Origin of the sequence: Qipengyuania citrea (assembly GCF_009828015.1) — a bacterium.
Lineage (GTDB): Bacteria > Pseudomonadota > Alphaproteobacteria > Sphingomonadales > Sphingomonadaceae > Qipengyuania > Qipengyuania citrea.
Map to the genome: position 1 here is coordinate 792956 of NZ_WTYG01000001.1, position 55043 is coordinate 847998.

General features: G+C 64.9%; 60 protein-coding genes (1 of these 60 cut by a window edge). 31 read left to right on the forward strand and 29 right to left on the reverse strand.

Going from position 1 to position 55043, the window contains the following annotated elements:
• A protein-coding gene (gene xth / locus GRI55_RS03685) for an exodeoxyribonuclease III (protein WP_160766229.1) crosses the window boundary here: on the forward strand, positions 1-448 show its 3' portion. The gene continues 338 nt to the left of window position 1, outside the view; only the last 448 of its 786 coding nucleotides appear in the window; the start codon falls outside the window, past its left edge; the stop codon is at positions 446-448.
• A gap of 65 nt (positions 449-513) precedes the next feature.
• Here xth and GRI55_RS03690 read toward each other — a convergent pair whose 3' ends face one another.
• The 9 genes from GRI55_RS03690 to GRI55_RS03730 all read right to left on the reverse strand — a co-directional run bounded on the left by GRI55_RS03690 (position 514) and on the right by GRI55_RS03730 (position 6479).
• Positions 514-1170, reverse strand: a complete 657-nt coding sequence (locus GRI55_RS03690; protein WP_050601493.1) for a cell wall hydrolase — start codon at positions 1168-1170, stop codon at positions 514-516.
• Positions 1171-1370: 200 nt separating this feature from the next.
• Positions 1371-1706 (reverse strand): DUF1491 family protein, encoded by a 336-nt coding sequence (locus tag GRI55_RS03695; RefSeq protein WP_063510952.1) that lies wholly within the window; start codon positions 1704-1706, stop codon positions 1371-1373.
• 5 nt (positions 1707-1711) lie between these two features.
• Positions 1712-2176, reverse strand: a complete 465-nt coding sequence (locus GRI55_RS03700) for a PaaI family thioesterase (RefSeq protein WP_050601491.1) — start codon at positions 2174-2176, stop codon at positions 1712-1714.
• Between the two features lie 17 nt (positions 2177-2193).
• The gene (gene hpf / locus GRI55_RS03705) at positions 2194-2763 is read right to left on the reverse strand and encodes a ribosome hibernation-promoting factor, HPF/YfiA family (RefSeq protein ID WP_050601490.1); all 570 of its coding nucleotides are present in this window, start codon (positions 2761-2763) and stop codon (positions 2194-2196) included.
• Positions 2764-2838: 75 nt separating this feature from the next.
• Positions 2839-3534, reverse strand: coding sequence for a DNA polymerase III subunit epsilon (gene dnaQ / locus GRI55_RS03710; protein WP_160766230.1), 696 nt, complete (start codon positions 3532-3534; stop codon positions 2839-2841).
• A gap of 41 nt (positions 3535-3575) precedes the next feature.
• The gene (gene coaE, locus GRI55_RS03715) at positions 3576-4190 is read right to left on the reverse strand and encodes a dephospho-CoA kinase (RefSeq protein WP_160766231.1); all 615 of its coding nucleotides are present in this window, start codon (positions 4188-4190) and stop codon (positions 3576-3578) included.
• The gene (locus tag GRI55_RS03720; protein WP_160766232.1) at positions 4187-5041 is read right to left on the reverse strand and encodes a shikimate dehydrogenase family protein; all 855 of its coding nucleotides are present in this window, start codon (positions 5039-5041) and stop codon (positions 4187-4189) included. Before GRI55_RS03720 ends, coaE begins: the two co-directional genes overlap by 4 nt.
• Positions 5038-5640, reverse strand: a complete 603-nt coding sequence (locus GRI55_RS03725; protein ID WP_160766233.1) for a Maf family protein — start codon at positions 5638-5640, stop codon at positions 5038-5040. The genes GRI55_RS03720 and GRI55_RS03725 overlap by 4 nt, the downstream gene beginning before the upstream one ends.
• The gene (locus GRI55_RS03730) at positions 5637-6479 is read right to left on the reverse strand and encodes a pyruvate, water dikinase regulatory protein (RefSeq protein ID WP_160766468.1); all 843 of its coding nucleotides are present in this window, start codon (positions 6477-6479) and stop codon (positions 5637-5639) included. The genes GRI55_RS03725 and GRI55_RS03730 overlap by 4 nt, the downstream gene beginning before the upstream one ends.
• A 319-nt stretch (positions 6480-6798) precedes the next feature.
• Here GRI55_RS03730 and hemE point away from each other — a divergent pair, with 319 nt between their 5' ends.
• The 4 genes from hemE to GRI55_RS03750 all read left to right on the forward strand — a co-directional run bounded on the left by hemE (position 6799) and on the right by GRI55_RS03750 (position 10135).
• On the forward strand, positions 6799-7824 hold the full coding sequence (hemE, locus tag GRI55_RS03735) for a uroporphyrinogen decarboxylase (RefSeq protein WP_160766234.1): 1026 nt from the start codon (positions 6799-6801) through the stop codon (positions 7822-7824).
• Positions 7825-7857: 33 nt separating this feature from the next.
• On the forward strand, positions 7858-8301 hold the full coding sequence (locus GRI55_RS03740; RefSeq protein ID WP_050601484.1) for a CopD family protein: 444 nt from the start codon (positions 7858-7860) through the stop codon (positions 8299-8301).
• A gap of 162 nt (positions 8302-8463) precedes the next feature.
• Positions 8464-9729, forward strand: coding sequence for a transcription termination factor Rho (gene rho / locus GRI55_RS03745; RefSeq protein WP_050601483.1), 1266 nt, complete (start codon positions 8464-8466; stop codon positions 9727-9729).
• 13 nt (positions 9730-9742) lie between these two features.
• Positions 9743-10135, forward strand: coding sequence for an AAA family ATPase (locus GRI55_RS03750; RefSeq protein ID WP_237452387.1), 393 nt, complete (start codon positions 9743-9745; stop codon positions 10133-10135).
• Positions 10136-10258: 123 nt separating this feature from the next.
• On the opposite strand, the gene GRI55_RS03755 is transcribed toward GRI55_RS03750, so the two are convergent.
• Genes GRI55_RS03755 through GRI55_RS03765 form a run of 3 tightly spaced genes read right to left on the reverse strand, consistent with a single transcriptional unit; the run spans position 10259 to position 12971 of the window.
• Positions 10259-10660 (reverse strand): nuclear transport factor 2 family protein, encoded by a 402-nt coding sequence (locus tag GRI55_RS03755; protein ID WP_160766235.1) that lies wholly within the window; start codon positions 10658-10660, stop codon positions 10259-10261.
• Positions 10657-12273: an FMN-binding glutamate synthase family protein gene (locus tag GRI55_RS03760; protein WP_160766236.1), complete on the reverse strand. Its 1617-nt coding sequence runs from the start codon at positions 12271-12273 to the stop codon at positions 10657-10659. Before GRI55_RS03760 ends, GRI55_RS03755 begins: the two co-directional genes overlap by 4 nt.
• A complete protein-coding gene (locus GRI55_RS03765; protein WP_050601480.1) occupies positions 12273-12971 on the reverse strand; it encodes a dienelactone hydrolase family protein in 699 nt (232 codons plus the stop codon). The genes GRI55_RS03760 and GRI55_RS03765 overlap by 1 nt, the downstream gene beginning before the upstream one ends.
• Before the next feature lie 98 nt (positions 12972-13069).
• Between GRI55_RS03765 and GRI55_RS03770 the strand changes: the two genes are divergently transcribed.
• The 6 genes from GRI55_RS03770 (at position 13070) to GRI55_RS03795 (ending at position 18908) form a co-directional block, all read left to right on the forward strand.
• Positions 13070-13333 (forward strand): DUF6489 family protein, encoded by a 264-nt coding sequence (locus GRI55_RS03770; RefSeq protein WP_050601479.1) that lies wholly within the window; start codon positions 13070-13072, stop codon positions 13331-13333.
• Positions 13334-13345: 12 nt separating this feature from the next.
• The gene (mnmE, locus tag GRI55_RS03775; RefSeq protein ID WP_160766237.1) at positions 13346-14620 is read left to right on the forward strand and encodes a tRNA uridine-5-carboxymethylaminomethyl(34) synthesis GTPase MnmE; all 1275 of its coding nucleotides are present in this window, start codon (positions 13346-13348) and stop codon (positions 14618-14620) included.
• Between the two features lie 61 nt (positions 14621-14681).
• Positions 14682-16529 carry a tRNA uridine-5-carboxymethylaminomethyl(34) synthesis enzyme MnmG gene (gene mnmG, locus GRI55_RS03780; protein WP_160766238.1) on the forward strand — a complete coding sequence of 616 codons (1848 nt, stop codon included), beginning with the start codon at positions 14682-14684 and terminating at the stop codon, positions 16527-16529.
• Positions 16530-16591: 62 nt separating this feature from the next.
• A complete protein-coding gene (rsmG, locus tag GRI55_RS03785; RefSeq protein ID WP_160766239.1) occupies positions 16592-17161 on the forward strand; it encodes a 16S rRNA (guanine(527)-N(7))-methyltransferase RsmG in 570 nt (189 codons plus the stop codon).
• The gene (locus GRI55_RS03790; RefSeq protein ID WP_050601476.1) at positions 17158-17931 is read left to right on the forward strand and encodes a ParA family protein; all 774 of its coding nucleotides are present in this window, start codon (positions 17158-17160) and stop codon (positions 17929-17931) included. The genes rsmG and GRI55_RS03790 overlap by 4 nt, the downstream gene beginning before the upstream one ends.
• Positions 17928-18908, forward strand: coding sequence for a ParB/RepB/Spo0J family partition protein (locus tag GRI55_RS03795; protein WP_160766240.1), 981 nt, complete (start codon positions 17928-17930; stop codon positions 18906-18908). Before GRI55_RS03790 ends, GRI55_RS03795 begins: the two co-directional genes overlap by 4 nt.
• A 56-nt stretch (positions 18909-18964) precedes the next feature.
• On the opposite strand, the gene GRI55_RS03800 is transcribed toward GRI55_RS03795, so the two are convergent.
• Complete coding sequence (locus tag GRI55_RS03800; protein WP_160766241.1) at positions 18965-19948, reverse strand: glycine zipper 2TM domain-containing protein; 984 nt, start codon at positions 19946-19948, stop codon at positions 18965-18967.
• 121 nt (positions 19949-20069) lie between these two features.
• The gene (locus GRI55_RS03805) at positions 20070-20552 is read right to left on the reverse strand and encodes a GAF domain-containing protein (protein WP_160766242.1); all 483 of its coding nucleotides are present in this window, start codon (positions 20550-20552) and stop codon (positions 20070-20072) included.
• On the opposite strand from GRI55_RS03805, the gene GRI55_RS03810 reads away from it, so the two are divergent.
• Entirely contained in the window at positions 20551-22089 is a 1539-nt protein-coding gene (locus GRI55_RS03810) for a PQQ-dependent sugar dehydrogenase (protein WP_237452388.1), read from the forward strand. The two genes, GRI55_RS03805 and GRI55_RS03810, sit on opposite strands and share 2 nt — an antisense overlap.
• Position 22090: 1 nt before the next feature.
• Here the strand turns inward: GRI55_RS03810 and GRI55_RS03815 are convergent, their stop codons facing one another.
• Positions 22091-23827 (reverse strand): acyl-CoA dehydrogenase, encoded by a 1737-nt coding sequence (locus GRI55_RS03815; protein ID WP_160766243.1) that lies wholly within the window; start codon positions 23825-23827, stop codon positions 22091-22093.
• A 47-nt stretch (positions 23828-23874) separates the two neighbouring features.
• Here GRI55_RS03815 and GRI55_RS03820 point away from each other — a divergent pair, with 47 nt between their 5' ends.
• Positions 23875-24822 carry an L-threonylcarbamoyladenylate synthase gene (locus tag GRI55_RS03820; RefSeq protein ID WP_160766244.1) on the forward strand — a complete coding sequence of 316 codons (948 nt, stop codon included), beginning with the start codon at positions 23875-23877 and terminating at the stop codon, positions 24820-24822.
• On the opposite strand, the gene GRI55_RS03825 is transcribed toward GRI55_RS03820, so the two are convergent.
• From GRI55_RS03825 to GRI55_RS03860, 8 genes are all read right to left on the reverse strand, one after another.
• On the reverse strand, positions 24801-25133 hold the full coding sequence (locus tag GRI55_RS03825) for a hypothetical protein (RefSeq protein ID WP_050601470.1): 333 nt from the start codon (positions 25131-25133) through the stop codon (positions 24801-24803). The two genes, GRI55_RS03820 and GRI55_RS03825, sit on opposite strands and share 22 nt — an antisense overlap.
• Before the next feature lie 54 nt (positions 25134-25187).
• Positions 25188-25982, reverse strand: coding sequence for a head GIN domain-containing protein (locus GRI55_RS03830; protein ID WP_160766245.1), 795 nt, complete (start codon positions 25980-25982; stop codon positions 25188-25190).
• Positions 25983-26077: 95 nt separating this feature from the next.
• Positions 26078-26812: a head GIN domain-containing protein gene (locus GRI55_RS03835; RefSeq protein ID WP_160766246.1), complete on the reverse strand. Its 735-nt coding sequence runs from the start codon at positions 26810-26812 to the stop codon at positions 26078-26080.
• A gap of 167 nt (positions 26813-26979) precedes the next feature.
• Complete coding sequence (locus GRI55_RS03840) at positions 26980-27513, reverse strand: CarD family transcriptional regulator (protein ID WP_050601467.1); 534 nt, start codon at positions 27511-27513, stop codon at positions 26980-26982.
• Positions 27514-27735: 222 nt separating this feature from the next.
• A complete protein-coding gene (locus GRI55_RS03845; RefSeq protein WP_202392327.1) occupies positions 27736-28530 on the reverse strand; it encodes a YihY/virulence factor BrkB family protein in 795 nt (264 codons plus the stop codon).
• Positions 28531-28869, reverse strand: a complete 339-nt coding sequence (fdxA, locus tag GRI55_RS03850; RefSeq protein WP_050601465.1) for a ferredoxin FdxA — start codon at positions 28867-28869, stop codon at positions 28531-28533.
• 50 nt (positions 28870-28919) lie between these two features.
• Complete coding sequence (locus GRI55_RS03855) at positions 28920-29177, reverse strand: RNA-binding S4 domain-containing protein (RefSeq protein WP_050601464.1); 258 nt, start codon at positions 29175-29177, stop codon at positions 28920-28922.
• Positions 29178-29190: 13 nt separating this feature from the next.
• Positions 29191-31695, reverse strand: a complete 2505-nt coding sequence (locus GRI55_RS03860; protein ID WP_370873283.1) for a helicase-related protein — start codon at positions 31693-31695, stop codon at positions 29191-29193.
• Between the two features lie 198 nt (positions 31696-31893).
• On the opposite strand from GRI55_RS03860, the gene GRI55_RS03865 reads away from it, so the two are divergent.
• The 6 genes from GRI55_RS03865 to GRI55_RS03890 are packed head-to-tail and all read left to right on the forward strand — an operon-like array spanning position 31894 to position 36465.
• Positions 31894-33501 (forward strand): M23 family metallopeptidase, encoded by a 1608-nt coding sequence (locus GRI55_RS03865; protein WP_307019934.1) that lies wholly within the window; start codon positions 31894-31896, stop codon positions 33499-33501.
• Positions 33502-33538: 37 nt separating this feature from the next.
• Positions 33539-34537 (forward strand): porphobilinogen synthase, encoded by a 999-nt coding sequence (hemB, locus tag GRI55_RS03870; protein ID WP_160766247.1) that lies wholly within the window; start codon positions 33539-33541, stop codon positions 34535-34537.
• Entirely contained in the window at positions 34530-35087 is a 558-nt protein-coding gene (locus GRI55_RS03875) for a GNAT family N-acetyltransferase (RefSeq protein ID WP_160766248.1), read from the forward strand. Before hemB ends, GRI55_RS03875 begins: the two co-directional genes overlap by 8 nt.
• Positions 35080-35637 carry a GNAT family N-acetyltransferase gene (locus tag GRI55_RS03880; protein ID WP_160766249.1) on the forward strand — a complete coding sequence of 186 codons (558 nt, stop codon included), beginning with the start codon at positions 35080-35082 and terminating at the stop codon, positions 35635-35637. Before GRI55_RS03875 ends, GRI55_RS03880 begins: the two co-directional genes overlap by 8 nt.
• A complete protein-coding gene (locus GRI55_RS03885; protein WP_160766250.1) occupies positions 35634-36206 on the forward strand; it encodes a gamma carbonic anhydrase family protein in 573 nt (190 codons plus the stop codon). The genes GRI55_RS03880 and GRI55_RS03885 overlap by 4 nt, the downstream gene beginning before the upstream one ends.
• Entirely contained in the window at positions 36187-36465 is a 279-nt protein-coding gene (locus GRI55_RS03890; protein ID WP_160766251.1) for a DUF167 domain-containing protein, read from the forward strand. The genes GRI55_RS03885 and GRI55_RS03890 overlap by 20 nt, the downstream gene beginning before the upstream one ends.
• On the opposite strand, the gene GRI55_RS03895 is transcribed toward GRI55_RS03890, so the two are convergent.
• From GRI55_RS03895 to GRI55_RS03910, 4 genes are all read right to left on the reverse strand, one after another.
• The gene (locus GRI55_RS03895; RefSeq protein WP_160766252.1) at positions 36455-38047 is read right to left on the reverse strand and encodes a cisplatin damage response ATP-dependent DNA ligase; all 1593 of its coding nucleotides are present in this window, start codon (positions 38045-38047) and stop codon (positions 36455-36457) included. The genes GRI55_RS03890 and GRI55_RS03895 overlap by 11 nt on opposite strands.
• Before the next feature lie 38 nt (positions 38048-38085).
• Positions 38086-39120: a ligase-associated DNA damage response exonuclease gene (locus tag GRI55_RS03900; RefSeq protein ID WP_160766253.1), complete on the reverse strand. Its 1035-nt coding sequence runs from the start codon at positions 39118-39120 to the stop codon at positions 38086-38088.
• Between the two features lie 69 nt (positions 39121-39189).
• Positions 39190-41559 carry an ATP-dependent Clp protease ATP-binding subunit ClpA gene (gene clpA, locus GRI55_RS03905; protein ID WP_160766254.1) on the reverse strand — a complete coding sequence of 790 codons (2370 nt, stop codon included), beginning with the start codon at positions 41557-41559 and terminating at the stop codon, positions 39190-39192.
• A 129-nt stretch (positions 41560-41688) separates the two neighbouring features.
• Positions 41689-41889, reverse strand: a complete 201-nt coding sequence (locus GRI55_RS03910; RefSeq protein ID WP_050601454.1) for a DUF1192 domain-containing protein — start codon at positions 41887-41889, stop codon at positions 41689-41691.
• Between the two features lie 111 nt (positions 41890-42000).
• Here GRI55_RS03910 and GRI55_RS03915 point away from each other — a divergent pair, with 111 nt between their 5' ends.
• The 5 genes from GRI55_RS03915 to GRI55_RS03935 all read left to right on the forward strand — a co-directional run bounded on the left by GRI55_RS03915 (position 42001) and on the right by GRI55_RS03935 (position 47753).
• Entirely contained in the window at positions 42001-43011 is a 1011-nt protein-coding gene (locus GRI55_RS03915; protein WP_307019939.1) for an NAD(P)H-quinone oxidoreductase, read from the forward strand.
• A 166-nt stretch (positions 43012-43177) separates the two neighbouring features.
• Positions 43178-44074, forward strand: a complete 897-nt coding sequence (locus GRI55_RS03920) for a UDP-2,3-diacylglucosamine diphosphatase (protein ID WP_160766255.1) — start codon at positions 43178-43180, stop codon at positions 44072-44074.
• A gap of 92 nt (positions 44075-44166) precedes the next feature.
• The gene (locus tag GRI55_RS03925; RefSeq protein ID WP_160766474.1) at positions 44167-45153 is read left to right on the forward strand and encodes a glycosyltransferase family 4 protein; all 987 of its coding nucleotides are present in this window, start codon (positions 44167-44169) and stop codon (positions 45151-45153) included.
• A gap of 105 nt (positions 45154-45258) precedes the next feature.
• Positions 45259-45987 carry a DUF1013 domain-containing protein gene (locus tag GRI55_RS03930; protein WP_050601452.1) on the forward strand — a complete coding sequence of 243 codons (729 nt, stop codon included), beginning with the start codon at positions 45259-45261 and terminating at the stop codon, positions 45985-45987.
• Positions 45988-46079: 92 nt separating this feature from the next.
• Entirely contained in the window at positions 46080-47753 is a 1674-nt protein-coding gene (locus GRI55_RS03935) for a long-chain-fatty-acid--CoA ligase (protein ID WP_160766256.1), read from the forward strand.
• Between the two features lie 63 nt (positions 47754-47816).
• Here the strand turns inward: GRI55_RS03935 and GRI55_RS03940 are convergent, their stop codons facing one another.
• On the reverse strand, positions 47817-48209 hold the full coding sequence (locus tag GRI55_RS03940) for a bactofilin family protein (protein ID WP_050601450.1): 393 nt from the start codon (positions 48207-48209) through the stop codon (positions 47817-47819).
• Between the two features lie 16 nt (positions 48210-48225).
• Positions 48226-49344 carry a M23 family metallopeptidase gene (locus tag GRI55_RS03945; protein ID WP_050601807.1) on the reverse strand — a complete coding sequence of 373 codons (1119 nt, stop codon included), beginning with the start codon at positions 49342-49344 and terminating at the stop codon, positions 48226-48228.
• A gap of 290 nt (positions 49345-49634) precedes the next feature.
• Here GRI55_RS03945 and GRI55_RS03950 point away from each other — a divergent pair, with 290 nt between their 5' ends.
• From GRI55_RS03950 to GRI55_RS03980, 7 genes are all read left to right on the forward strand, one after another.
• The gene (locus tag GRI55_RS03950; RefSeq protein ID WP_160766257.1) at positions 49635-50300 is read left to right on the forward strand and encodes a nicotinate-nucleotide adenylyltransferase; all 666 of its coding nucleotides are present in this window, start codon (positions 49635-49637) and stop codon (positions 50298-50300) included.
• Between the two features lie 57 nt (positions 50301-50357).
• Positions 50358-50777: a ribosome silencing factor gene (gene rsfS / locus GRI55_RS03955; protein ID WP_050601448.1), complete on the forward strand. Its 420-nt coding sequence runs from the start codon at positions 50358-50360 to the stop codon at positions 50775-50777.
• Between the two features lie 77 nt (positions 50778-50854).
• Positions 50855-51277: a 23S rRNA (pseudouridine(1915)-N(3))-methyltransferase RlmH gene (locus tag GRI55_RS03960; RefSeq protein ID WP_160766475.1), complete on the forward strand. Its 423-nt coding sequence runs from the start codon at positions 50855-50857 to the stop codon at positions 51275-51277.
• A gap of 17 nt (positions 51278-51294) precedes the next feature.
• Positions 51295-52503, forward strand: a complete 1209-nt coding sequence (locus GRI55_RS03965; RefSeq protein ID WP_160766258.1) for a murein hydrolase activator EnvC family protein — start codon at positions 51295-51297, stop codon at positions 52501-52503.
• A 102-nt stretch (positions 52504-52605) separates the two neighbouring features.
• Positions 52606-53946, forward strand: coding sequence for a S41 family peptidase (locus tag GRI55_RS03970; RefSeq protein ID WP_063506519.1), 1341 nt, complete (start codon positions 52606-52608; stop codon positions 53944-53946).
• A 15-nt stretch (positions 53947-53961) separates the two neighbouring features.
• On the forward strand, positions 53962-54438 hold the full coding sequence (locus tag GRI55_RS03975) for a disulfide bond formation protein B (RefSeq protein WP_160766259.1): 477 nt from the start codon (positions 53962-53964) through the stop codon (positions 54436-54438).
• Positions 54435-54962, forward strand: coding sequence for a demethoxyubiquinone hydroxylase family protein (locus GRI55_RS03980; protein ID WP_050601444.1), 528 nt, complete (start codon positions 54435-54437; stop codon positions 54960-54962). Before GRI55_RS03975 ends, GRI55_RS03980 begins: the two co-directional genes overlap by 4 nt.
• Positions 54963-55043 lie beyond the last annotated feature (81 nt).

Consider the following 55043-nt stretch of genomic DNA (forward strand, 5'->3'; position numbering starts at 1 on the left):
CGGCAACCCCCATCCCGGGCCCAAGTTCGATTACAAGCTGGCGTGGATGGAACGGCTGCGCGCGCGCATGGCCGAACTCTGGGTGCAGGAGATCCCCACCGTGGTGCTGGGTGACTTCAATGTCATTCCGGAAGACAAGGATGTCTGGTCGGTCCGCGCGATGGCGAACGATGCGCTGATGCAACCCGAATCGCGCGATGCCTACCTCCGGATGCTGGGCGATGGCTGGACCGATGCCATCGATACGCTCAACCCGCGCGGCGGCGTGTGGACCTATTGGGATTACCAGGCCGGCGCGTGGCAGCGCGATCACGGCTTCCGCATCGACCACCTGCTGCTGTCGCCCGAGCTGGCCGACCGCATGCAGGCCGCAGGAGTCGACAAGGAATATCGCGGCCGCGAGAAAGCCAGCGACCATACCCCGGTGTGGGTCGAACTGGCGGAGTGACCGCCACAACGAAAAGGGGCCGCCGCAGCAAGTGCGACGGCCCCCTTTTCCGGAACAGGCTGACCTCAGCGGTAGAAGACGTGCGTGTCGATCGTGGCGAGGGCGACCTTGCGGCGGCTCCAGCTCGGCCGGACGTAATTCGCATGGAAGTACAGCGCGTCGCTGGCTTCGCTGTCCCACAGACCGCGGTGCGCGATGCGAGCCACTGCCTGCGCGCGTTTCCAGGCGAGCGTGCCCGTACGGATGCGCGGCATGTGGCCGTTCTTGACGAAGGAGAACTGCGAGCGCTGGAACACGACGCCGCAATAGCTCGAGGGAAAACGCCGGTCTTCGGCGCGGTTGATGATGACCTGCGCGACGGCCAGCTGGCCGGCAAGCGGTTCGCCGCGCGATTCGAAATAGACCGCGCCGGCAAGGCATTGCATCTCTTCGGAAAGGCTGCCCGCGGCAGGCATGGTCGCCACGAGTTCACGCAGACTCGAAGCCTGGGTCTCGGTGGCAGGAATCTCGGTGTCGGCTTCCGGCGTCTCGGGAAGCTCCTGCACCACTTCCTTCTCGACGAACACGGGCACCACCTCTTCGGTGAGCTGCGCGTCGGGAGCGGTGTTCTGGGCTGCTTGCGCCGCAACCTGGGCGTTGGCGCCGGAACCTTCCGCTCCGGCAAAAACTGTAAAGGCAATCGCCGCGATAACCGCGGTGAACCCGGTAGTCTTACGAACCATTTTTTTCAGACAACTAAGCGGTTGGCGGTCTGTCGCAGGCTGGGATCCATGGGCACCGTGGCGCCCGTAAAGCCGGATCCATCACGTGGCCTGCCGACCACCCCCCGTCTGCGTGCTAGCGTGTCGACCCCATTGCCGTCCAAACGCCGCCTACGCATCGAAGCTGGCGGTCAAATAGTCGCAATTGCAATCAAGTCAAGTTAACCCGGAGCCGGTGCGACGAAGCGTTCTGCATTCTCGATATCCAGTTCGATCACCCAGCAATCGGGGTCCGAACGCCGTCTCTTCCCCATGTACTCGTCAATTTCTCTCGGATTTTCATCGTCTTGCTCGCGTGTGCAGCTGAACTTCCGCGACCCGTCCAACTGCGGCATACGTTCCCACAAGCGCGTATTCCGGCCATTCTGCGTGGTTAACACGAGGATCGTTCCGGCGTCTCGCTCGCCCTTCTGCAGGACCATGGCGAAGCCCCCTGCGCTTTCGACGGCGCGAATCAGTCCGGACACCTCGACATGGGCGGGTAGGCGTGCGTCCACCGGGCTCAGCCCTGCGCAACGTAGCCGGGCAGGCTCGACAGCGGGATATGCGAACGCATAAAAGTACCGGTGCCGCGGCCGATCTCGTCCCCCTCTTCATCGACCAGCCGCGATTCGGCGACGAAAACCCGCTTTCGCCCGCTGACCCAGCGCCCCTCGGCGACGACCTGCCCGACTCGCACCGGTTTGGTGAAATGCAGGTTGAACGACGTGGTAAGCAGGAAACGGTCGCTGACGAAAGTGTTCGCCGCGTAGAAACCGGCATCGTCGAGCATCTTGAAGTAGATCGTGCCATGCGCGGCGCCGGCAGCGTGATACACTTCCTCGGTCACGTCGAAGGTGATCCGCGACGTGCCTTCCCCCGTTATCTCCAGCCGCGAGGCGAACTGCGCATTGATCGGCGCGGACGCATAAAGGCTTTCGAGCGCGCGGAAATGGCGTTCCGCCCCGCTGGTTGCGGCACCGGTCATTGCTGTGTTCGCCCTCCCTAGCGGGGTTCGACCCAGCCGATCGAACCATCGTGGCGGCGATAGACCATATTGTGTTCGCCGCTACCGCCATTCTTGAACAACAGGCCGTTTGCGTTCTGCAAGTCGAGCAGCATGACCGCATCGGCCACGCTGCATTCGGGGATCATCGCTTTGGTTTCGGCAATCACCGGCGGGCTGTCCGCGCTGACTTCCTCGTCATTGTCGGCTTCGGGCGAGGCGAGGATCGTATAGGCCGCCTCGGCCTCGCGCACCGCATGCGCCGTCTGCGCGTGGCGGTCCTTGATCCGGCGCTTGTAGCGGCGCAGCTGTTTTTCGATCTTGGCGGCCGCGGCATCGAACGCCTGATGCACGTCATGCGCTTCCGCGTGGCCCTTGAGGATCAGCCCCTGCATCACATGCGTCACGATATCGGCAGTGAAGGCGCCGCCCGGCCCCTTGCCGAAGGTCACGTGCGAAGAAATCGCGCGGCTGAAATACTTGTCGACTATGGAGTTCAAACGATCGTCGACATGCTCCTGCAGAGCTGCGCCGGTATCGATCTGGTGGCCGGAAACACGAATATCCATCTTGCCATTTTCTCCTTTGCCGTCCCGTGCGATCCCAACGCTCCGACCATGCGGCCGGTTTCCCTTGCAGCCGATTTAACCCCAGAGCGGGTTTTCAATCCCGGCCATGAATTCGCGGTGCCGGGCCAGTTCGGCCGCGCTCGGTTGATGCGGCCGCGGTTCGCGGCGCCGACCGGTCGGCGCCATGCGCACGGCCGGGCGGTCAGGAGTGGTGGTAATCTCGACCACCGCGGCCTCCGCCGCCAGTTCGAGGCCGATCTGGCGCCCGCCCTTGAGTTCGACATAGACCTGCGCAAGCAATTCGGCATCGAGCAGGGCACCGTGTTTGACGCGGTGGCTGCGATCGATCCCGTAGCGTGAGCACAGCGCATCGAGCGACAGCTTCGCCCCCGGATGCCGTTTGCGCGCCAGCGCCACCGTATCGACCATCCGCGTGGTACAGACAGGTTCAAGTTGGCACAGGCCGAGTTCCGAATTTAGGAAGCCGAAGTCGAAGCCCGCATTGTGCGCCACGAGGGGGGAGTCGCCGATAAAGGCGAGGAGGTCTGCAGCCTGATCGCGGAACAGTGGCTTGTCCGCGAGAAATGCCGCGGACAGGCCATGCACGGCCTCGGCACCCGCGGGCATATCCCGCTCAGGATTGAAATAAGCGTGGAAGCTGTTCCCGGTGGGCACGAGATTGACCATCTCGATGCAGCCGATCTCGACCATGCGATCCCCGGTCTTCGGGTCTAGCCCAGTGGTTTCGGTATCGAACACGATCTCGCGCATTGGCTCTTCTATCGGCCCCGCTAGGCAAGATTACAAGAGGATTACGATGCTGCCCCATCCGGGTGCTTGCCACGCAATTCGGCGATCAGGCCGCGCACCGCATCCTCGGTCTGCGCCAGCGTGCTGCCGGTGTCGATGACATGATCGGCGCGCGCGCGCTTTTCGCTGTCGGGCGTCTGCAATTCGAGGATGTGGGCGAATTTCTCTTCGGTCATCCCGGGCCGGGCGAGCACGCGCTGACGCTGGGCCTGCGGCGGAGCCGACACCACCACCACGCTGTCGACCATTCCGGCACCGCCTTTTTCGAACAACAGCGGGATGTCGAACACGACCAGGGGTGCGCCCGCTTGTTCGATCAGGAAGGCCTCGCGCCGCGCCGCGACCGCCGGGTGGACCAGCGCCTCGAGCCGGGCCAGCTCCGCCGGATTGCCGAACACCAGCGCGCCTAGCTTTTCGCGCGATACGCCGTCCGCATCGGTGCTGCCTGGGAAGGCCTGTTCGATCGCCGGTACCAGTTCCCCTCCGGGGCCCTGCAGGGCGCGGACTTCGGCGTCGGCATCGAAAACCGGTACGCCGGCCGCCTCGAACATCGCCGCGACCGTCGATTTGCCCATGCCGATCGACCCGGTGAGCCCTACGATAAGCGGACGTGTCATGCGCCAAGCCTTTCGCGCAACGCGGCATCGTCGCCGCGCGGCGGCGCGACGCCGAAGAAATGGGTGAAGGCCGCAGCAGCCTGCCCGATCAGCATGGCGAGGCCATCGATGGTGGCAAATCCCGCCGCGCGCGCCCCGGACAGGAACGGCGTATCGACCGGATCGGTCACGATGTCATAGGCGATCGACCCCGGCGGCGCATGACTCCAGTCGAATGCCAGCGGAGGCTGTCCGCGCATTCCTAGCGGCGAGGCATTGATGACCAGATCGCAGCATCCTTCGCGGTCGTCGAAAGCGAAATCGCTTGGCCCGGCGAAGTGGTCGAGCGGCGCGACATGGTGGTCGCCCGCGGGATCGATCTCGTTGAGCAATGCGCGCGCCTTGTCGGGGTTGCGGCCCGCCAGCACCAGAGTGAAGCCTTCCTTCGCCAGCCCGGCCACGATCGCACGTGCCGCGCCGCCCGTGCCCAATATCCGCGCCATGCGGAAATAGTGCCGGTGGCCCAAGCCTTCGGCGAGGGGTTCGAGAAACCCTGCGACATCGGTGTTGCGGCCCACCAGCTTGCCATCGGCCGCCCTGACGACTGTGTTCACAGCCCCGACGCGCCTCGCTAGCGGTTCCAGCCGGTCAAGCAGCGGCATGATCGCCTGCTTGTGCGGCATCGTCACATTGCAGCCCCGCCATTCGGGATCCTCCCTGCGCTCCTGCAGATAGGCAGCCAGCCCGTCACCAGTTACATGCGCCGCCCGGTAATCCGCATCGAGCCCGATCTGCTCGATCCAGAAACCGTGGATCACGGGGGATTTGGACTGGCGGATCGGATCGCCGATGACTTCGGCATAGGCGGTCATGCGGGCAGTGCCCCCTCTTCGCGCAAGGCGCCCAGGACCTGGAGCAGCGGCATGCCGAGCACGGTGAACTGGTCGCCAGCGATGCTGTCGAACAATTGTACCCCGGGCCCTTCGATCCGGAAAACGCCGACGCAATAGGACACCGCGGGCCATTCGGCATCGAGATAGGCCTCGATGAACGCGGCGCTGAGTTCGCGAACCCTGAGGCGTGCGAAATCCGAGCCGATCCACAGGATCTGCGACCCGCGTGCCAGCGCAGCGGCGCTGTGCAGCGTCATGACCTTGCCGGAGAATGCCCGCAGATGGTCGGCCGCATCGGCGCGGCTGGCGGGCTTGTCGAAACGCCGGCCATCGACCTCGACCAGCGAATCGGAGCCCAGCACCAGATCGCCAGGAAGGGCTGACGAAACGGCGGCGGCCTTTGCCGCGGCCAGCGCCTGCGCGATTTCGGCCGGTTCGGCGCCGCCCATCTCGTTCTCAAGCGCGCGTTCGTCGATATCGGCGCCCCTGGCCGTGAACGCGATCCCGGCGGCTTCGAGCATTGCCTTGCGCGAGGCGCTGTTCGAAGCGAGGACGATCCCGCTGCCATCGAGTGTCATATCGGCTTGATTCCCTGCTGGCTGCCACGCGCCTCGCGCTCGTTGTACAGGCGAATGACCGCGGCCGCGGTTTCCTCGATCGAACGGCGCGTCACGTCGATCACCGCCCAGCCATTGTCGGCAAACATGCGGCGGGCGAACTTGACCTCGTCCTTGACCCGTTCGTTGTCGACATAGTCGGTTTCGCGCTCCTCGTTGAGCGTCAGCAGACGGTTGCGCCGGATCTGCACCAGCCGTTCGGGCGCGGTGGTGAGGCCGACGATCATCGGATGCTTCAATTCGAACAGCTTGGGCGGGGGCGGGCTCTCGACCACCAGCGGGATATTGGCGACCTTGTAACCGCGGTTGGCGAGGTAGATGCTGGTCGGCGTCTTCGAACTGCGCGAAACCCCTGCAAGCAGGATATCCGCCTGTTCCCATTCCTCCCAGCCGATCCCGTCGTCATGGGCGATGGTGAACTGGATCGCTTCCACGCGGTTGAAATAGGCCTGGTCCATGGCGTGCTGGCGACCCGGGCGGCCGTGTGCTTCCTGGCCCAGAGCCTTTTCCAGCGCCTCGGTCACCCGGTCGAGAATCGGCACGGCGGGCAGGCCGAGCTGCGTACAGGCTTCTTCCAGCCGCTGGCGCGTTTCCGGATTGACCAGCGTGAACAGCACCAGGCCGGGATTGCCCTTGAGTTCGGGAAGGATCCGCTCGAGATGCTGCCGGCTGCGAACCATCGGCCAGAAATGGCGAACAACGTCGGCATCCTCGAACTGGGCAAGCGCTGCCTTGGCCAGCATTTCCAGCGTTTCGCCGGTGGAATCAGACAGCAGATGCAGGTGGATGCGGTTGGAAATGGCTCGATCCCGGTGCCTGTGGAGAACAGGGGCATAAACCACGGGAGAAAGCTGGCGACAAGTTCGGGGAGGAAAACGCTCCCCGATACGAGTCCTCCACGGGCCGATTCCCGCACAGCAAATCCGAGTTTTGCGCAGCCCCGGGGATAGCAGGGATAAGTTTGACTCGACTCAGACGGCTGGGCGAGTCGCTCGCGCGCCTCGACCCTTTGCAGCGCGGGAGAAATCGGGCAGGGGCCGGTTATCCCTGAAATCCACAGGGCCAACAGACACCATCAACCTCTATATATACTATTATTTTATTGGATTGGACTCAGCGATGCCCGGTCTCCTGCTCGATACGCTGAACGGCAAGCCCGCCGATCGGACCCCCCTGTGGCTCATGCGCCAAGCAGGGCGCTATCTTCCCGAATATCGCGCGCTGCGGGCCGAAAAGGGCGGGTTTCTCGCGATGGCTTACGACAGCGAGGCGGCGTGCGAGATTACCCTGCAGCCGATCGACCGGTTCGGCTTCGACGGGGCAATCCTGTTTTCCGATATCCTGATCGTACCGCACGCGCTTGGTCAGCATCTCGAATTCATGGCCGGCGAAGGGCCGAAGCTTTCGCCGCCGCTGGTCGATGCGGTTCTCGCCGACCTGACGCCTGATCCCACCCGCTACGATCCGATCTACGAGACCGTGCGCCTGTGCCGCAAGCGGCTGCCCGACGGTGTGACCATGTTGGGCTTTGCCGGGAGCCCGTGGACGGTGGCGACCTACATGGTCGCGGGCGAGGGGAGCCGCGACCAGCATGCCGCGCGCGCGATGGCCTATGCCGATCCGGGCAAGCTGGATGCCATCCTTGACCGGATCGTATCCGAGACAATCACTTATCTCTCCGGCCAGATCGCCGCCGGAGCCGAAGCGGTGCAGCTGTTCGACAGCTGGGCGGGCAGCCTGGCGCCCGACGAATTCGAACGCCTGGTGATCGCCCCCAACGCTGCGATCACCACTGCGCTGCGCGAACGCCATCCGGAAACGCCGATCATCGGTTTTCCCAAAGGTGCGGGAGAGAAATTGCCCGCCTATGCGCGCGAAACCAGGGTTGATGCTGTCGGGGTCGACGAAACGCTCGATCCGGAATGGGCTGCGCGCGAATTGCCCGCCGGCATGCCGGTCCAGGGCAATCTCGATCCACTGCTGCTGCTTGCGGGAAGCGACCGGCTCGAACAACGAGTCCGGACGATTCTCGAAGCGTTTGCGGGCCGGCCGCATGTCTTCAATCTCGGCCACGGGATCGACCGCCGCACGCCGATTGCCCATGTCGAGCGATTGATATCCACCGTTCGTGCGTTCGAGGGGTGACGCGGCGGTGAGTGGTCCCTACATGAAGTTTGAATGCAGGATCTGCTTGCCATGACCTATCTCTGGCTCAAGGCCGGACACATCATTTTCATGGTGTTCTGGCTCGCTGGCCTTTTCATGCTGCCGCGGCAGATGATCTACCTTCACCCCGCCAGCCCCGGGTCCGATGAATCCGCCCTGTGGGCGAAGCGGATGGGGCTGCTGCGCAAGGTCATCCTCACTCCCAGCCTGATCGTGGTGTGGGTTCTGGGACTGCTGCTGGCAATGACCATCGGTGCCTGGGACCAGGGCTGGTTCCATGCCAAGCTGCTCTTCGTCCTGCTGCTGACGGCGTTTCATGGGATCATGGTTGCCCGATCGAAGAAAATGATCGCCGGTGATCGTCCGATGAGCGAGAAACAGCTCCGGATGTGGGGCGAATTTCCCGGCATCATGCTGGCGATCATCGTGATCCTGGTTATCGTCAAACCCTTCTGACGAGCGGCGCGTCGCTTTGTGAATTGACGGCCCGACAGCGGGCCCGTATTCCGTGCCCATCCACCGGCGATAGGCCTCGCATATCGACGAGGCCGGGTCCGCTTTCTCCAAGCCCATACCGACCCGCCGGCCATCCAAACCCGAATACCGAGTAAAACTGATATGCATCTCAAGGATCTCAAAGAGAAAACCCCGGCCGATCTGGTCGCGATGGCCGAAGAACTGGGCGTCGAAGGTGCCTCGACCATGCGCCGGCAGGACCTGATGTTCTGCATCCTGCGCGAACTGGCCGAGGACGAGGAATACGAAGAAAAGATCATGGGGATCGGCACCATCGAGGTGCTGCAGGACGGCTTCGGCTTCCTGCGCAGCCCCGAAGCCAATTATCTCGCCGGTCCCGACGATATCTACGTTTCGCCCAACCAGGTCCGCAAATGGGGCCTGCGTACCGGCGATACGGTCGAAGGCGAAATCCGTGCGCCGCGCGAAGGCGAGCGCTATTTTGCGCTGACCGAGATCTACAAGGTCAATTTCGACGATCCCGACGCGGTCCGCCATCGGACCAATTTCGACAATCTCACGCCGCTCTACCCGGAAGAGAAGCTGTCGCTCGACACGCTCGACCCCACGGTCAAGGACAAGTCGGCGCGCGTCATCGATATCATCTCGCCGCAGGGCAAGGGCCAGCGCGCGCTGATCGTCGCCCCGCCGCGCACGGGTAAGACCGTGCTGCTGCAGAACATCGCCAAGGCGATCACCGACAACCATCCCGAGGTCTTCCTGCTGGTCCTGCTGGTCGACGAGCGCCCCGAGGAAGTCACCGACATGCAGCGCAGCGTGAAGGGCGAGGTCATCTCCTCGACCTTCGATGAACCTGCCAACCGCCACGTGCAGGTCGCTGAAATGGTTATCGAAAAGGCCAAGCGCCTGGTCGAGCACAAGCACGATGTCGTGATTCTGCTGGACTCGATCACCCGCCTGGGGCGTGCCTACAACACCGTGGTGCCCAGCTCGGGCAAGGTGCTGACCGGCGGTGTCGACGCCAACGCACTGCAGCGGCCCAAGCGCTTCTTCGGTGCAGCCCGGAATATCGAGGAGGGCGGCTCGCTGTCGATCATCGCCACCGCGCTGATCGATACCGGCAGCCGGATGGACGAAGTGATCTTCGAAGAGTTCAAGGGCACCGGCAACAGCGAAATCGTGCTCGATCGCAAGGTCGCCGACAAGCGCATCTTCCCCGCGCTCGACGTGGGCAAGAGCGGCACGCGCAAGGAAGAGCTGCTGGTCGAAAAGGACAAGCTGTCGAAAATGTGGGTCCTGCGCCGCATTCTCATGCAGATGGGGACGATCGACGCCATGGAATTCCTGCTCGACAAGATGAAGGATTCGAAGACTAACGAAGACTTCTTCGCGACGATGAACCAGTAGGGGTTCGCACGCGATGCCCGTCCAGAGAGCCGCCATCACGGGGGCTCTCGGGGCGGGCAAGTCGACGCTGCTGGCAGAGCTGTCGCGCCGCGGCGTGGCGACGGTCTCGGAAGTCGCGCGGACGATCCTGAAATCCGCCGGCGGCATGGCGCTTCGCGAAGAGGATCCGCTCGCCTTCGGCGATGCAATGCTCTCAGCGCAACTGGCGGCATGGGACGATACGCAGATCGAGGGTTCGGTCGTATTCGACCGTGGCTTTCCCGATATTGCCGGTTTCCTGCGGGTCGAAGGACTACCCGTCTCCGACGAGATTACGCGGGCATGCGATGAATATCGTTTCGAGGGGCCGATCTTTCGCGCACCGCCATGGCGCGCGATCTACACGCCGGACGACGAGCGGATTTAGGATTGGGAAGAAGCCATTGCCAGCGACCGGGCCGTGTGTGCGGCCTGGCGCGGCCATGGCTATGCGCTGATCGACCTGCCCATGGTTTTCGCCGAGGAGCGCGCGTCGTTCGTTGTCGCGCGCCTATGATGCTTTCATCGCCTCCAGCATGGCCGCCATCTGCTCCCAGACCTTGTTGACCGCCTTCAGCGGCCGCACCATGACCTTGAAATCGACGATCTTGCCGTGTTCATCGAAACGGATCAGGTCGATGCCGTTGACGTGGACACCGTCCATTTCGGTGGTGAACTCGAGCATCGCATTGTCCCCGTCGACGAGCTCGCGGACGTATTCGAAACTGTCGTTGCCGAGCGTTTGTCCCGCAGCAGCGAGATAGGCGACCACGAGATCGCGCCCCTGTTGCGGGGTGTGGACGACGGGCGAATGGAACACGGCATCTTCATGGATGATCGCGGCGAGCGCCTTGGGCGAATTGCCGCTCTCGATCACATCGTGCCATGCCTTGAGTCCGCGTTGCGCCGTCATATCGCCTCCCTGAATGTCTCCGCCCGAGCGGCGGCCCAGGCGTGGGCATAAGGGGTCGATTCGGGCGAGTCGAGCAGCGCGCCGGGTTGGAGGAAGCCGTGCAGGCGATCGAGGCTATCCGACTGTGCGCCATTGAGCCGTTCGGAGATGTCGCCGGGTTCGATCTGCCAGGGATTGTCGAGCCCCATCGCGACCACCATCTCACGGAATGAATGCAGCGTATGGCGCTGAAAACGCGCGACTCTCTCGGCCTTTTCCATTGGCACCAAGCCACGCTGGCGGGTTGCATCCTGCGTTGCCACTCCCGTCGGGCAAGTATCGGCATGACACTTCATCGATTGCACGCAGCCCAGCGCGAACATGAAAGCGCGGCCCGCGTTGCACCAGTCTGCACCGAGGCCGAGATTCATCGCCATTCCTGCGCCTGAATGGACCATGCCCGCTGCGGCCAGTTTCACTTCGCTCTTGAGACCGGTCCCGACGAGCGCATTGCGGACAAGGATCAGTCCTTCGCGCAGCGGCATGCCCACGCGGTTGGAGAATTCCACCGGTGCCGCGCCGGTGCCGCCTTCCGCGCCGTCGACCACGATATAGTCGACCGTGATACCGGTTTCGCGCATCGCTTTCATGATGGCGAAGACTTCATGGGGCTTGCCAACGCACAGCTTGATGCCGACCGGCTTTCCGCCCGACAGGTCGCGGAGCTGCGCAGCCCATTCAAGCATGCCGGTGGGCGTGGAAAAGGTCGAATGGGCCGGAGGCGAGATGCAATCTGTGCCGACAGGTACACCGCGTGCTTCGGCAATTTCGTCGGTGACCTTGCTTCCCGGCAGGACGCCGCCATGGCCGGGCTTGGCGCCTTGGCTGAGCTTGATCTCGACCATTTTGACCTGCGGATCCTGCGCGGTTTGTGCAAACTGATCGGGATCGAAGGAGCCGTCATCGGTCCGGCAACCGAAATAGCCGCTGCCGATTTCCCACACGAGGTCACCGCCGTGCGAACGGTGATAGCGCGAGATGCCCCCTTCGCCGGTATCGTGGTAGAAATTGCCCGCGGCGGCTCCCTTGTTGAGTGCCATGATCGCATTGGCCGACAGCGATCCGAAGCTCATCGCGGAGATATTGAGGAGCGAGGCAGAGTAGGGCTGCCTACATTGCTTGCCGCCGACATCGACCCGCCATTCCGACGGGGCCTGCGCGTTGGGCACGACCGAATGGGCGAGCCATTCATACTCGTCCGAATAGACGTCGAGTTCGGTCCCGAAGGGATGCGAGTCGAGCTGGCCTTTCGCCCGGGCGTAGACGAGGGCGCGCTGCTGGTGGTTGAACGGGCGGCCCTCGAGATCGCCTTCGACGATATAGGCCCGCGCATAGGGGCGCAGGTCTTCCATGATCCAGCGGATATGCGCGAGCAGTGGGTAATTGCGCCACAGCGTGTGCTGGCGCTGGAAGAAATCGTACAGCGCCAGCAACAGCAGAGGAACGGTGACTACCAGGCCCCAGCGCAAGGGTTCGACCAGCAGGAAGACCGCGCAGAGTAAAGCGACGACCGCAGTCGGCCCGAACCGCATTAGCAGTTCGGACGACTCGCGCAGATTGGCCCGGTTGCGCATCAGGCGAGGTGCTGGGTGAAGAACTCGCTTGTGCGCTTGTCGGCCAGCTGGGCCGCTTCTTCGGACCGCCGCTTACCGAACTCGGTGGCAAAGCCGTGATCGAGCCCCTCGTAGTCATACAGCGTGACCTTGGGGTGATCGTCCAGTCCTTCGTGCATGGCCTTCTGCGTATCCTTATCGACGAAGCCGTCCTCGGTCGGCACATGCAGCATCAGCGGATGGGCAATGGCATGCTTTTCATCCAGCAGGCCGTCGATGCCGACTCCGTAATATCCGACGCTCGCATCCACGTCGGTACGCGCGGCAGTCATATAGGCGAGGCGGCCGCCAAGGCAGTATCCAACGCAACCAACTTTCGCGATCTTCTCCGCTTCGCGCACCTGTTTGATGGTTGCTTCGATGTCGCGGATGCCCTGATCCTGATCGAACTTGCCCATCAGATCGAGCGCGCGCTGGAATTCCGGTTCGACATCGGGATCGAGCTCGATCTTCGGTTCGAGCCGCCAGAACAGGTCGGGAGCAATGGCGAGATAGCCGTCTTCGGCGAGACGATCGCACTTGCGGCGGATCCCCGCGTTCACGCCAAAAATTTCCTGGATCACGACGATCGCGGCCTTGGGGGAGCCGGCCGGCCGCGCCACATAGGCGGTGAACTCTTCGTCGCCGGACAGGGCGGTGATAGTGACGGTTTCGCTCATGGTGGTTTGGCTCCCTCGCTTCGTTTGGTGTCTTACGCTTGCATGACGCGTGATGCGGACCCAGATAGGCTCCTGCAAGCCATAACGGAGAAATCGCGATGAAGGTCCATATCGAAATCGACTGTTCGCCCGAAGAGGCGCGGACCTTCATGGGCCTGCCCGATGTCGGCAAGGCGAACGATGTCTATGTCGACATGATGTCCAAGGCGATGAAGGGTGTGAACAACACCGAACAACTTCAGGAATATGCCAAGCAATTGGCTCCCATGGGCCAGGCGGGGTTCAAGCTGTTCCAGAGCTTCATGGAAGGGGCCAATGCGGCGCGCAGTTCCTCCGCTAAGAAGCCGTCGGACGACAGCTGAGCGATTCTGTGCATGGATGACACGGTCTTCGCGCTGTCGAGCGGCGCTCCGCCGGCGGCCATCGGTATTATCCGTATAAGCGGCCCGCGATCGGGCGCGGCATTGGCCGAACTGGCAGGAAAGCTGCCTCCGGCGCGGTCTCCGCGGGTGCGGACGCTGCGTGATCGGACCGGTGCCGTCTTGGATACGACACTGGTTCTCTGGTTTCCCGGACCGCAGACCGCGACCGGCGAGGATCTTGCCGAAATTCACTGTCATGGGGGCAGGGCGGTAATCGGCGCGATCTCCCGTTCACTTGCTGACATGGATGGCTTGCGCGCCGCCGAAACCGGCGAGTTCACCCGCCGCGCCTTTGCGAACGGTCGGATGGACCTCGCCGAGGCCGAGGGTCTTGCGGATTTGCTTGCAGCTGAAACCGAATTGCAGCGGCAGGGCGCCCTTCTTTCCGCTGGCGGCAGCCTGTCAGAGCGCATCGAGGAATGGCGCGGCCGGGTCCTTGGGTTGGCTGCTGCCGTCGAAGCTGTCATCGATTTCGCAGACGAGGATGATGTCGCAGGCCTTCCGCCCGGTTTGACCGATGAAACTGAAGATCTCGTCGAGGAAATCCGCCGGGTCGCCGGGCGGCCCGAGGCGGAGCGTTTGCGGGATGGTGTCCGAGTGATACTCGCAGGCCCGCCCAATGCAGGGAAATCTTCGCTTTTCAACGCGCTGCTGGCCGATGATGCGGCGATCGTGACACCCGAAGCCGGAACGACCCGCGATGTGCTGGAGCGCTCCGTTGGTATTGCGGGAGTGCCATTCGTGCTGGTCGATACTGCGGGCATGCGCAAGGAAGGCGCGGGCGTGATCGAGGAGATGGGCATCGAACGCGCGCGCCGGGCCGTCGAATCGGGTCAGATCGTTCTATGGCTGGGCGAACCGGTGGAGGCGCCCGATGGCTCGATCATCGTCGCATCGAAAAGCGACCTTGGATCGGCCGACCAGGGACCGGCCGATGTGAAAGTTTCATCTGTAACGGGGCAGGGGATGGACCTCCTGGTCGACATGATCGTCGAGCGGGGGAAGGCCGCGCTGCCCCCGGTGGACCGGATTGCCTTGAACCGCAGGCAAAAGGAATGCGCGCTCGCGGCCGCTGACGATCTAGCGCAGCTCGACATATCGGGTGATCTCCTGATTGGGGCGGAACGGCTGCGCAGCGCCCGGCGCGCGCTAGATCGGCTGGTTGGGCGCGATTCGACCGAGGAAATGCTCGACGCGTTGTTTGGGCGGTTCTGTATCGGCAAATAGTGTTTCACGTGAAACACGGCTTTTTGACGCGTGAGGCGGCGCCGGTTAAAGGGCCCGTCTGATGCACGAATTCGATGTCCTTGTTGTCGGCGGCGGCCACGCCGGAGTGGAGGCGGCCTGCGCAGCTGCCCGGATGGGTGCGCGAACGGGGCTGGTGAGCCTCGATCCCCACAAGATTGGCGCGATGAGCTGCAATCCGGCCATCGGCGGGTTGGGCAAGGGGCATCTCGTCCGCGAAGTCGATGCGCTCGATGGTGTGATCGCGCGAGCGGCCGATGCGGCAGCAATTCACTACCGGATGCTCAACAGATCGAAGGGCAGCGCGGTCTGGGGGCCACGTGTGCAGGCGGACCGCTCGTTGTTCCGCACCCAAGTCCAGGCCATCGTCGCCGAAGAGACATTGCTGACCGTGATCGCTGGAGAGGTGGCGGCCCTGCTGCTTTCGGGCGGCGCCGTTTCGGGTCTCACGCTCGCGGATGGTACAAAGCTTATCGCGCCCGCCGTCGTCCTTTGCACTGGCACTTTTCTTGGTGGTGTTCTCTACCGGGGGGAGGAACGGTTCGAGGGGGGCAGGATAGGTGAGGGCGCAGCCCACCAGCTTGCTGAGCAGCTGCGCGGCGCCGATCTGCCAATGGGCCGGCTCAAGACCGGCACTCCGCCGCGGCTCGATGGGCGTACTATCGATTGGGCCAGCCTCGAAGAGCAAGCGTCGGATAATGACAACTGGACGATGAGCGCCTTGTCCGGCGCGCGCGTGAACCCTCAGGTGTTTTGTGCCATCACACGCACGAACGAACGGGCACACGATATCATCCGCGCCAATCTCGATCGGTCCCCCCTGTTTTCGGGCGCGATCGGCGCCGCGGGGCCGCGCTATTGTCCGTCGATCGAAGACAAGATCCATCGCTTTGCCGATCGCGACGGGCATCAGGTGTTCCTCGAGCCGGAGGGGCTCGATACCCACCTTGTCTATCCCAACGGCATCTCCACCTCGCTTCCCGTTGACGTGCAACTCGGCATGTTGCGCGAAATGGACGGACTGGCCCGCGTGGAGATGGCGGTGCCCGGATATGCCGTCGAATACGATCATATCGACCCCCGGGCGCTCCGGTCTACACTCGAACTGCATGCCATTCCCGGTCTCTACTGTGCCGGCCAGATCAATGGCACCACGGGATATGAAGAGGCGGCAGCACAGGGTCTGGTGGCCGGGATGGGCGCCGCGTCCGCGGTTCTCGGCAAACGACCGGCAGCGCTCGATCGGGCAAATTCCTATATCGCCGTAATGGTCGACGACCTCACGCTCCAGGGGATTACCGAACCCTACAGGATGCTGACTTCTCGCGCGGAGTACCGGTTGCGGCTGCGGGCAAGCAACGCCGATACGCGGCTCACGCCCCTTGGAATCGAATGTGGCATTGTTGGAGAGCGGCGCGCAGATTGGTACCGGCAACGCGAACAGAGACGCGCGGAGTATGAGGAAAGGTTCGCCACCCAGATACACTCACGCGATCTTGTCGAGGTGGGGTTTCACGTGAAACAGGACGCGGGACCGCGTTCGGCGTCGGAATGGCTGGCTGCAGGCCATATCGACTTAGGCGACGCAGCGCGCTGGATTGCGGTGGATCCGGTCGATCCGCTTGCAGTAGAAATGGCGGAGGACGCTTTCTACGCCCCTTATCTGGCGCGCCAACAGGCCGAACTCAGCGATTTGCGCAGGAGCGAGACTCAGGTTCTTACGCCCGATTTTCCCTTCGCCAGCGTGCCAGGGCTTTCGAATGAGATGGTCGAACGATTGTCGCTCGCCAAACCCGAGACGCTCGCCGCGGCCAGTCGGATACGCGGCATAACGCCTGCGGCGCTTGCCGCTCTGCTCGTTCATGCGCGCAAGCTGGACCGTGCAGCGTGACCGCGATTGCGAATGAGAGCGAGGCGAGGGCCTATGTCGCTTCCCTGTGTGACGGTATCGCCATGGACCGACTGGCGAAATTGAGCGATCTGCTGATCGCGGAGAATGCTTCGCAGAACTTGGTGGCCAAGGCCACTATTCCAATTGTCTGGCAAAGGCATATTGCCGACTCGGCACAGCTCCTCGAACTTGTCCCGGCCACGCAGGCACCATGGCTCGACCTCGGTAGTGGAGCGGGTTTCCCGGGCCTAGTTATTGCCGCAATGCGGCCCGATCTCGAAGTAATATTGGTGGAATCGCGCAAGCGGCGGGTGGATTGGCTCGAACGTGCCAGAGAGGGGTTGGCTCTCGAAAACTGCCGCGTCGCAGGCTGCAGGCTCGAGGACGTCGAACGGTTCGATGCCGGGACGATCTCTGCCCGTGCCTTTGCGCCACTCGACCGCTTGTTGGGCTTGGCCGCGCGCTTCTCCACAAAGACAACCGATTGGGTGTTGCCCAAAGGGCGTTCGGCAGCGCAAGAAGTGCAGGGACTGCCGAAGAATCGCCGCAAGATGTTTCACGTGGAACAGTCTCAGACCGATCCCGACGCAGGCGTCGTCGTAGGACGCGGCCAGTGGAGCGCTAAACCATGATCACCATTGCAATTGCCAATCAGAAGGGCGGGGTGGGGAAGACCACCACTGCGATCAACATTGCTACGGCGATGGCAGCGACCGGATGGAAAACGCTGCTGATCGATCTCGACCCGCAGGGCAATGCATCAACCGGTCTGGGCGTTGCGGGCGCCGACCGCGAATACACGAGCTACGATCTGCTGCTCGATCAGGGTACATTGACGGAATGCGCGCAGCCTACCGACATTCCCGGGCTCGACATCGTACCGGCGACGCAGGATCTATCCGGAGCCGAGGTGGAACTGGTTTCGGTCGATGATCGCACCGCGCGCTTGAGGAAGGCGCTGGATACGCAGGGATACGATGTGTGTTTCATCGACTGCCCACCCTCGCTGGGATTGCTGACGCTCAACGCGCTCTGCGCGGCCGATTCCCTCCTCGTCCCTCTGCAATGCGAATTCTTCGCGCTCGAGGGGCTCAGCCAGCTCCTCCAGACGGTCGAACGGGTACAGCAGGGCTTCAATTCCGATCTCGGCATCATCGGGGTCGTGCTGACCATGTTCGACCGCCGAAACCGGCTGACCGATCAGGTTGCCGACGATGTGCGCGATTGCCTGGGCAAGCTGGTTTTCGAGAACGTGATCCCGCGCAACGTCCGGCTCAGCGAAGCGCCCAGTCACGGGATGCCGGCGCTGGTCTATGACCACAATTGCTCGGGCAGTCGCGCGTATATCGGGCTAGCGCGCGAATTGATCGGGCGTCTCCCGCAGAAAAGGAAAGCGGCATGAGCGAATCTTCTGCAGGCACCGGCCCTCGCCAGATCGATCGCAAGAAGAAGCTCGGCAAGGGCCTTGGCGCGCTCCTGGGCGAAACCCGCCGCGAAGAGCCGCTGGTCCGCTCGGATAGCGGCCAGAACCAGAGTGATGGGCAGGCGCAGTCGTCCGCAACGACGGCGGAACCGGCGACGAACGGCCTTACCTCGATTCCCGTTGCGAATATCGAGCCGCTGCCCGGTCAGCCGCGTACGCATTTCGACGAGGAAAGCCTCGATTCGCTGGCTTCATCGATCGCCACGCGTGGTGTCATTCAACCGATCATCGTCTCGCCGCTGGGCAAGGGGCGCTATCGGCTGGTTGCGGGTGAGCGCCGTTGGCGCGCCGCGCAGCGCGCCCGGCTGCACGAGATTCCTGCGCTGGTGCGCGATCTCGACCAGCGCGAGGTGATGGCGCTGGCGCTGATCGAGAACCTCCAGCGCGAAGACCTCAATCCGGTGGAAGAAGCGCGCGCGTACCAGAAGCTTTCCGAAGACGATGGGATGACGCAGGCCGAAATCGCCAAGCTGGTCGACAAGTCGCGCAGCCATGTGGCCAATTTCCAGCGTCTGCTCGCCTTGCCCGACACGGTTCTGGCGCTGGTGGCCGATGGTGCGCTTTCGATGGGCCACGCACGGGCGCTTATCGGGCGCGAAGAAGCCAGCGAACTGGCGCAGAAGGCCGTGTCCGAAGGACTGTCTGTGCGTCAGATGGAAGCGTTGACCCGCAAGCCGCGCAAGCGCCAACCATCATCCTCGGCCGGCACCACGCATGGCGACGCTGGCGATGATGCCGATATCGCAGCGGTGCAGGGTCATCTGGAGGAGTTCCTCGGCATGCCCGTCAAGATCACCACCGATACGACGCCCAACAGCGGCGCGGTCACCATCCGCTTCCGCACGCTGGATCAATTAGACCTTATTTGTCAGCGCCTTACCGGCGGTGATATCTAGGCAGCCCATTCGCCGAACGCTTTCGCGCGAACTGACTACGGACTGCGAAGCCGTGATCAGTTGGCGGGCGTCCCGTCACGGTAGACGCTCATCTGCGGCACTTCGACGGTAACCGGCACCAGCATGTACTGGCCCGGCTGATTGTACTGCGTTGCGCCGGCATCGGCCGTGGCCCGCTGCATGTAATCGTCGAGATAGGCCTGGCACTGGCTGCGGCTGTCGCTGCGGCGACGCGAGCCGTCCTCGATCGCATCGCCGGCGGCCATGCCGGCCAGCGCGCCTGCGCCTGCGCCTGCGCCGATCAACGTGCCGGCGGTGCGATTGCCGCTTCCCGCGATGCGGTTGCCGAGCAAACCGCCCGCTGCCCCGCCAAGCAGGGCGCCGATGATTTCGCCCCGCTCGCTGTCGTTTTCATAGGTGTCGAGCCGCGCCCGGCATTCCTCGATCCAGGCGTTGCGATCGAAATCGACGACCTGCGATCCGGCAGGCAGATAAACCGAGGTAGCGTTTGGCGCCGGCTGGTAGCCCCCGGCATATTGCGGCTGGGCGCCGCCCGCGGACCCATCGCGGTAGATGACGCGCGAAGCGCCGCCCGCAGCCTGCGTCACCATGCCTTGCTGTGCCGGATAGACATAGACCACCTGCGGTGGTTGCTGGATGTAGACATAGGTCGGCTGGGCTTGCTGCACTGCAGGCACGGCGCTGCGGTTCTGAATCGAACGCACGGCCGGTGCGGGTTGCGCCTCGGTTTGCTCAAACACGTAGTATTCGGGCTGCGAGGGATCGATCGGCTGGATCGTCGGGGACCGGACGAATACGGGCGTCTCGGCGCGTGCGGGAATGCTGCGCGCTGCGCCAACGGGCTGGTCCGCAGCTGCGGCTTCAATCGTTTCGGTGACGACGTCGTCGTCCAGTTCGGGCAGCGCCTGCGCATACTCATACTCCCCGGTCTCGTAGGAGATCGTGTTCTGCGCCGAAACATGCGCCGGTTGCAGCGCGATCGTCAGCGCGATCAGGGGAAGGGTAGTGCGGACAGTCATGATGCGTGTTCCTTTGAGCGACTCGATCACGATCGATGCCGAAACCATGCCTGCACGTTAGCATTGCCCCGCATGCACGCCAAAGTGCGCTGCCGGGGTGTTCCGCTATGGGGCAGCCGGTTCAGATGCGATCGGCGAGCATCGCTGCGAGCGCTTCGATTCCGGCAGCGTCGTGCTGGTCGAAGCGGCCCTTCTCGGGGCTGTCGAGATCGATCACCGCAATAGCCTTCCCATCCCGCAGGACGGGCACCACCAGTTCCGAATTGGTCACCGAATCACAGGCGATGTGACCGGGGAAGGCGTGAACGTCTTCCACCAACTGCGTCATCGCTTCGCTCGCGGCAGTCCCGCAGACGCCCTTGCCCAGCGGAATGCGGATGCAGGCCGGGCGGCCCATGAAGGGGCCGAGCACGAGTTCGCCATCGACCATGCGGTAGAATCCCGCCCAGTTCAGCTGGGGGAGGAAGTCCCATAGCAGTGCCGCGACATTGGCCATGTTGGCCACCGCATCTCGCTCGCCCGCAGTAAGCGCCCCCGCCGCGTCGAGCAGCTGGCGATAGGCTTCGGGCTTGGGCGTGCCCGCATCGGGTCGGAAATCGAACATGGTGGGCGATGTAGCGCGGCGCGCCCCGGCTTCAAGCCCCATTGCCCGCGGCACGCGGCTCGCTTATCCCAGCGCCATGGGTATCCTCAAGAAACTGGGCATCGCGCTCCTCGTCATTGTGCTGGTCGCTGTAGTCGCCGGCTATTTCCTCACCCGCGGCGACACCGCCGATGTCGCCTTCGACGAGACGGTGGGCACCGACCCGACGCTCGACGAACCCGAAGAAGAAAGCATTCCCACGGTCGCGATTGCCGAGCCGGTCGGCTGGGGTGACGATGAACTGCCGACCGCTGCCGAGGGACTGGAAGTCACCCGGTTCGCCGACGGGCTCGATCATCCGCGCACGCTGCAGGCCCTGCCGAATGGCGATATCCTGGTCTCGCTCACCCGCGCGCCCAAGATCGATAGCGGCGAAAGCAACTTCTTCCGCGATCTCGTTGCCGGTTTCCTGTTCCGCAAGGCCGGGGCCGGGGGGGAAAGCGCCAACCAGGTCGTGCTGCTGCGCGATAGCGATGGCGACGGTGTTGCGGAACGCCGGTTCGTCCTGCGGGACGACCTCGATTCGCCGTCCGGCCTCGCCTGGGGGGATGGCACGCTGTACATCGCCAATCACGACGAGGTGCTCGCCTTCGATTACGAACTTGGCGCAACGCGCCTTGCCGGTGAAGGGCGCAAGATCGCCGATCTTGCCGAGGGCACGGGACACTGGATGCGCAATCTCGCGCTCCATCCCGATGGCGACCGGCTCTATGCTGCAGTGGGTTCGAAATCGAATATCGCCGAAGACAGTCTCGAAATCGAGGAAGGCCGTGCGCTGATCTGGGAGATCAATCTCGAAAGCGGGCGCCAGCGCGTCTTCGGGGTTGGCCTGCGCAACGCCAACGGGCTCGATTTCAGCCCGTGGTCGGGCGAATTATGGACCACGGTCAACGAACGCGATATGCTCGGCTCCGACCTCGTGCCTGATTACCTCACCAATGTCCCGGTGGGCGTTCATTATGGCTGGCCATGGATCTATTTCGGCGACAATTTCGACCGCCGCGTCAAATATCCCATTCCGCAGGCGCTCAGCTACGTCCGCACGCCCGAATACGCTCTCGGTCCGCATGTCGCAGCGCTCGGTTTCGTGTTCAGCGAAGGCGGCGCGAAAATGGGTCCCGATTTCGCCAGCGGCGCCTTTGTCGCACGGCACGGCTCGTGGAACCGCAAACCCCCTTCGGGCTACGACGTGGTCTATGTCGCCTTCGACGAACGCGGCAATCCCATCGGCAAGCCACAACCGGTCCTGACCGGCTTCCTGCAGGACGATGGCACCACGCGGGGCCGGCCGACGTGGGTCGAATGGGCTGCTGACGGATCGCTGCTGGTTTCGGATGACACCGCCGGGATCATCTGGCGGGTTTACGCCCCGGGCGCCGAGGCGCAGGACGCGATCGAACGGGTTACCGGCGAACGGCTGCCCGCGCAGCGTGAGCTACGCGGGCAGGAAGCGAGTTTCGGCGAAGACGATTTCGCGCGTCGCGTGACCGCCGAATAGATCAGCCGACGAACTGTTCGGCCGTCAGCGCGTAGAGCGGTTCGGCCCCCGCCGTCGCTGCGGCCCGGAGTCCGCTGGCCTCTGGTACGATACGGTCGAGGAAGAAACGCACCGTCGCTGTCTTGGTCGTAGCCTGCGCGCTGTCGCTGTCGCCAATCGCACGTCGCTGGCGCAGCAATTGCCACCCCGCCACGGCGACAGCGAACATGGTGCAGAACGGCATTGATCCGGCCAGGCGATCGTCGAGGCTCGCTTCGTCACGCATCCATCCCGCGACGGCTTCGCAATCCGCAGCCAGCGCGGCAAGCGCGGGTTCGTCGCCAGCATCGCGCGCGATATCCGCGATCAGTCCCGACAGCGCCTGGCCGCCGTCCATCCCCAGCTTGCGGGTGACGAGGTCGGCGGCCTGGATGCCGTTGGTGCCTTCATAGATCGGGGCGATGCGCGAATCGCGCCAATGCTGCGCCGCGCCGGTTTCCTCGACAAAGCCCATGCCGCCATGCACCTGCACCCCGAGGCTGGCGACCTCGATGCCGATATCGGTGCCCCATGCCTTGATCAGCGGGGTGAGCACTTCGCCGCGCGCCTTGGCATCGTCATTGCCCAGCGTCCCGCGGTCGACCTGGCCTGCGGTGTAATAGAGCAGTGCGCGAGCGCCTTCGGTCAGCGCCTTCATTCGCAGCAGCATGCGGCGCACGTCGGGATGTTCGAGAATGGCGACGGGGGCCTTGTCGGGCGAACCGGCCCGCGCGGACTGGATCCGCTCGCGTGCGTACATCTGCGCCTGTTGGGTGGCACGCTCGCCGATCTGCACGCCCTGATTGCCGACATTGATGCGCGCGTTGTTCATCATCGTGAACATCGCCATGAGCCCGCGGTTCTCCGCGCCGACCAGTTCGCCGATGCACTCGCCTTCGTCGCCATAGGACATCACGCAGGTGGGCGAGGCGTTGATGCCGAGCTTGTGTTCGATGCTGACACAGCGAACATCGTTGCGCTTGCCGAGCGAACCGTCGGCTTCGACATGGTATTTGGGCACGATGAACAGCGAGATGCCCCGGCTTCCTTCCGGCGCATCGGGCACGCGGGCGAGGACCAGGTGAATGATGTTCTTCGCCAGCTCGTGCTCACCCCAGGTGATGTAGATTTTCTGGCCCTTGATGCGGTACTTGCCCGCATGTTCGCCGTCCTCGATCGGGTGGGCGGTGGTGCGCAGCGCGCCGACATCGGAGCCTGCCTGCGGTTCGGTGAGGTTCATCGTCCCCGACCATTCGCCGCTGACCAGCTTGGGCAGGTACTTTTCCTGCAGCTCTTTCGACCCGTGGTGTTCGAGCGATTCCATCGCGCCGACGCTGAGCATGGGCAGCAGGTTGAACGCCATGTTGGCCGTGCCGAGATTCTCGAGCACGTTGCACGACAGCGTGAAGGGCAGGCCCTGGCCGCCAAATTCGACGGGGCCGGCGATCGCATTCCAGCCCTGCTCGACGTAATGTTCGTAAGCTTCGGCAAAGCCATCCGGCAAGTGGACTGTGCCATTTTCGAGCCTGGCGCCTTCGAGGTCGCCCACCCGGTTGAGCGGGGCCCATTCGCCGGCAGCGAATTCGCCAATGCCGCTTACGATCGCTTCGACCATATCGGGCTCGGCGGCAGCAAATCGTTCGGATTGCGCCAGCTCTTCGATCCCGGCGTTTACGCGGATGGCGAGCAGCTGGTCCTGGGTGGCGGGGGTATAGGTCACTTCGGTTCCTCTTGGCTTTGGCTGGCGTGCAGATATAGCGCGCACGCATGAGGGGCAAATACGTTACGGAAACGCTTCGGGTCGAGGAAAGTGGCATTGCACGTGCCGCAGAAACTCTGCGTGCCGGAGGCCTGGTCGCTGTCCCCACCGAAACGGTCTATGGCCTTGCTGCCCGGGCGGACAGCGAAGCCGCCGTGGCCGACATCTATGCGGCCAAGGGGCGACCGAGCTTCAATCCGCTGATCGTGCATGTCGCCAGCCTCGACGCGGCGCGCGAATTCGCCGACTTCTCGCCGCAGGCCGAAGCACTGGCGCAGGCATACTGGCCCGGCCCGCTCACTCTCGTTCTCCCGCGCAAGTCCGAAGCGGGCCTCGCGGCCGCAGTGACTGCCGGGCTCGACACGATCGCGCTGCGCATGCCGGCCCATCCGGTCATGCGCCGAGTGCTGGAGGAGACCCGCCTGCCGCTCGCCGCGCCTTCGGCCAATCGCAGCGGCTATATCAGCCCGACTTCGGCCGCGCATGTGCTGGCATCGCTCGATGGCCGGATCCAAGCGGTGCTCGATGGCGGCGAATGCGAGCGCGGCCTCGAATCGACGATCGCAGCCGTGCGCGGCGACGGGACGGTCGAAATCCTGCGCCCCGGGCCCGTCGAACTGGACGCGGGCACGGGCGCGGGCGGGGGTATCGAGGCACCCGGCCAGCTCGCCAGCCATTACGCGCCGGGCAAGCCGGTCCGCCTGATGGCGACGCAAGTTGCGCCAGACGACTTCGTGATCGGGTTCGGCGACATCGCCGGGGACTGTTCGCTATCCGAGAGCGGCGACCTGGCCGAAGCGGCTGCGCGGCTCTACGCGTGTCTTCACCTGGGTGCGCGATCGCCCAAACCACGTATCGCGGTGGCGCCGATCCCCGCAGAAGGCATCGGCATCGCGATCAACGACCGTTTGCAGCGCGCGGCGACGCCGCCCGATCAGTCGTCCTCGGGCTCGTAGGGGATCGAGGGGATGATCTGCTGCATTTCGGCATAGGTGTCGCGGGCGTCATCGCACGCCCGGCGATCGCCATCCTCGCAATCGTCGAGCTGCTTCTCATAGTCGCGTTCGAGCTTGGCGAGACGTTCCTCGCGCCGCCGGATTTCGCGGCCGCGCTTTTCATCAGCCTCGGACTGGCTGGTGGTGGCAAGATCCACACCCTTGCTGACGACCTTGACCGGCGCCGTCGCGACGTCGACCACTGCCTTGGCGAGGCAGCCCCCCAACATGAGCGTGGCGGGCAAGAGCAGGATGAGAGCTTGGCGGCGCATGCGAATTCCTTTCGCTGCGCCGCCTAGCCGATAATCGCCTGGCCGTCGATCAACTCAGGCTTGCGGCTCGGTTTCCGCCTCGGGCTCGTCGTTCGGCGCCGCCGTGCTGGCTGCGCGGCAGTTGAGCTTGCCCGAACCCATCGAGGAGACGGTGCAATCGGCGCGTCCGTTCACCGTGACCGTGCCCGAACCCATGATCGAGGCTTCGACCTTGCCGTCGGAAGCGAATTCGGCATCGCCCGATCCGGCAACGGTGATATCGGCGCCGCCCGCCTGCAGGCCGGCCATATCGGCCTTGCCCGAACCGGCGATCGTCAGGTCGAGCTGGTCGACCCTGCCCGATGCCTCGAAATTGCCCGATCCGGCAATGGTGAGGTCGAGCGATTTGGCATCGAGATCGGCAATCCGGGCCTTGCCCGAACCCGCGATGGTGACAGCGCTGTCTGCCGCCGATTGCATCGATGCCACCTCGACGTCGCCCGATCCGGCGAGCACCAGCGTGCTGATATCGGGCGTGGTTACGCGAATGGTCGCGATACCCGTACCGCCCCAGTCGCTGCTTTCGCGGCTGATACCGAGCGCATCGTCGTCGAGCGAAAAGCGCAGCTCGGCGATTGCATCCTCATCGCCCGATACGTCGATGTCGAGCGTGTCGCCCTTGGTGACGATAACCTTGTCGGGGCCGGCAAACACCAGTTCGCTGGGCGGCGCGCCGGTCATGTCGAGTTCGGCCAGCGGGACACCATCGGAATCGCCGATCTGGATGTCCACCCCATCGCATGCCGATACCAGCATCGCTCCTGCAAGCGTTGCCAATGGGGCGAAGCCTTTGAGCAGTCGATGTATCATTGCGATGGATCCTCCTAAACCGGTTGCTGCGTGTTGCTGATATAATACAGCATGGCCAAAGCTTCAAGTCATGTGGGGGGAACGGGCAAAGCAGATCACCGCGTGCAGGTAAGACGGCCCGATCCCATGCGGTTCTGCGTGCAATCGCGCGTGCCGGTGACTGCGGCATTGCCGCTACCGACGATACTGGCGGAAACGCGTCCGCTGGCTTGCAGCCGGGTATCGCCGGACCCGGCGATCGCCAGCTCCGCGTCGGTCACCTGCATCGCTTCGCCGGAAAGATCGCCGCTGCCGGCGATCTGCACCTGCATGGATGCCGCGCGGCCGGCCAGCCGCATGTCGCCCGAGCCTGCGATCTTTGCTGCCAACCTGCCCACGTGGACCCGTTCGATCGCGAGTTCGCCCGACCCGCTGACTGCGGCCCGGCCCGTCTCGCCATCGAGATCGGATACGGTCAGCCGGCCCGAGCCGGCGAGATGCGCGCGCCTTATGGCGGGGGCGGACACTTCGATCCGCGCCGTCCCGGCCGCCGGCGTGCGTCGCCAGCGACGCCCGATCAGCAGTTCGCCATCTTCAACGACGAACCGCAGGTCGTCGAGCACCGCGCGGTTGCCGGAAGCCCGGATGCGCCAGCGATCCCCTTGCGAGACCACGACGTCGTCTGCCCCCGACAGCACGACCTCGTCGAATGCCTCGGTGGGGGACCATGCGGCTGGTATCGGCATCCCCTCGTCAAGCCGCGAGGAACCGGGCTGCGGGAAAGCGGGCACTGCGGCGAACAGCAGGAGCGCGGCCAGACCGCGCGAATAAGTGGAAAGAAGGCGGGTCATCGGTGATCTCCAGAATGCGGATCACCAGGCTCGCGCTATCGCAGCAGTTTGTCGACCGCCTTCGTCGACAAATGTAATCGCTTGGCAGAGATGCTTTGCCAATTGCGATGCCGAACGAAAAAAGGGGCGCTGGTGAGCGCCCCTTTTCCGAATGATTGCGAATGCGCTTACGCGTCTTCGGTGTTCTCGTAATATTGCGGCGCATGTTCGCGCAGCACGTCGAGGATCTTCTCGAGCGCGGTCGGCTCGTCGGTCTTTTCCATCGCGGCGAGTTCGCGCGCGAGGCGGCTCGAGGCGGCTTCGAAGATCTGGCGTTCCGAATAGCTCTGCTCGGGCTGGTCATCCGGGCGGAAAAGGTCGCGCGTGACCTCGGCGATCAGGACGATTTCGCCCGAGTTGATCTTCGCCTCATATTCCTGCGCACGGCGGCTCCACATGGTCCGCTTGACCTTGGGCTTGCCCTTGAGCGTCTCCATCGCTTCCTTGAGCGTCTTGTCACTCGACAGCTTGCGCATGCCGATCGATTCGACCTTGTTGACCGGAACGCGCAGCGTCATGCGTTCCTTCTCGAAGCGCAGAACATAAAGATCGAGCTGCATGCCGGCGATTTCCTCGCTCTGCAGTTCGATGACACGGCCAACGCCGTGCTTGGGGTAAACAACGTAATCGCCAACGTCGAAGGCATCAGCCTTGCTTGCCATGCAATCTTTCCTTTCGTCCGAGCAGCCTACGACCAGCAACGGCATGACCGAAGCCTCTGGCCGCAGCCCTTGGCGGGATGCGGTCGGGCGCCGGTGGTGACGTTGCTGGTGACCTGCCCTTTCAATTCTCACACCTGGCCGGGAGCAAACCGGCGCAGTTGTTGCATTATATAGCACAGCTTGTGGTAAATTGCGAGTCCGGCAGAAATCGCCCGGCGCGTGTCACCTGCGCCGGTTGCGAAGTGCGGTCAGCTCGCCGCCCAGCAGCAACAGGAAGCCGGTGGCCCAGAACCACGTGATCAGCGCAACCACCGCGCCGAGCGCGCCATAGGTCGCGTTGTAGCTGCCGAAATTCGCGGCATAGAAGCCGAAGGCGGCGGTCGCCGCGAGCCAGGTCACCGCAAAGAAGCACGCGCCGGGCCGGATCGCGGCCCAGGCGGGGGCGGGGGCATGGGGAGCGAAGCGATAGAGCAGACCAGCGGCAAGCGTTGCGGCGGCAAGCAGGAGAAGGAAGCTGGCGATACTGCCGAACATGCCGGCGATATTGGCGAGCGCAGCGCTGGCTGCCGCGGTCAGCACCAAGCCGGCAATGCCAGCCGCAGTGATAGCAAGAGCCATCAGATTGCCCCCAAGGAATCCGCGCGGGCCGTCGACGCCGAAGGCGATGTTCAGCCCGGTCATCAGCGAGCGGGCGCCATTGCGGGCCCCGAACAGCGCAATCGCCAGCGCGACCAGCAAACCGGCGCCTTGGGCACCGCTCGACCCCTGCGCCACGCTTTCCAGCTGGTCGGTGATGAGCTCGGCCGCGGAAGGTGGCAGCTGCGCGGAAATCAGCGTGATATGCGAAGCCACCGTCGCGGCATCGGCGAACAGGCCATAGGCCAGCACCAGCGACCCCAGCGCGGGAACGAGCGCAAGCAGCGCGTAATGCGCAATGCCCGCGGCCACGATCCCGATATTGTCTGCGCTGCCGGCCTGCCAGGCCGCTTTCAGGTCAGCCAGCACGCGGCGCGGCAATCAGTCGCCTTCGCCGGGTTCGGGCGAGAAGAACTTCTCGAACTTGCCCTCTTCACCCTTGTGCTCGTCGGCATCTGCGGGCGGTTCCTTCGACTGGGTGATGTTCGGCCATTCGGCGCTGAACTTGGTGTTCAGCTCGAGCCATTTTTCGAGATTGTCCTCGGTGTCGGGAAGGATCGCTTCCGCCGGGCACTCGGGCTCGCATACGCCGCAGTCGATGCATTCGCTCGGATTGATGACGAGCATGTTCTCGCCTTCATAGAAACAATCGACCGGACAGACCTCGACGCAGTCGGTGTACTTGCACTTGATGCAGTCATCGGTGACGACATAGGTCATGAGTAGCGTAATCCCTCGAAAATCATTCCAGACCGCGCTGCTAGGGGGAATTATCCGCCCGGGTCAAGCTCCCGATAACACGCCCGGGCCTCGCGCGGCGCACCGCGCCGTTCGGGAAGCGCGATGATCTCGACCAGCCTGACCGAATTGCCGAGCGGCAATGTCAGCACGTCCCCTTCGAGGATATCGCGCGAGGCGCGGGTGACGCGTTCGCCATTGCGGCGGATGTGCCCTTCGTCGACCAGCCGGTGTGCAGCGCTGCGCGTGCGTACGAAGCGCAGGTAGCACAGCAGCCGGTCGATTCTCATTCAGCGGTCGCCATCAGCGGACCAGATCTGCCAACGCGGCAAAGGCATTGCCCTCACTGGGCCGGGCGGGTTTCGTGCGTTCCTGCTTGCGGCGCGAGGGGCGCCATTCCCAGCGATCGGGGCGGGGCGGTCCGAACTGCCCTTCGGCCTGCGGCTGGGCCCGCTGCACGCGGAAGCCCGCATTGCCAAGCAGCCGCGCGATATTGCCTTCCTCGAGCCCGATCGAAACCGGCAGCGCGTAATCGAGCACGAACTTGCGCCGGCGATCCTTGGCCTGCGCCTTCGCACGCGTTTCGTGGGCGGCGCGCAGGATCTTCTCTGCCAGATCGATCCGGATCGCCTGCGTCCCCGCATGGCGGTAGCCGGACGGCAGTTTCCTGATCTCGCCCAGTACTGGCAGCATCGCTTCCTGCAGTGGCCGGCGATCGCGGCCCAGCGCATGCAGCAATTGCCGCGGTGCCGGCTTGAGCAGGGCGGGGGCAAAGATGTCGAGCGCGCCGAAGGTCACGCCGATCTTGCGCAGGAAGGGCCGCATCTCCTTGGGCAGATGCTCCAGCCCGGCCTGTTCGCGGGTGACGTAGCCATGCCCCGCGATCAGGTTGAGCAGCAGCGCCCGCGCCTGCGACCCCGCATCGGGGTTGCTTGCCGCGTGATGCATTTTCTCGAGCGCTTCGAGCGGGGCCAACTTGCCGGCCAGCCAGCTCTCCAGCGCGGCCACCAGCTTCGCCTGCGCCGCTTCGGGCAGAGCGGTAATTTCGCGTGCGGGCTTGATCAACGGGTACACCGTGCCCTCGCGCTGCTCCAGCTGCGCCAGGACCTGTCCCCTCCAGCGGATCGCGCCACGCGCCAGCTCCAGCTCGGCCATGTCCGATGCGGCCAGCGCTTCGGCGCGTTCGCCCAGCAGCTTGGGCAAGCCCTTTTCGGCAGCGGCAAGCAGCATCCGGCGATCCTCGTGGCGTGCGGCCGGATCGACGCTGAACCGCAGTCCCTCGACCTGGCCGAGCGCCTCGCCCTCGATGGTCACGGCGCCATCCTCGCCAATTTTGATCGGCAAAATGCCGGCATCCTGGCCCAATGATTTCATCAGGATTGCGGTCCTCCGGTTTACGAATCGTTCGGTCAGCCGCGCATGCAGCGCGTCGGACAATTTGGCTTCGACAGCGCGCGCACGCGCGGCCATCTCGTCTCGCGCCAGCACCCAGTCGGGTCGCTGGCAGATATAGGCCCAGCTGCGAATCGCAGCGATACGGCCCTGCAGCGTATCGATGTCTCCGGACATATTGTCGAGTTCGCTGATCCGCGCCGCGACGTAATCCGCGCCGATATAGCCGCGACCGAGATCCTGCCATAGCCGCGCGACGAACCGCGCATGCACATCGGGACCCCGCTGGCGGAAATCGGGCAGCGAGCAGGCCTCCCAGAACCGGCGCACCATGCCCGGTCCGCGAACCGCGGCGGCCGCCGGTTCGTCGGCGAGCCGCTTGAGCGTGGCCAGGTCGATCGCCTCGGGCGCAAGCCGCAACACCGGGTCGTCGGGCGGCGTCTCGAGATCGGCGATCAGCGCAGCCAGCGAATCGAAGCGCGGTTCGGGATCGCGCCAGAAAAGATGAGTCAGCGGGACGAAGCGATGCTCCTCGATCGCATAGACCTCTTCCTCGGTAAACTCGGGCGCCGCGCCATGCTTCGACATGCCCGACAGCGTGCCGAAAGTGCCGTCGCGCTGGTGCCGGCCCGCACGTCCGGCGATCTGCGCCATCTCGGCAGGCAGCAGACGGCGCATGCGGACGCCGTCGAACTTGGTCAGCCCGGCAAAGGCGACGTGATTGACATCGAGATTGAGCCCCATGCCGATCGCGTCGGTCGCGACGATGTAGTCGACCTCGCTGCTCTGGAAGAGCGCGACCTGCTTGTTGCGGGTTTCGGGACTGAGTGCTCCCATCACCACTGCCGCCCCGCCGCGAAACCGCCGCAGCATCTCGGCGACGGCGTAGACCTGGTCGGTGCTGAAGGCCACGATCGCGCTGCGCGGCGGCAGGCGCGAGAGCTTGCGCGGCCCGATATGCGTCAAGGTGGAAAACCGCGGCCGGTCCGATATCTCCGCTTCGGGGATCAGCTGGCGGACCAGCGGTTCGAGCGTGGCCGCGCCGAGCAGCATCGTTTCCTCACGGCCGCGGGTGTTCAGTAGCCGGTCGGTAAAGATGTGGCCGCGCTCGCGATCGGCACCGATCTGCGCTTCGTCAAGCGCCACGAATGCCGCCCCGGCTCCGTCGCGCGGCATGGCTTCGGCGGTGCAGCACATATAGCGCGCATTCTTGGGTTCGATCCGTTCTTCACCCGTGATCAGCGCGACGGCATCATCGCCCTTGATCGCCCGGACCCGGTCGTAGACCTCGCGCGCCAGCAGCCGCAGCGGAAAGCCCATGCAGCCGCTCGAATGCGCGACCATGCGCTCGATCGCGAGATGCGTCTTGCCGGTGTTCGTGGGCCCGAGGACCGCCTTGATCGCGCTGCGCTGCACGCGCCCTAGGTGGCAGTCCGCGCCGCAGCGCGCAACCACCCGGCCGGTGCTGTGCTCGGCTCGTCGCAAGCTCGACTCGCATGGCCGCAAGTTAAGGCTGCCTTTACTTTGTTTTGCCAAGCAAAGCGGGCAGACGCGCACCAATCAGGCCGTGCGCGCGCGGTAGCGCCGGATCTCCGGACGGAAGGGACACAGCACGTGTACAGGTCCCCAGCGGACACCGATGATGGACAGGCTTTGCCGGCATCCTCCGCGCAGGGCCCCCACGCGGCCGCGCTGGCGCATGACCAGATTCTGGCCGACGAACCGCGCGCCGCCACTTCGTGGACGACGGTGCGCGATCGCCTGTCCGTACGACTGGCCGGGCTGGACCTTGCGCCCGATCTCGGCAGCGATATCGGCAGCCGGCGCTGGGTGCGCGGGTTAGGGACGTTCGTTGGGCTGACCGCCGTCGCACTCGCCTTCTGGCCCAGCTTTGCCCCGCTCGAGGCGGCGCCATCGGCCCATGTCGACGATGCCGTGCGCGACGAATACCGCAGCCAGATGATCCTGCCGCTCGCGCTTGGTGCTGACAGCGGGCGGCGCATGGGCGCGACCACGCTGGCTGCTCCGCTCGCGGCGGCGCCCGAACGCCCCACGCTCGAACTGGTGACCACGCTCGCACGCGGCGACAGCCTCGAACGCATGCTACGGCGTGCCGGGGTGGGCCGCGACGACACTGCAAGAGTCGCCCAATTGGTGGGCGGCGCGGTCCCGCTTGAGGAAATCCAGCCGGGGACTACCTTTGGAATCACGCTGGGCCGCCGTACGGCACCCGGCGCGCCGCGCCCGCTCGAGGCGCTCGATTTCCGCGCCCGGTTCGACCTCGCGCTCGAAATTGGCCGCTTCACCGAGGGCGCCGATCTGGCGCTGACCAAGAAAGCCATTCGCGTCGACGAGACCCCGCTGCGGATCCGCGGCACGGTGGGCGACAGCCTCTATCGTTCGGCGCGCGCGGCCGGCGCCCCCGCCAGCGCGGTGCAATCCTATCTCAAGACGCTGGGCCAATATGTGAATCTCGACCGCGATATCCGCGCGGGCGACACGTTCGATTTCATCGTCGCACACCGGCGCGCCGCGACCGGCGATCGGCAGGCGGGCCAACTGCTCTATGCCGGGCTCGAGCGCGACGACACGCCGCGCGTCCAGCTGATGCGCTGGGGCGAGGACGGCGAATTCTACGAAGCCTCGGGCGTGGGCGAACAGCGCGGCGGGCTGATGGCGCCGGTACCGGGGCGGACGACCTCGGCCTTCGGCATGCGCCGCCACCCGATCCTCGGCTATCGCCGGATGCATGCAGGGCTCGACTTCAAGGCACGGCACGGCACGCCGATTGTCGCGGTCACCGATGGCCGCGTCACCGGCGCGGGCCGCATGGGCGGCTGCGGCAATGCCGTGCGCCTGCGTCACGATGGCGGGATCGACACGCGCTATTGCCACATGAGCCGCATCGCGGTGAATCGCGGCCAGGCCGTGCGCCGCGGGCAGGTGATCGGCTATGTCGGTTCGACCGGCCTGTCGACCGGGCCGCACCTCCATTACGAAATGTACCGCGGCGGCCGCGCGATCGACCCGGCATCGGTGCAATATGTCACGCGCGCACAGCTGGCCGGCGCCGATCTGCGGCGCTTCAGGGAAGCGCTGGCGCGGATCAAGACGGTCGAACCCGGCGCCGCGCTTGCCGCGCTCGAACAGACTGCGGCCGAAGTCGCGGCGCAGGAACCGATCCGCGAGATCGACAAGCTCGGCCCGCCCAAGAAGGGCTGAGATTGCACCGCGCGTCTGCATGCGGCATTGCCGCGCGATGACCCAAGCAAGCTACCCCGCCACCCGCCTGCGCCGCACACGCGCCAACGGCTGGAGCCGCGCCATGCACCGCGAAACCGTGCTGACGCCCGCCGATCTGATCTGGCCGCTGTTCGTCACCGATGGTTCCGGGGTCGAGGAACCCGTTACCAGCCTGCCGGGCGTGTCGCGCTGGTCGGTCGACCACATCGCCAAACGCGCGAAGGAGGCGGTCGATCTGGGCATTCCCTGCATCGCGCTGTTTCCCAACACGCAGCCCAATCGCCGCAGCGACGACGGGGCCGAGGCGCTCAATCCCGACAATCTGATGTGCCGCGCGATCAAGGCGGTCCGCGATGCCTGCGGCAACGATATCGGCATTCTCACCGATGTCGCGCTCGACCCCTATACCAGCCACGGCCAGGACGGGCTGCTCGACGAGGCCGGCTATGTCGTCAATGACGATACGGTGGCAGTGCTGGTCGACCAGGCGGTCAACCAGGCCGATGCGGGGGCCGATATCATCGCCCCGTCGGACATGATGGACGGCCGCGTGAAGGCGATCCGCATGGCGCTGGAAATGAACCAGCATCCCAACGTCCAGATCATGGCCTATGCGGCCAAATACGCCTCGGCCTTCTACGGCCCGTTCCGCGACGCGGTGGGCTCGGGCGGCCTGCTCAAGGGCGACAAGAAAAGCTACCAGATGGACCCTGCCAATGGCGACGAGGCGCTGCGCGAGATCGCTTTCGACATCGCCGAGGGCGCCGACAGCGTGATGGTCAAGCCGGGCCTCGCCTATCTCGACATCATCTGGCGCGCCAAGCAGGAATTCGGCGTGCCTGTCTTCGCCTATCAAGTCAGCGGCGAATATGCGCTGATCGAGGTCGGCGCGGCCGCCGGGGTGGGCGACCGCGATGCGCTGCTGATGGAAAAGCTGGTGGCGTTCAAGCGCGCCGGGTGCAGCGGGGTGCTGACTTATCACGCGCCGCGCGCCGCCCAATTGCTCAATGGCTGAGTTTCGCCACGAGACCGACCGGTTGATCCTGCGCGATTGGCGTGAGGAAGACTGGCCGTTCTTCTGGGAGGGGACCAATACGCCCGGCGTAATGCGCTGGCTGGGCGGGGTTTGCGATGGCGCGAAGCGCGATGCGGCGCAGCAGCGTCTGCTTTCCTACGAACGCGAACATGGCCACACCTTTTGGTGCGTCGAGCGCCGCGGCGATGGCGCGATCCTCGGTTTCTGCGGTCTCAAGCGTTCAAATCAGACGGGCGGCCCGCTCGGCATGATGGAAGTGGGCTGGCGGCTGCGCGAAGACGCCTGGGGCAGGGGCTATGCGAAAGAGGCTGCTACCGCCTCGCTCGATCTTGCCTTCGACCGGTTCGATGCGGAAGAGGTGATCGCCATGACTGTTCAGCGCAACACGGCCAGCTGGGGGTTGATGCAGCGGCTGGGAATGCGCCGCCGCGCCGATCTCGATTTCGACAATGCTGAGTTCGACAAAGAGGACCCGGTCATCATCGTCTATTCGATCGATCGCGCGTCATGGACAGCCCATCGTGGCTGATATCATCGCCGAAACCGACCGGCTGATCCTGCGCACGATCGAGGAAGGCGACGCCGCCCGACAGGACCGCCTGCTCAACACGCCGGCGGTCATGGCGCGGCTCGGCGGGGTCAAGGAACTGCACGAAATCGAGGCGAAACACGCCAAGGCGATGGCGATGTACGCGCGTGAGGGCTTCAGCTTCCTGTTCATGATCGAAAAGTCTAGCGGCGAGATGGTCGGGCATTGCGGGATCAAGCGCGTCGACAACCCACTGGCGCCCAATGTCGGCGATCACGAGATCGGCTGGCTGGTGCGCGAGGATCGCTGGCGGCGCGGCTATGCCGAAGAGGCGATGCGCGCGGTGCTCGACTGGGCCTTTACCCGCATTCACGCGCCGCATGTCGTCGCGCTGACCAGCGAGGCCAATATCGGGAGCTGGAAACTGATGCAGAAGCTCGGCATGGTCCGCCGCGAGGATCTCGACTTCACCGATCCGGCCTTCCCCGCAGAAGACAATCCGACGATCCAGTATTCGCTCACGCAAGAACAATGGGAGAGCAGCCAATGACCGCGAGCCGCCCTGGTGTCACCATCATCCCGATCCACGGCCACACGCCGCGCATCCACGATAGCGCCTTCATCGCGCCCGGCTGCACGATCATCGGCAATGTCGAGATCGGCGCAGACAGTTCGGTGTGGTACAATTGCGTGCTGCGCGCCGACGTCAGCCGGATCGTCATCGGCGAGCGGTCGAACATCCAGGACGGCAGCGTGGTCCACTGCGATCCCGAGCGTCCCGGCGATCCCGATGGCGCACCCTGCATCATCGGCGATGACGTCCTCGTCGGCCACATGGCGATGGTTCACGGCTGCCGGGTCGAGGACCGCGGTTTCGTGGGGCTCGGCGCGATCGCCATGAACAAGGCGGTAATCGGCTCCGACGCCATGCTGGCAGCGGGCGCCATGCTGACCGAAGGCAAGGTCATGGGCGCGCGCGAACTATGGGGCGGCCGTCCCGCGCGCAAGATGCGCGATCTCGACGATGCCGCGATTGCGGGCATGCGGATGGGCGTGGCGCATTATGCCGAGAATGCCCGGCATCACGCCGCCGCGGTCGATGCCGCGACCCAGCGCTGACCTGCCCGACCGCGCCGCTCTGGCAACGCGGATCAGCGCGGGCGAGATATCGCTGCGCGTCACGCCCGGCGCGCGCAGCGAATCGATCAGGCTCGAAAACGATCATGTCGCCGTGAAAGTCCGGGCCCGACCCGAAAACGGCGCGGCGAATGCAGCGACGGAGAAACTGGTGGCGCGGGCGCTTGGGGTCGCGACGTCACGCTGTCGGATTGTGCGCGGCGCAACTTCGCGCGCAAAGGTTCTGTCGGTCAGTCCCTGATCAGCGCGCGCAGGGCATCGATCCGGTCGGCTTCGTGCGGCGGCTTGTCCCAGCGGATCCGGTGAATGCGTGGAAAGCGCATGGCCAGCCCCGATTTGTGGCGCTTGCTGGCATGGACGCTGTCGAATGCGACCTCGAACACCAGCTTGCGCTCGGTCTCGCGCACCGGGCCGAAGCGGTTGACCGTGTTCTGCCGCACATGGCGGTCGATCTTCTTCAGTTCCTCGTCGGTAAACCCCGAATAGGCCTTGCCCACCGGCAGCAGGTCGGCCCCCTGGTCCGGATCACCGTCCCAGCAACCGAAGGTGTAGTCGGAAAAGAAGCTCGAACGCTTGCCGCTGCCGCGCTGGGCATACATCAGCACGCAATCGACCAGCAGCGGATCGCGTTTCCACTTGTACCAATAGCCGACCCGCCGCCCGGAGATATAGGGGCTGTCCTTGCGTTTTAGCATCAGCCCTTCGATCTCGTCGTCGCGGCTGCCTTCGCGGATTTGCGCGAGATGGTCGAAATCGCGTGCTTCCACCACCCGGCTTATATCGAAATGGCTGTCGGGCAGCCGCCCCATCAGCTTTTCGAGCGTGGTGCGGCGATCGGTCCAAGGCCGTTCGCGCTGGTCCTCGCCATCGAGCAGCAGCACGTCGTACAGCCTGACGAAGGCGGGGAATTCGCGCAGCATCTTCTTGCTGACGGTCTTGCGCCCGAGCCGCTGCTGCAGCGCGTTGAAGCTGGCGGCTCCGCCTTCCTCGCCGCCCTGAGTCGATCCGCGCACCAGCAATTCGCCGTCGAGCACTGCGGGGAACGGCAGCACGTCGAGCAATTCGGGAAAAGTCGAGGAAATGTCGTCGCCCGAGCGGGAGTAGATGCGCGTTTCCCAGCCCGCGTGGACGATCTGGACGCGGATACCGTCCCATTTCCATTCGGCAGCGTAATCGCCCAGGTCGACCACGGTTTCTTCCAGCGGATGCGCCAGCATGAACGGGCGGAAGGTCGGCAGATTGTCGATGTCGGGCGGCGGCTGGCCCTTTGCTGCCCAGTCGAACAGCGCGGTATAGGGCGGCTCCAGGCCGTGCCAGTATTCCTCCACCTCGTCGACCGACACGGCGAAGGCCTGCGCGAAGGCCGTCTTGGCGAGGCGGCTGGATACGCCGATCCGCATGCCGCCGGTGGCCAGCTTGAGCAGGGCATAGCGGCCTGCGGCGTCGAGCCGGTCGAGCAAGCGCGGCAGTTCGGCCACCACGCTCTTGCGGCTCATCGCCGACAGCAGGTCCACGCTCTCGCTGACCGAAGGCGGATCGGGTTCGCGATCGGGCGAGGGCCACAGCAGGCTGGCGGTTTCGGCGGTATCGCCCACGAAATCGCGGCTGAGCGTCCATAGCACCGGATCGACCCGGTCCTTGAGCAGATTGCGGATGGTCGAGCTCTTGACTGCGGGAAAGTCCAGTCCGTCGGCCAGCGCGGCGAGCGCCCAGCCGCGATCGGGATCGGGCGTCGCGCGCAGATATTCGGCGATCAGCCGCAGCTTCTCGTTGCGGCTGCGCGTATAGACCAGCGCGTCGATCAGGGCGGCGAACTCTTCCATGCTATGTCCGGCGGCGGGCGATGGAGGCGGGAAGCAAATCAGTCATCCTCGTCCTCATAGCCGACCAGCGCGAGCGCCCGGGCACGGCGCTGGTGCAGCTGGCACCAGCGCAGCAGCGCATCCTCGCGGCCGTGCGTGATCCAGTTTTCCTGCGCGTCGACTTCCTCGATCGTGCGCGTCAGTTCGCCCCAGTCGGCGTGGTCGGAAATGACCAGCGGCAGTTCGACATTGCGCTGCCGTGCGCGCTGGCGCACGCGCATCCACCCGCTCGCCATGGCGGTGATCGGTTCGGGGAGCCGGCGGCTCCAGCGGTCGTTGAGCGCCGAGGGCGGGCAGACCACGACATGCCCGCGCATGTCCTCCTTGCTGTGATCGGCCACCAGCCGCAATTCGCCCAGATCGACCCCGTGTTCCTCGTACAGGCGGCACATCTTCTCCATCGCCCCGTGCAGATAGATCGGCTGGCGATGCCCCGCGGCGCGAAGTTCGGCGATCACGCGCTGCGCCTTGCCCAGCGCATAGGCGCCCACCAGCACGCAGCGGTCGGGATGCGCGGCCAGCCGGTCGAGCAGCTTGGCCATCTCCTCGGCGATCGGCGGGTGGCAGAACACCGGCAGGCCGAAGGTCGCTTCGGTGATGAAGATATCGCACGGGGTAACTTCGAATGCGGGGCAGGTGGGGTCGGCGCGGCGCTTGTAATCGCCGGTCACGATTACCCGCTCGCCCGCATGTTCGAGCAGGATCTGCGCGCTGCCGAGCACGTGGCCGGCGGGGATATAGGTCGCATCGACGCCGCCCGGCAGGCGGATTGTTTCGCCGTACTCGACCGGCACCGCTTGGTGCGGGATCTCGCCGGCGTCGTCCTCGGCCCCGGTGCGATAGCGCAATTCCATGATCGCCAGCGTCTCGGGCGTGGCGACCGTCTGGCCATGACCGCCGCGCGCATGGTCGGCATGGCCATGCGTCACCAGCGCCTTGTCCACGGCCCGGCTGGGATCGACCCAGCAATCGGCGGCGACGACATGGATGCCCCACGGCTCGGGCTTGATCCAGGAGAAGGGGGCAGCACTCATCTCCGACTCAAACGAAAAGGGCGCCGACCGTTCCCGGCGGCGCCCTTTCATGTGATGCGAAATGTCGCGTCAGCTGTTGCCGCCGTTTTCCTCGCTGGCATCGGCCTCGGGCTTCTTGTTGCCCGCCGCCTTCTTTTTCGCGGCCGGTTTGCGCTTGGTACGGGGCGGGGCGGGGGTGAGTTCGAAGGCCGGTTTGCCGTCCTTCATCGTCACCGAAACCTCACCGCCGTCGGCCAGCTTGCCGAACAACAGTTCCTCGGCCAGCGGTTGCTTGATCCGATCCTGGATCAAGCGGCCCATCGGGCGCGCGCCGAACAGGCGGTCGTAGCCCTTGTCGGCCAGCCATGCGCGGGCTTCCTTGTCGAACTGGATGTCGACATTCTGTTCGGCCAGCTGCAGTTCGAGCTGGAGGATGAACTTGTCGACCACGCGCGCGACGGTGTCCTTGCCGAGATAACCGAACGGCACGATCGCATCGAGCCGGTTGCGGAATTCGGGCGTGAACATCCGCTTGACCGCTTCCTCGCTCGCATCTTCCTTGGACACGTCACCGAAACCGATGCCCTGGCTGGCCATGTCGGCCGCGCCGGCATTGGTGGTCATGATTAGCACGACATTACGGAAATCGACCGTCTTGCCGTGATGGTCGGTCAACCGGCCGTTATCCATCACCTGCAGCAGGATGTTGAACAAGTCGGGATGCGCCTTCTCGATCTCGTCGAGCAGCAGCACGCTGTGCGGATTCTGGTCAACCGCATCGGTCAGCAGGCCGCCCTGGTCGTAACCGACATAGCCCGGGGGCGCGCCGATCAGCCGGCTGACGCTGTGGCGTTCCATGTATTCGGACATGTCGAAGCGCTTGAGTTCGATCCCCATGATGCTGGCGAGCTGACGCGCGACTTCGGTCTTGCCGACCCCGGTCGGGCCACTGAACAGGAAACTGCCGATCGGCTTGTCCGGATCGCGCAGGCCCGCGCGGCTGAGCTTCATCGCAGTCGCCAGCTTCTTGACGGCCGCATCCTGCCCGAAGACCACGTGCTTGAGATCGCGTTCGAGGTTCTCGAGCGCTTTCTTGTCGTCCTTGCTTACCGATTTGGGCGGAATCCGCGCGATCGTCGCAATCACCGCCTCGATCTCGCGCGCAGTGATCTTCTTCTTGCGGCGGCTGGGTGGGACCAGCATCTGCATCGCCCCGACTTCGTCGATCACGTCGATCGCCTTGTCGGGCAGCTTGCGGTCGTTGATGTAGCGGGCCGACAGCTCGACCGCGGTCTTCAGCGCATCGGCGGTATAGGTAACCTTGTGATGGTCCTGGAAGGCGGTCTTCAACCCCTTGAGGATCTTTACAGTGTCCTCGATGGTGGGTTCGTTCACATCGATTTTCTGGAACCGCCGCAACAGCGCGCGATCCTTCTCGAAGTGGTTGCGGAATTCCTTGTAAGTGGTCGAACCGATGCAGCGGATGGCGCCGCTCGACAGCGCGGGCTTAAGGAGGTTGGACGCATCCATCGCTCCGCCACTGGTCGCCCCGGCACCGATCACCGTGTGGATTTCGTCGATGAACAGGATCGCTTCGGGCATGCCTTCGAGTTCGGTGACCACCTGCTTGAGCCGTTCCTCGAAATCGCCGCGATAGCGCGTGCCGGCCAGCAGCGCGCCCATGTCGAGCGAATAGATCACTGCTTCCTGCAGCACTTCGGGCACGTCGCCCTCGACGATCTTGCGCGCTAGCCCTTCGGCAATGGCGGTCTTTCCGACGCCGGGATCACCCACGTAGAGCGGGTTGTTCTTGCTGCGGCGGCACAGGATCTGGACCGTGCGATCGACTTCGGGCCCGCGGCCGATCAGCGGATCGATGCGTCCGTCCTCGGCCTTCTTGTTCAGATTGACCGTGAACTGGTCCAGCGCGGTTTCCTTCTTGCCCTTGTCGCCCGCCTTGTCGTCGCCCTGCGCCTCGCCGCTTTCGGCGCCTTCGGGTGATCGGCTTTCGACCGGCTTGCCGCCCTTGCCGATACCGTGGCTGATGAAACTGACGGCGTCGAGGCGGCTCATGTCCTGTTGCTGCAGGAAATAGACCGCGTAGCTGTCACGCTCGGAAAACAGCGCAACCAGCACGTTCGCGCCGGTCACCGTGTCCTTGCCCGACGACTGGACGTGGAGGATGGCGCGCTGGATCACGCGCTGGAACCCTGCAGTCGGCTGCGGATCGGCGCTCTCGTCCGACTGCAGCGACTGGTATTCCTGTTCGAGATATTGCTTCACCACCGCGGTAAGCTCGGCCAGGTCGACGCCGCAGGCCGCCATGACCTGCGCCGCATCCTCGTCGTCGATCAACGACAGCAGCAGGTGCTCGAGCGTGGCATATTCGTGCCGGCGCTCGCCCGCGTCGGTGAGCGCGGCGTGAAGGGTCTTCTCGAGATTGGCGGCGAAGCTGGGCATTCAGATATCTTTCTCGTGGGACTTGCGCGAAGCGGACATTAGACAGCCTATGCGGCGAAAGTTAGCCAAAGCTGTATGCGGGCGTGATATGGGTACGGAACCCGGCTTTTTCAGCCCCGGCACCGGCAACTATTCCTTCGCCCCGAACAACGCTTCGGCCGCGTCGCGATGCGCGGCTGCGGCCTGCCGGTGTTTCTCGACCCGGGCGATCTCCGCCTCGAGCAGGGCAATGCGGGCGGCGAGCTCGCTTTGCGAATAGGGGGCCAGGTCCTCGCCGGCCAAATGGCTGGCGGCGTCGCCTCGCGGGCGTGGACTCGCGTCATCTTCCATTGACAGCAATGTCGCAATTCTGGGTGGTTGCTGTCAACGGTAACGCGAGGTATTGCGCGGCGGGCGTGCCGGGGGAAAGCGCGCAGCAACCGATCTAGAGGGGGTCCGCGAGTGGCAGCCAATTTGCCCGAGACGATGACGGCGATGGGATTCGACGAGGCCGGGGGGCCCGAAGTGCTCCGTCCGGAAACGCTGCCCGTGCCGGTGCCCGGCGCCAACCAGATCCTGATCCGGGTCGCCTATGCCGGGGTCAACCGCCCCGACGTTATCCAGCGGCAGGGCTTCTATCCGCCGCCGCCGGGCGCCTCGCCGATTCCCGGGCTCGAAGTGTCGGGTACGGTGGTGGCAACCGGCCCCGGTGTCGGACCCGAGGTGCAGGGTCGCCGCGTCTGCGCGCTGGTGTCCGGCGGCGGCTATGCCGAATATTGCCTGGCGCATGTCGCACACAGCCTGCGCCTGCCCGACGACATGGCGTTCGATACGGCGGCGGCCATTCCCGAAACGCTGTTCACCGTGTGGCACAATGTGTTCGAGCGCGGCTGGGCCAGCGACGGCGAAACGCTGCTGGTGCATGGCGGGACCAGCGGCATCGGGACCATGGCGATCCAGCTCGCCAAGGCCTTCGAGATGAAGGTGATCTCGACCGCGGGCAGCGACGATAAGTGCGCGGCCATCCGCGAACTCGGCGCCGATCTGGCGATCAATTACAAGACCCAGGACTTCGTCGAGGAGGTCAAGCGCTTCACCGATGGCGAAGGCGTCGATGTCGTACTCGACATGGTCTCGGGCGATTATGTTGCACGCAACATGGAATGCCTCGCCGAAGATGGCCGTCACGTCACGATTGCCGTGCTTGGCGGGCTGAAGGCGGAAATCAACATGGCCACCGTGATGCGCAAGCGGCTGTCGCTGACCGGATCGACGCTGCGGCCGCGGTCGGACGAATTCAAGGCGCTGATCGCCGACGAGATCTATCATCACGCCTGGCCGCTGTTCGAAGAACGGGCGGTCGCCCCGGTGATGGACCAGACCTTCCCGCTTGCCGAAGCCGGCGCGGCGCATGCGCGGATGGAAGAAGGCGCGCATATCGGCAAGATCGTGCTCGAGGTGTTCGGCGACTGAGGCGGGTTGCTACCTGACCGACCGGGCGGAGACCTTTTGGCGCTTGCCGTAAGGCCCCCGACGACTCGGGATTGTCGCAATGTCGCCTATCGGTAACTCCACTGTGAATCGCCCGTAACAAACATGTGCCAGGACTAGGGCCGTAACCCATCAGGGGGTCCGGCCCATGAACGATCTGCCCAATCATTTCGACGCCGCGCACAAAGTTGCGAATTTTCCTTCGATCAAGCCCCGCGTGCCCGAACGCAGGCTCGAAGAGCGACGCACCTATCGTACGATCTGGATCAGCGACGTGCATCTCGGCACCAAGGGCTGCAATCACGAACTGCTGATCGACTTCCTCGATCATACCGACAGCGACACCATGTATCTGGTCGGCGACATCATCGACGGCTGGCGGCTGAAGAAGAAGGTCTACTGGCCGCCCGAACACAGCGATATTGTCTGGCGCATCCTCAAGCGTGCCAAGCGCGGCACGCGGATCATCTATATCCCGGGCAATCACGACGAGATGGTCCGCCCGTTCAGCGGCATGAATTTCGGCGGAGTGGAAATCATGCGCGCCGCGTTCCACGACACCGCCGACGGGCGCCGGCTGATGGTCCTGCATGGCGACGAATTCGACACCATCATGCTGGCGCACCGCTGGCTCGCCTTCGTCGGCGACGCGCTCTATCACGTGATGATGAAGCTCAACAATTGGGTGGCCGCCGCGCGCAAGCGGCTGGGCCTGCCCTATTGGTCGATCTCGAAAGCGGCAAAGAACAAGGTCAAGAACGCGGTCGAGTTCATCTCGAAATACGAGGAAGTGGTCGCCCGCGCGGCGGCGGAGCGCGGCGTCGACGGCGTGGTCTGCGGTCATATCCACACCGCCGAGTTCCGCAGTTTCGAATATGGCGGCAAGCGCGTCGAATATTGGAACGACGGCGATTGGGTCGAAGGGTGCAATGCGCTGGTCGAACATGCCGACGGCCGCATGGAAATCCTCCACTGGCCTGACGAAGTCGCGCGGCGCAACCGCCGCGAAAGTGACGTCACGCCGTCAGTGCCGGAGGCCGCGTGACCGCGCAACTCGCTGCCGCCGACACTCGTGCGGCCTGCCCGGCTGCCGCGCCGCAGCGCATCGCGATCGTCACCGATGCCTGGCTGCCGCAGATGAACGGCGTGGTGCGCACGCTCACCACGACCTGCGACCATTTGCGCGCGCAGGGGCACGAGCTGCTGGTGATCTCGCCCGACCAGTTCAGCAGCGTGGCCTGCCCGACCTATCCCGAAATCCGGCTGGCGCTGGCATTGCCGGGCGTGGTCGGCGAAAGACTGCGCACCTTTGCCCCCGAAGCGATCCATATCGCCACCGAGGGGCCACTGGGCATGGCCGCACGCGGCTATTGCACGCGCCGGGGCATCCGCTTCACCACCGCCTATCACACGCAATTTCCGGATTACCTCGCCAGTCGGACGCACCTGCCCGCGCAGTGGTTCTGGCGGTATATCGAGTGGTTCCATCGCCCCGCGCGGCGCGTGCTGGTCGCGACCGAGAGCATCAGCGCGGAATTGCGCGCGCACGGCCTGCCGCAGCTGCATCGCTGGAGCCGCGGCGTCGATCTGGCCTGTTTCACGCCCGATGCGCCGCCGCCACCCGAATTCGCCGACCTGCCGCGCCCGATCCAGCTCTATGTCGGCCGGGTGTCGGTGGAAAAGAACATCGGCGCCTTCCTCGCCAATGGCTATCCCGGCAGCAAGGTCGTGGTGGGGAACGGCCCGGCGCTCGAAACGCTCAGGGCGGATCATCCCGAGGTGCACTTCCTCGGTCGCCGCGCGGGACGCGGCCTTGCCGGATGCTACGCCGGGGCGGATGTCTTCGTCTTTCCCAGCAGGACCGACACCTTCGGCCTGGTGATGATCGAAGCACTGGCCTGCGGCACGCCCGTCGCCGCCTTTCCCGTTCCGGGACCGCGCGATATCGTCACCGAACAGGTCGGTGCGCTGAGCGAAAACCTCGACCGCGCGATCGCCGCAGCGCTGTTCTGCGACCGCAAGAGCTGCGCCGATTATGGCGCGGGCTTCAGCTGGAGTGCGGCGACGGGCCAGTTCCTCGCCGGGCTGGCTGCACTCGAGCCGGAGGCATTGCCGAGCACCTGAGGCTTTCGCTTGTACAATCGGGCACTCTCGCCTAGATGGGCACGATAACGGCCGTCCCGCGAGGGGCGGCCCTTCTATTTTCGCAAGACGAGAAAAGGCATTTCCATGGCCGACCAACCCAAACCGCTGATGCCGCATGCGACCGCCACCTGGCTGGTCGACAACACCGGTCTGTCGTTCGAACAGATCGCGGAATTCTGCGGCCTCCATATCCTCGAAGTGCAGGCGATGGCGGACGATCTGGCGGGCAGCAAGTATACGGGCCGCGACCCGGTGCATGCTGGCGAACTGACGCAGGAAGAGATCGAAAAGGGTCAGGCCGATGCGGAGTATCGCCTCAAGATGCAGCGTGCGCCGGTGGCGGTCAGCCGGACCAAGGGCCCGCGCTACACCCCCGTATCGAAGCGGCAGGACAAGCCCGACGGCATCGCCTGGATCCTGCGCAACCACCCGGAAATTTCCGATGCGCAGATCGGCAAGCTGATCGGCACCACGCGCAACACGATCGGCGCGATCCGCGAACGCAGCCACTGGAACATCCAGAACATCCAGCCCAAGGACCCGGTTACGCTGGGCCTGTGCTCGCAGCGCGAACTCGACGCCGTGGTGGCCAAGGCGGCCAAGAACCTGCCGGTCGACGATGAAGAAGCCGCGCCGGTGGTGGCCAGCGGCAGCAGCGATCGCGAGAAGCTGATCGAGGAACTGCACGCTGAACGCGAAGCCAACGTCAAGGCCGCTGCCGAAGCCGCGCAGGAAGCCGAAGCCGCGGCGTGGCTCGAAGCCAAGCGGACGAGCGAAGACGGCGGAGAGCCGGGCGATACCGGCCCCGCCTGACGCATCGGGGAAAAGCATTCGAAGGCGGGGAAAGCGTTGGCTTTTCCCGCCTTTTTACTTGCGTTTGAGACGCAATACTCCATGCTATTGACATGGATGTAAGCAAGCTACCGAACCATCATCCGGTGCCCTGGAACACCACGTTCGAACCGCTGGCGCTGCCCGCCATGTTCGCGCGGACGGTGCAGGCCTGCCCCGATGCGGCCCTGTTGTATTTTCTCGGCCGCACCTTCACCTATGGCGAACTGTTCCGCGATGCGCAGGCCTTCGCTCATGCGCTCAAGCGGCGCGGGATCGCCCCGGGCGACCGGGTCGGGCTCTTCCTGCCCAACGTCCCGAGCTATGTCGTCGCCTATTACGGGGCGATGATGGCGGGCGCGGTGGTGGTGAATTTCTCGCCGCTCTATTCGGTCGAGGAACTCGAACAGCAGGTGGCCGATTCGGGGACCCGCCTGCTGGTTACCGTCGATGTCCCCGAGCTCTACGCCACTGCGCAGAAGGTGCTGCAGGGTTCGGCGCTCAAGACGCTGGTCGTCAGCTCGCTGGCGCAGATGCTGCCGTTTGCCAAAGGGCTCGCCATGCGCGTGTTCGCGCGCAGCAAGATCGCGCGCGTTGACTATGGCGAATCGGTCCTCCGCTGGGACGAATTCCTTGAGGGCGGGCGAAAGCACGGGGGCAAGCTGCCCGAGATCGACCCGCAGGCGCTGGCCTTGCTGCAATATACCGGCGGGACGACGGGGACGCCGAAGGGCGCGATGCTCACGCATGCCAATCTGTCGATCAACGCGCAGCAGGTTGCCGGGCTCAATCCCTATGGCGACCCTTCGCACGAGGTCTTCATGGGCGCGTTGCCGTTCTTCCATGTCTTTGCCAACACGGCACTGCTCAACCACGCGGTGGTGACGGGGGCGGCGATAGCCATGGTCCCGCGGTTCGATGCCAAACAGGTCCTCCAGACGATCGAAAAGCACGGGGCGACCGGATTTCCGGGCGTGCCGACGATGTTTCAGGCGCTGCTCGACCATCCCGACCTGGACAAGACCGACGTGTCGAGCCTGCGAGTATGCATCTCGGGCGGCGCACCGCTCCCGGCGCCCCTGCGCGAGAAGTTCGAAGCCAGGACCGGCGTACGGCTGGTTGAAGGCTATGGGCTTACCGAAAGTTCGGGTGTGATATCGACCAATCCCTACGAAGGCACACGCAAGCCGGGGACCATCGGTCAGGTCGTCATGCAGACCGAAGTGCTGCTGCTCGACAAGGAAGACCCGACCGTCCTCGCGGCGGAAGGCGAGCCGGGCGAACTCGCACTCCATGGTCCGCAGATCATGCAGGGCTATTGGAACCGGCCCGATGCAGCGAAGGACGTGTTCGTCGAGCATCAGGGCAAGACCTGGCTCCGCACCGGCGACGTCGCCACGCTCGACAGCGACGGCTTTCTCGAAATCGTCGATCGGATCAAGGACATGATCGCGGTGGGCGGGTTCAAGGTCTTCCCCAGCCAGGTCGAAGACGTCCTGCTCGACCATCCGGGGGTGAAGGAAGCGCTCGTGATCGGACGGCCCGATTCCTATCGCGGCGAAGCGCCGGTGGCCTATGTCACGCTCAACGCCGACGCTCAGGCGACCGGCGAGGAACTGCGCGACTGGCTCAATGCCCGCGTGGGCAAGCACGAACGTGCCGACGAAGTGGTGATCCGTGCCGATCTGCCCAAGACCATGATCGGCAAACTTGATCGCAAGGCGCTGCGCGCCGAAGTGCTCGGCTGACCATACGACAAGGCCGCCTGCGTTCGCACGCAAGCGGCCTCGTGATGTAGCAAGGGCTAGAGGTCAGCCGGCGACGGTCAGCTCGGGCTTTGCCGAGCTTGACGAAGGCGCGGTAGCCGCGCCGCTCTTGGCGTTGCGATGCGCGAAACGTCCCTCGACCTGAGCGCCCTGTTCGATCGTGAGCGCATCGTAGAAGACGTCGCCGGTAATCTTGGCGGTCTTGAGGATCACGAGTTCACGCGCGGTGATCGATCCCTCGACGGTGCCGGCAAGCCGGGCGGTTTCCGCCTTGATCGCGCCCTTGACCGTGCTGGTTTCGCCCTGGACGAGCGCGGAGCAGGCGATATCGCCTTCGACCGCGCCATCGACATGCAAATCTGCCGAAGCGGTGATGTCGCCGGTGATCGCGAGGTCCGATCCGAGGACCGAGAAGGTGGAATTGCTCTTGCTGGCCATGCGCTCGCGTCCCTGATTACTTGGTACGGGCGGGGTTGGGGCTCCGCCGGATTTCTTCGAGAACATCAGGAGCGGTCTCCAGGAAAGTGCGCGGATTGACCGCGCGATTGTTGATACGCACCTCGAAGTGGAGATGCGGGCCGGTCGAACGGCCGGTATTGCCGATGGCCCCGATCGTCTCGCCCGCGGCGACGCGCTGGCCGACTTTCGCGTTGAAGCGCGACATATGCGCATAGCGCGTCATCAGGCCGTTGCCATGCGTGATCTCGACCGTCTTGCCATAGCCGCCCTTCCAGCCGACGAAGCTGACGCGGCCGTCCGAGGCGGCGCTGATCGGCGTACCGATGGCCCCGCGGAAGTCGAGGCCCTTGTGCATCGCCCCGCCGCCGTTGAACGGATCGCGGCGGAAACCGAAGCCGCTGGAAATCATGTCCTTATGCGCCGGCGTCACCTGCGGCACGCCTGCGAGGCCACGCTCGAGCGCATCCATGCGTGCGATCGACAGGCCGAGCCGCACGAAGCGCGGGTCGATCGAACCATCGGCTTCGGTGGCGAGGTTTTCGAACGGACCACCCATCGCGCCGCGTTCGGCGGTGCGGATCATGCTCGCAGAATCGAGCCCGAGCTTCTCGAGCGCCGCGGCAGCGCGCTGGGCGCGCCAGTCGGCATAATGCGTGAGACCTTCGACCAGCGCGAGCTGGCGTGCTTCGATACGGGCGAGTTCGGCGGCTTCGGGAAAGGCTGCACTGACCTTCTCGACCGTCTCGGCAGCCTCCGACGCGCTGTCGCTGACGCTGCTGAATGCCTTGAGGTCTTCGGGCAGCGCCTCGCCCATCGCTTCGAGGAATTCCATGCGGCGGTTGAGGTCGTCCTTCACCGCGGCAATGTCCGCGCCATAGGCATCGACGCGTTCTTCGGCCGTGGCGACGCGGGCTTCGCGGTCGCGGAGCGAAAGCCGCTCGGTTTCCGCGCGATACTGCGTCCAGCCGGCAATCGCGACCGACGCGGCACATACCACCAGCGCAGCCAGCGCCAGCGCCGCTGCCGTCATCTGGACCTTGGAAGATATGGTGATGAAGCGCACCTGCCCCTCGGATCGCATGAAGAATTCGCGATCCGGAAACCAGCTGCGCACGCGATTCGCCAAGCCAATGATGGCGTTGCTGTTGCTCAAAACGACCCGTCCCTTATGGTCTTTTCACGTCCCACAGCCGGGCTACCAAACGATGGTTATGAAATCGAATCGCGGTTCCCACAAAATCCACGAGTCGAAGCATCGATGGGACGAGTCGTTTTTATACAATCTTTCAGGGGATCGATTTTGCTTGCCGAAACGAAGTCCAATATTCCCAAGGGCTTAGAATCTTCAAGGGTCGAAGCGGGCAAGTCATTGTATAAGAACGACAAATTCCAGGGCAGATCGCTTTGACGGGCGCGCGGCGTCGAATCGGGCTGCTCGGAGGCAGTTTCAATCCCGCCCACGGCGGACATCGCCGCATATCGCTCTACCTCTTGCGCGCGCTTGCGCTTGACGAAGTGTGGTGGCTGGTCTCGCCGGGCAATCCGCTCAAGCCCAGGACCGGGATGGCGCCGCTCGCAGCCCGCGTGCGATCGGCAATGGCGCAGGCCCGGCGCGCGCCGATCCGGGTAACCGCGATCGAGCGCGAACTGGGCACCCGCTACACCGTCGATACGCTCGGCGCGCTGACGCGGCGCTATCGCAAGAACGATTTCGTCTGGTTGATGGGATCGGACAATCTGGCGCAATTCCATCGCTGGAAGGACTGGCGCGGAATTGCGCGAACGATGCCGATTGCGGTTATCGCGCGGCCCGGCTATGATGCCTCCGCAATCGCGAGCCCCGCGATGGCCTGGCTGAGGCGCTTTTCCGTGCCGCTGTCCAGCTTTGTTGGAAGGGGCGAATGGAGCGCACCGACACTGGTGACCTTGCGTTTCGATCCCGATGAAAGGTCGGCCACGGCAATTCGCCGCGCCAATCCCGATTGGGCCTTACGCTTCACCGGACCGCCTCCAAGGGACCAACTGACGCATCGCTTGATACTGTCGGGGGAGGAAACCACCGCGCCATGATGCGCGTTGGTCCTTCCATGGCCCAAGCCTCTCAATTCAGGAGCATCGCATCCGCCTATGACACAGGCGCAATCCATCCCGGCATCCGCCGGTTCCAATCCGGCACAGGTGATCGACTTGTCTGACGCAAACCTCGACCCGCTGCTCAAGCTCGTGCTGACGCAGCTCGATGACGACCAGGCGCAGGACATCGTGACCATCGATCTCAAGGGCAAGAGCTCGATCGCCGACCATATGGTCATCGCCTCGGGCCGCTCGACCCGCCAGGTCGCTGCCATCGCCCAAAAGCTGGCCGAGAAAATCAAGCAGGCCGGTTTCGGTCCGGTGAAGCTCGAAGGGCTTCCCGCGGCCGATTGGGTGCTGCTCGACGCGGGAGATATCGTCGTCCACCTGTTCCGCCCGGAAGTGCGCAGTTTCTACAATCTCGAGCGGATGTGGGCATTCGGCGATGCGCCGCCGGTGGCCGGGAACGCCTGACGCCAGACCGATCTTGAGCAGGGCCGGCCGACGCCCGGTTGGCCCGATCGGACCATCGCCCGCCGGAGGGGTGCGCCATTCTCTTGCATATCATCGCCCGCGGCAAGATCGCGCGCTCGCCCGAAGCGGAGCTCGTGGCACGCTATGAAAAGCGGCTCACCTGGCCACTGCGCCTGACCGAACTGCCCGAGACGGGCGGGCGCATTCCCGAGCCGCAAATCCCGTGCAAGACCGTGCTGCTCGACGAACGCGGGCAGGATCTGCCATCCGAAAAGCTCGCGGCCATCCTTGAGCGTTGGCGCGACGACGGCATGCGCGAATGCCGCTTCGTGATCGGCGCTGCCGATGGCCATGCCGATGACGATCGCCGCGCGGCCGATCTGCTGCTCGCCTTCGGCCAGGCGACGTGGCCGCATCTGCTGGCGCGCGCGATGCTGGCCGAACAGCTCTACCGCGCCACGACGATAATCGCGGGTCACCCCTATCATCGCAGCGGCTGATCGGGCAGATTGCCGCGATGCGCCGCCCCGCCGTCATCGCCGGATTGCTTGCCGCGGCCTGGCTGGGGTTGCCCGCCACCGCGCAGGCGCCTGCCCGGATCGACACCGTCGAAGACGCGCAAGCCGCGCTCGATGCTGCGCGGCAGCAGCAGCGCAACGCTCGCGCCCGCGGCGAACGGCTCGAACAGCGCGCCTCGCGGTCGCGCGAAACCGCGCAGAAGGCGCGCAGCGCCGCTGCCGCCCTGGCGGCGCGCGTCCAGCAGGCCGAAGCGGGTATCGCCGCCGCCGAAGCGCGCCTGCAACTCGCCAATAGCAAACGCCGCAAGCTGGACCGCGAACTGGCTGCCCGCCGTGCGCCCCTGGCGCATCTGGCCGGCGCGCTGCAATCGATGACGCGCAGGCCGCTATCCCTTTCGGCGCTCCAGCCCGGGTCGCTGCGCGACCTGGTCTATACGCGCGCCGTGCTCGACAGCACGATCCCGGTCGTGCGCGAGCGGACGGCGGCGCTGCGCAGCCAGCTCGACCGGGCCCGCGCGCTCGAGGCGGAGGCGCGCGCGGCGGTAAGCGATCGCCGCGACAGCGAAGCCACATTGCTGCAGCGGCGCAAGCAATTGGTGGCGTTGGCGGCGCAGGAACGGCTCAAGGCACGGCAGGCTGCCGGCGGCGCCGATCGCGAAGCGCAGCGCGCGCTGGTCCTCGCCGAACAGGCGATCGATCTCGACCAGCTGGTTGCCCGCCTCGAATCCGCCGGATCGCTGCGCAAACGGCTTGCGTTGCTGCCCGGACCGGTGGCGCGGCCGGCAAATCCCGCTGCGGCGACCATCTCCGCGACGCCGCGCCCCCAGCCCAGCGCCACCCAGCCGCCGCAGCAATACCAGCTGCCCGTGGCGGGCAGGATCAGCGCGGGCTTCGGCGAAGCGGGGGCCAGCGGCCAGCGCCAGGCGGGGATCGCACTCGACGCGCGCGGCAGCGGACAGGTGGTCGCGCCGGGTGCGGGGCGCGTGATCTTCGCCGGGCCCTATCGCGGCTTCGGCCGTATTGCGATCGTCGAACATGCCAATGGCTGGACCAGCCTGGTGACCGGGTTGGCGTCGCTCGATGTGGCGGTCGGCCAGGCGGTCGACGCGGGGTCCCCGCTCGGCCTTGCCCCGCAGCAGGGCGGCGAAGTGGCGCTGGAACTGCGGCAGGATGGCGAACCGGTGAACCCGCTCGATTACCTGCGCTAGGCGCTGGTCGTAACCGGCTCGCGCGTACTGCGTAATGCTGCTCATCTGGTATTAAGCGCGCACAGGCGATAGATTGGCCTGCGCAAAGGAGTCCTCTCGCCCATGAAATTCGCCGCTCTGGCCCGTTCGGCCGCACTCGTGACCGCCGTCGCGCTGATTCCCGCGACCACTGCCAGCATGGCGCAGGTCGATGGCCGCGCGGGGGCCGAATTCTCGAAGGTCCTCGGGGTCTACCAGCGGATCAAGGCGAGCTATGTCGACCCGGTCGACGATGAAACGCTGATGCGCGGCATGATCGATGGCATGCTGGCCGCGCTCGATCCGCATTCGGGCTATCTCGACGGCAGCGATTTGCAGCGGCTCGAAACGATGATCGACGGCAATTATTCGGGCCTGGGCCTCTCCGTCGTGGCGGAAGACGGCGCGGTGAAGGTGATCTCGCCGTTCCGCGGCAGCCCGGCCGATATTGCGGGGATCAAGGCCGGCGATTTCATCACCCATCTCGATGGGCGGCTGATCGTGGGGCAGGAGCTCGATGAATCGGTCGCGCAGATGCGCGGCCGCGAGGGTACCTCGATCCAGCTCACGATCTTCCGCCCGGGCCGCGACGAACCCTTCGATCTTTCTGTGAAGCGCGGCGTGATCGAACTCGAACCGGTCACCTGGGAACTGCATGAGGGCAATATCGGCCAAATCATGGTCAATGAATTTTCCCGCGATGTCGGCAGCGATGTCTTTACAGCGTGGGAAGAAATGAAAGCGGAAGCCACCGGCCGGATCGACGGGCTGGTGCTCGATCTGCGCTCCAACCCCGGCGGCTCGCTCGACGAAGCGGTCGCGCTGTCCGATCTCTTCCTCACCGAAGGCCGCATCGTCTCGCAGCGTGGCCGCGCCCGCGGCGAGAATATCGCCTATGACGCCGAAACCGTGTTCCGCGGCGACATCGCCGGCGGCCTGCCGATGGTCGTGCTGATCGATGCTGGCTCGGCGTCGGCTTCGGAAATCGTCGCTGGTGCCCTGCAGGACCATCGCCGCGCCGTGGTGATGGGCGAACGCAGCTTCGGCAAGGGCAGCGTGCAGTCGCTGCTGCCGCTCGGCCGCGATGCGGCACTCAAGCTGACGACGGCGCGCTATTTCACGCCTTCGGGCCATTCGGTCCAGGAAGGCGGGATCGACCCCGACATCACCGTCCCGCAGCTGTCCGATCCCGATCTGGCCAAGCGCGCGCGCTTCCAGATGCGCGAATCGGATCTGCGCGGCCATCTCATCAACGAGATCGGCATCGAGGACGACGCGGTGGAGAAAGATGCGCGCGACGATCCGCGGTTCCAGCAGACCGCCGAGGAACTGGAAGAGCAGGGGATCGAAGATTTCCAGCTGCATTACGCGCTGCAGACGCTGCGCCGCACGAGCCCGATGAACATTGCCGCGCGCGCGAAATAGGCTAGGCCGCGCAGCATGTTCCTGACGCAGCACGCCCGTCTCGCCCGTCTGCTCGCGCTTGCCGTACCGGCAGCGCTGTTGGGCGGGGCGTATCTCTCGGAATACGGTTTCGGCCTGTACCCCTGCGAGATGTGCTGGTGGCAGCGCTGGCCGCATTTCGCTGCGGGCGGACTGGCGCTGCTAGCCTACACCGTGACGCCGCGGCGGCTGTGGATCTGGCTTGCGGCGCTCGCGATCGCGCTGTCGGGCGCCATCGGTCTGTTCCACGCAGGCGTCGAATACGGTTGGTGGCCGGGGATCACCTCCTGCGCGGTCATCGCCGGAGGCGGCAGTGGCAATGCGCTTGAGGACATCATGAACACGCCGCTCGTGCGGTGTGACGAGCCCGCCTGGACGCTCGCGGGGATTAGCCTGGCGGGCTACAATTTCCTCGTGTCGAGCGCGGCGGCACTGGCAATTTCCGTCCTGATGGTGAAGGATCGCAACGCATGACCAAGGTGCCCGACCATATCGCTCGCATGATCCGCGTCGACCAGGCGGGCGAATTCGGCGCCACGCGGATCTACGCCGGCCAGCTGGCGGTGATGGGTGATCGCGGCCCCGATTCGGCTGAAATCGCCGGCATGGCAGAGCAGGAAGCGGGCCACCGCGCGCAGTTCGATGCATTGATGGCGCGCCGCGGGGTCCGCCCGACCGCGCTGCAACCTTTCTGGGACAGGGCCGGGTTCGCACTGGGCGCGGTTACGGCGCTGATCGGCCCCGAAGCGGCGATGGCCTGCACCGCGGCGGTCGAAACCGAAATCGACGATCACTATTCGCGCCAGCTCGACCGGTTGCAGGAGACCGGTGAGGACCCCGAACTCGCGGCGATGATCGAGGAATTTCGCGAGGACGAACGCGAGCATCGCGATGCGGCGCTTGCCGCCGGTGCGGAACGTGCGCCTGCCTACCCGCTGCTGTCGGGCCTCATCCGGCTCGGCTGCCGCGCTGCGATCCGTGTTTCCGAACGTGTCTGACGGGAACCGGGACCCCCGCTTTCGCGCTTCATGACCAGTTCACTGCCCGAAGCGTCTTGTCGCTTCGCCTGCAAACGCCCG

Coding starts and splice junctions, on each gene's coding strand:
- GRI55_RS03690 (WP_050601493.1), bottom strand. CDS start 1,170: ATGGTTCGTAAGACTACCGGGTTCACCGCGGTTATCGCGGCGATTGCC.
- GRI55_RS03700 (WP_050601491.1), bottom strand. CDS start 2,176: ATGACCGGTGCCGCAACCAGCGGGGCGGAACGCCATTTCCGCGCGCTC.
- hpf (WP_050601490.1), bottom strand. CDS start 2,763: ATGGATATTCGTGTTTCCGGCCACCAGATCGATACCGGCGCAGCTCTG.
- dnaQ (WP_160766230.1), bottom strand. CDS start 3,534: ATGCGCGAGATCGTGTTCGATACCGAAACCACTGGGCTAGACCCGAAG.
- coaE (WP_160766231.1), bottom strand. CDS start 4,190: ATGACACGTCCGCTTATCGTAGGGCTCACCGGGTCGATCGGCATGGGC.
- GRI55_RS03720 (WP_160766232.1), bottom strand. CDS start 5,041: ATGACCGCCTATGCCGAAGTCATCGGCGATCCGATCCGCCAGTCCAAA.
- GRI55_RS03725 (WP_160766233.1), bottom strand. CDS start 5,640: ATGACACTCGATGGCAGCGGGATCGTCCTCGCTTCGAACAGCGCCTCG.
- hemE (WP_160766234.1), top strand. CDS start 6,799: ATGCCCGGTCTCCTGCTCGATACGCTGAACGGCAAGCCCGCCGATCGG.
- GRI55_RS03740 (WP_050601484.1), top strand. CDS start 7,858: ATGCAGGATCTGCTTGCCATGACCTATCTCTGGCTCAAGGCCGGACAC.
- rho (WP_050601483.1), top strand. CDS start 8,464: ATGCATCTCAAGGATCTCAAAGAGAAAACCCCGGCCGATCTGGTCGCG.
- GRI55_RS03750 (WP_237452387.1), top strand. CDS start 9,743: ATGCCCGTCCAGAGAGCCGCCATCACGGGGGCTCTCGGGGCGGGCAAG.
- GRI55_RS03755 (WP_160766235.1), bottom strand. CDS start 10,660: ATGACGGCGCAACGCGGACTCAAGGCATGGCACGATGTGATCGAGAGC.
- GRI55_RS03760 (WP_160766236.1), bottom strand. CDS start 12,273: ATGCGCAACCGGGCCAATCTGCGCGAGTCGTCCGAACTGCTAATGCGG.
- GRI55_RS03765 (WP_050601480.1), bottom strand. CDS start 12,971: ATGAGCGAAACCGTCACTATCACCGCCCTGTCCGGCGACGAAGAGTTC.
- GRI55_RS03770 (WP_050601479.1), top strand. CDS start 13,070: ATGAAGGTCCATATCGAAATCGACTGTTCGCCCGAAGAGGCGCGGACC.
- mnmE (WP_160766237.1), top strand. CDS start 13,346: ATGGATGACACGGTCTTCGCGCTGTCGAGCGGCGCTCCGCCGGCGGCC.
- mnmG (WP_160766238.1), top strand. CDS start 14,682: ATGCACGAATTCGATGTCCTTGTTGTCGGCGGCGGCCACGCCGGAGTG.
- rsmG (WP_160766239.1), top strand. CDS start 16,592: ATGGACCGACTGGCGAAATTGAGCGATCTGCTGATCGCGGAGAATGCT.
- GRI55_RS03790 (WP_050601476.1), top strand. CDS start 17,158: ATGATCACCATTGCAATTGCCAATCAGAAGGGCGGGGTGGGGAAGACC.
- GRI55_RS03795 (WP_160766240.1), top strand. CDS start 17,928: ATGAGCGAATCTTCTGCAGGCACCGGCCCTCGCCAGATCGATCGCAAG.
- GRI55_RS03800 (WP_160766241.1), bottom strand. CDS start 19,948: ATGACTGTCCGCACTACCCTTCCCCTGATCGCGCTGACGATCGCGCTG.
- GRI55_RS03810 (WP_237452388.1), top strand. CDS start 20,551: ATGGTGGGCGATGTAGCGCGGCGCGCCCCGGCTTCAAGCCCCATTGCC.
- GRI55_RS03805 (WP_160766242.1), bottom strand. CDS start 20,552: ATGTTCGATTTCCGACCCGATGCGGGCACGCCCAAGCCCGAAGCCTAT.
- GRI55_RS03820 (WP_160766244.1), top strand. CDS start 23,875: ATGAGGGGCAAATACGTTACGGAAACGCTTCGGGTCGAGGAAAGTGGC.
- GRI55_RS03825 (WP_050601470.1), bottom strand. CDS start 25,133: ATGCGCCGCCAAGCTCTCATCCTGCTCTTGCCCGCCACGCTCATGTTG.
- GRI55_RS03830 (WP_160766245.1), bottom strand. CDS start 25,982: ATGATACATCGACTGCTCAAAGGCTTCGCCCCATTGGCAACGCTTGCA.
- GRI55_RS03835 (WP_160766246.1), bottom strand. CDS start 26,812: ATGACCCGCCTTCTTTCCACTTATTCGCGCGGTCTGGCCGCGCTCCTG.
- GRI55_RS03840 (WP_050601467.1), bottom strand. CDS start 27,513: ATGGCAAGCAAGGCTGATGCCTTCGACGTTGGCGATTACGTTGTTTAC.
- fdxA (WP_050601465.1), bottom strand. CDS start 28,869: ATGACCTATGTCGTCACCGATGACTGCATCAAGTGCAAGTACACCGAC.
- GRI55_RS03855 (WP_050601464.1), bottom strand. CDS start 29,177: ATGAGAATCGACCGGCTGCTGTGCTACCTGCGCTTCGTACGCACGCGC.
- hemB (WP_160766247.1), top strand. CDS start 33,539: ATGACCCAAGCAAGCTACCCCGCCACCCGCCTGCGCCGCACACGCGCC.
- GRI55_RS03875 (WP_160766248.1), top strand. CDS start 34,530: ATGGCTGAGTTTCGCCACGAGACCGACCGGTTGATCCTGCGCGATTGG.
- GRI55_RS03885 (WP_160766250.1), top strand. CDS start 35,634: ATGACCGCGAGCCGCCCTGGTGTCACCATCATCCCGATCCACGGCCAC.
- GRI55_RS03890 (WP_160766251.1), top strand. CDS start 36,187: ATGCCGCGACCCAGCGCTGACCTGCCCGACCGCGCCGCTCTGGCAACG.
- GRI55_RS03895 (WP_160766252.1), bottom strand. CDS start 38,047: ATGGAAGAGTTCGCCGCCCTGATCGACGCGCTGGTCTATACGCGCAGC.
- GRI55_RS03900 (WP_160766253.1), bottom strand. CDS start 39,120: ATGAGTGCTGCCCCCTTCTCCTGGATCAAGCCCGAGCCGTGGGGCATC.
- clpA (WP_160766254.1), bottom strand. CDS start 41,559: ATGCCCAGCTTCGCCGCCAATCTCGAGAAGACCCTTCACGCCGCGCTC.
- GRI55_RS03910 (WP_050601454.1), bottom strand. CDS start 41,889: ATGGAAGATGACGCGAGTCCACGCCCGCGAGGCGACGCCGCCAGCCAT.
- GRI55_RS03920 (WP_160766255.1), top strand. CDS start 43,178: ATGAACGATCTGCCCAATCATTTCGACGCCGCGCACAAAGTTGCGAAT.
- GRI55_RS03925 (WP_160766474.1), top strand. CDS start 44,167: ATGAACGGCGTGGTGCGCACGCTCACCACGACCTGCGACCATTTGCGC.
- GRI55_RS03930 (WP_050601452.1), top strand. CDS start 45,259: ATGGCCGACCAACCCAAACCGCTGATGCCGCATGCGACCGCCACCTGG.
- GRI55_RS03935 (WP_160766256.1), top strand. CDS start 46,080: ATGGATGTAAGCAAGCTACCGAACCATCATCCGGTGCCCTGGAACACC.
- GRI55_RS03940 (WP_050601450.1), bottom strand. CDS start 48,209: ATGGCCAGCAAGAGCAATTCCACCTTCTCGGTCCTCGGATCGGACCTC.
- rsfS (WP_050601448.1), top strand. CDS start 50,358: ATGACACAGGCGCAATCCATCCCGGCATCCGCCGGTTCCAATCCGGCA.
- GRI55_RS03965 (WP_160766258.1), top strand. CDS start 51,295: ATGCGCCGCCCCGCCGTCATCGCCGGATTGCTTGCCGCGGCCTGGCTG.
- GRI55_RS03970 (WP_063506519.1), top strand. CDS start 52,606: ATGAAATTCGCCGCTCTGGCCCGTTCGGCCGCACTCGTGACCGCCGTC.
- GRI55_RS03975 (WP_160766259.1), top strand. CDS start 53,962: ATGTTCCTGACGCAGCACGCCCGTCTCGCCCGTCTGCTCGCGCTTGCC.
- GRI55_RS03980 (WP_050601444.1), top strand. CDS start 54,435: ATGACCAAGGTGCCCGACCATATCGCTCGCATGATCCGCGTCGACCAG.